Below are 57671 nucleotides of genomic sequence, written 5' to 3' on the forward strand. Positions count from 1 at the left end.
GCCGCCGCAACTGCTTCGGATCCCGCTGCCAGTCCTTGGCCACCTTCACATGCAGATCCAGAAAGACCGGCGTGCCCAGCAGCGCCTCGATCTGCTTGCGGCTCTTGATGCCGACCTCCTTCAGGCGCTTGCCCTTGGGGCCGATGATGATGCCCTTCTGGCTGGGGCGTTCGATGTAGAGGAAGGCGTGGATGTCGAGGAGGGGCTTGTCCGCCGGGCGGTCCTCACGGGGGAGCATTTCCTCGACCACGACCGCGATGGAGTGCGGGAGCTCGTCGCGGACGCCCTCCAGGGCCGCCTCACGGATCAGTTCCGCGATCATGACCTGCTCGGGCTCGTCGGTGAGGTCGCCCTCGGGGTAGAGCGCCGGGCCCTCGGGCAGCATCGGGATCAGCAGGTCCGCCAACAGGTCCACCTGCTTGTTGGCGGTCGCCGACACCGGGACGATCTGCGCCCACTCGATGCCCAGTTCCTTGCCCAGCTGGTCGATCGCGATCAGCTGCTCGGCGAGGGCCTTGGAGTCGACGAGGTCCGTCTTCGTCACGATGGCGATCTTCGGGGACTTCTTGATCCCCGCCAGCTCCTTCGCGATGAAGCGGTCGCCGGGCCCGATCTTCTCGTTCGCGGGCAGGCAGAAGCCGATCACGTCGACCTCGGCCCACGTCGTACGGACCACGTCGTTCAAGCGCTCGCCCAGCAGCGTGCGCGGCTTGTGCAGCCCTGGCGTGTCCACCAGGATCAGCTGGGCGTCCGGGCGGTGCACGATCCCCCGAACCGTGTGCCGCGTCGTCTGCGGCTGGTTCGCGGTGATCGCGACCTTCTGCCCGACCAGAGCGTTCGTGAGGGTGGACTTGCCCGCGTTGGGACGGCCCACGAAGCAGGCGAAGCCGGCGCGATGGGGGGCCTCGGACGGCTGCTCGGATGACTGGGTACGCACGCTCATGCCGACCATTCTCCCTGATCCCCGGAGCGGCGCCGCACGGTGAGCGTCCGGAAACCCGCACGCAATGAAACACCCCCGAAACACACCGGTACGCGTCCGGAAACGCACACCGGTGAATCTCTGACGCACCCCCACCCCGTTGGAGACCACCGTGCCTCTCGCCGCGCAAGGCATCGACACCGGCGACACCGCCTGGCTGCTCGCCGCCACCGCCCTCGTCCTGCTGATGACCCCGGGCCTGGCCCTGTTCTACGGCGGCATGGTCCGCACGAAGAGCGTCCTCAACATGCTGATGATGAGTTTCGTGGCGATCGCCCTGGTCACCGTGGTGTGGTTGACCGCCGGGTACTCCCTCGCCTTCGGGGAGGACGCCGGCGCCGGGCTCATCGGCGGGCTCGACCACCTCGGCATGTCCGGCATCGGACCCGACAGCGTCCAGGGCACCGTCCCCACCGTCCTCTTCGCCACCTTCCAGCTCACCTTCGCGATCATCACGGCCGCCCTGATCAGCGGCGCCGTCGCCGACCGCGCCAAGTTCGGCGCGTGGCTGGTCTTCGTCCCCCTGTGGGCGCTGCTCGTATACGTTCCGGTGGCCCACTGGACCTGGGGCCCGGGTGGCTGGATCCTGAACCACCTCGGCGCCCTCGACTTCGCGGGCGGGCTCCCCGTCGAGATCACCTCCGGCGCCTCGGGCCTCGCCCTCTGCCTGGTCCTCGGCCCGCGGCTCGGGTTCAAGAAGGACGCGATGCGCCCGCACAACCTGCCCATGGTGATGCTCGGCGCCGGTCTGCTCTGGTTCGGCTGGTTCGGCTTCAACGCCGGTTCCGCCCTCGGCGCGAACGGCCTGGCCGCCGCGGCCTTCCTCAACACCCTCGCCGCCGGCTGCACCGGCCTGCTGGGCTGGCTCTTCGTCGAGCAGCGGCGCGACGGCCACCCCACGACCCTCGGCGCCGCCTCCGGCGCGGTCGCGGGCCTGGTCGCGATCACCCCGTCCTGCGGCTCGGTCTCCCTGCTCGGGGCCCTGGTCGTCGGCCTCACCGCGGGCGTCGTCTGCTCCTGTGCCGTGGGCTGGAAGTTCAGGTTCAACTACGACGACTCCCTGGACGTCGTCGGCGTCCACCTGGTCGGCGGCGTCATCGGCACCGTCCTGATCGGCGTCTTCGCCGTCGCCGAGATGACCGGCGGCGCCGAGGGCCTCCTGTACGGCGGCGGACTGGGCCAGCTCGGCAAGCAGCTCGTCGCCGTGGTGGCCGTGGGCGCGTACGCCTTCGCCGTGTCGTACGGCCTCGCCAAGCTCATCGACAAGACCCTGGGCTTCCGCGCGAGCGAGGAGCAGGAGCACACCGGCCTGGACCTTACGGTGCACGCCGAGAGCGCATACGATCACGGCGTCCTGGGCCACGGCGCCCCGGTCTCCGCCTCCGTCCCCACCCCCCAGAAGGCCAAGGCATGAAGCTCATCACCGCGATCGTCAAGCCCTACCGACTCGACGAGGTGAAGTCGGCGCTCCAGGAGCTGGGCGTGCACGGCCTGACCGTGACCGAGGCGAGCGGCTACGGCCGTCAGCGCGGCCACACCGAGGTGTACCGGGGCGCCGAGTACCAGGTCGACCTGGTGCCCAAGGTCCGGATCGAGGTGGTCGTGGAGGACGCCGACTCCGACGCGGTGATCGACGCGATCGTGAAGGCCGCGCAGACCGGCAAGATCGGCGACGGCAAGGTCTGGGCGCTGCCCGTCGAGACCGTCGTACGGGTGCGGACGGGTGAGCGCGGCCCCGACGCTCTGTGAGGAGCCGCGCCCGCCCGCGCGCTTCTGATCGAAGGATCAGTCGAAGACGAACGGGCCCGGTGCCTGCGGTGCCGTCGCCGTGCAGGTGAGGGTGATGCCGAAGACGGTCATCGTCAGCGAGCCGCCGAAGGCCTCCAGGCTGTCGCCGGAGGCCACGGTGCCGGGCAGCGGGCCCACCCGGACCGGGTCGCCGGCGGCCATCGCCGGGTTCTCGGTGGCCCGGAAGACGGTGGTGCCGCCGCCCGCCTTCACCAGGGTGAGGGTGGAGGTGATGGAGTCCGCGCCGAGTGCGATCGGCGCGGTGATGGCGGAGGAGTCGAGGGTCATGGTGGCGGCCGTCCCGTCCTGGGTGGCCGTCAGGGTTGCCGCGCCGCCGCCGAAGCTGCCGCAGTCGGCGTCGATGGTGGTCGAGGTGGGGGTCACGGCCGCGGCGGTGGGCGCGAGCACGAGTCCGGTCAGGGCGAGCGTGCCGGCCACGAGTGCCGCACCGGTGCCTGAGCGTGTACCTCTCATGGGGGTCGGGATCCCTTCGGGTGTGGGGGGACCGACGGCCCGTCCTCGGCAGGTGGGTGCGGACACACTGCGGGAGGGCCGAATCTGACGGTCCGTCGGAACGTACGGTCCCATTGATGCGCGAGAGGCGACCGCCGACAAGGATGAAATCCGGACTACCCCGTTTTCAGACCGGACTACTCCGCGGCCACGGTGAGCCGCACCGCACCGTCCGGCCCCGCGAGCAGCACCGGCGTCCCCGCCCCGCCGAGATCCCGTACGGCCGCCAGGTCCTCGGCCGCCGCGCTCTCCGCCTCGGTCACCACCGCCGCCGCCTCCAGCGACTTCGCCCCGGACGCCACGGCCATCGCCACGGCCGTACGCAGCGCGCTCAGCTTCAGCGAGTCCAGCTCCACGGTCCCGGCGACATACGTACGGCCCGTGTCGTCGCGTACGGCGGCACCCTCGGGCACGCCGTTGCGGGCCCGCGCGGAACGGGCCAGGGTGACGATCTTGCGGTCCTCGGGGTCGAGGGCGTTGGTGTCGGTCATGGGTCGAGGATACGTAGGCGGACGGGCGTGCCCCCGTCGTGGGCCTGCCGTCTCCCACACGACAGGCCCGAGACGCGGATCTAGAGTGGAATCAGCAACGCATGAGAAGGACGGCAGCTCATGGGTCTGGTTGCGAGATCTTTTGCGTCATGTGCCTCGGTTCTTCTGCTCGCGGTGAGCGGAACGACCGCGTACGGTCTGCCCGCAGGCGATCCGTCACCTCAGGAGGTCTTCGAGGAGGCCTCTCCCGCCACCGTGCACATCCTGGGCGGGATGAGCAGCGGAACCGGATTCGTCTATGACGCCGAAGAGGGCCTCATCCTGACCAACGCGCATGTCGTGGAAGGGGAGTCCGTCCTGAAGGGGGTCATCGACGGGGGGAGCCCCGTCCCGCTGCGGGTGCTCGGGAGCGATCCCTGTGAGGATCTGGCGGTGGTGAAGCTCAACACCCCACCGGAGGACCTGAAGGAGCTGGAGTTCGGCGACAGCGACGAGGTGGAGGCCGGGGACACCGTGACGGCCATTGGCTACCCGCAGTCCCTCCAGTCCGACACGGCCGCCGAGAAGCCGGTGTTCACCTCGGGCGCGGTGCAGTCCCCCGAGGTCTCCGCCGACCCCGACCCGTACGCCCTGCCGCACTACCCGGCCACGATCCAGCACTCCGCCACGGTGAACCCCGGCAACTCGGGAGGGCCCCTGCTCGACAGTGACGGAAAGGTCGTCGGCATCAACAGTCTCGGCAACAGCGATGTCGAGAACCAGTACTACTCCATCACCAGCGAACACGCTCAGCGCTTCCTCGACCCGCTGGTGGACGGCGACAGGAAGAACGCTCCCGGATGGTGGGTCAACTCCCTGGAGGATCCCGCCCTCAGCACTCTCTGGGAGGACCCGCAGGACCAGCAAGCCGTCGCCGACGCACAGGCGCAGCTCGTGGAGGCGGGGGTCCAGGGCCTGTTCGTCGTCAACACGTCCAGCAACTCCCCCGCAGAGGAGGCCAACCTCGGCGTGGGAGACGTGATCACCGCGATGAAGGACACCGCTGTGACCTCGGTGCCGGACGTATGCAACGTGCTGCAGTCGTCGTCCGCCGGTGAACGGATCCGGCTCGAAGGGGTGTACTCCCTGGACCTCGACGAGCCGGGAGACCAGGTCGGCCAGGCATGGCAGACCGACCTCGTCCTGTCCCGCAAACCCTAGGACCGGTCCAGGCGGAGGCGTTCGGCGCGCGGCAGGCCGGCGACGACCAGGTCGTAGGAGTCCTCGACGAGCTCACGGACCATCCGGTCCGGGAGCCCGCCGTCGACGGTCACCGTGTTCCAGTGCCGCTTGTTCATGTGGTACCCGGGGACGATCAGGCCCTCGTGCTCGGCACGCAGCCGGATCGCGTCCTCGGGGTCGCACTTGAGGTTGACCGTCAGGGGCCGCGCGTCCAGGTTCGTCAGCGCGAAGAGCTTGCCGAGCACCTTGAAGACCGAGGTCTCCGGGTTGAACGGGAACTCCTCCACCGCGGCGTTGAACGAAAGGCAGAACCCGCGCAGCTCCTGAGGGGTCACTCGTCCTTCGCCTCTTCCTCCGGGGGGTCCACCGGCTCCACCAGCACGGTCACGATCTTGTTCCGGCGGCCCGCCGCGGCCTCCGCGGTCAGCCGCAGCTCCCGCTCGTCGGGCAGTTCCACCCGGGCCGAGGCACCGGCGATCGGGACCCGGCCGAGCGCCTTGGCGAGGAGTCCGCCGACGGTCTCCACGTCCTCGTCGTCGTACTCGTCGAGGCCGTACAGCTCGCCGAGGTCGGTGATGTCCAGCCGGGCGGTGACCCGGTAGCGGTCCTCGCCCAGCTCCTCCACCGGCGGCAGCTCACGGTCGTACTCGTCGGTGATCTCGCCGACGATCTCCTCGAGGATGTCCTCGATGGTGACGATGCCCGCGGTGCCGCCGTACTCGTCGATGACGACGGCGACGTGGTTGCGGTCCTGCTGCATCTCGCGCAGCAGATCACCGGCGTTCTTGGTGTCGGGCACGAAGGCGGCGGGACGCATCGCGGTCGACACCAGCTCGCTCTCGGCGTCCCGGCTGATGTGCGTCTTGCGGGCGAGGTCCTTGAGATAGACGATCCCGACGACGTCGTCCTCGCTCTCGCCGACCACCGGGATACGCGAGAAACCGGACCTCAGGGCCAGGGTCAGGGCCTGGCGGATGGTCTTGTAGCGCTCGATCACGATCAGGTCGGTCCGCGGGACCATGACCTCCCGCACGAGGGTGTCGCCGAGCTCGAAGACCGAGTGCACCATCCGGCGCTCGTCGTCCTCGATCAGGGACTCCTTCTCGGCGAGGTCGACCAGCGCGCGCAGCTCCGCCTCGGAGGCGAAGGGACCGCGACGGAAGCCCTTGCCGGGCGTGAGGGCGTTGCCGATGAGGATCAGCAGGGACGGGATCGGGCCCATGATCCGGGCCAGCGGCACCAGGACGTACGACGCCGCCGTCGCGGTGTTCAGCGGGTGCTGGCGGCCGATGGTGCGCGGGGAGACACCGACGGCGACGTAGGAGACCAGCACCATCACGCCGATCGCGGCGAGCAGCGCCTGGGTGGTGCCGTCGATCTCGTTCAGGCAGGCGTACGTGACCAGCGCGGCGGCGGCCATCTCGCAGGCCACGCGGACCAGCAGCGCCACGTTGAGATAGCGCGTCGGGTCGGCGGCGACCTGCTCGAGCTTGGCGCTGCCGCGTCGGCCGGACCGGACCGCCTCCTCGGCGCGGAAGCTGGACACACGGGCCAGGCCCGCCTCCGCGCAGGCGGCGAGCCAGGCCACGACGACCAGCGCGATGGCGCCGAGGACGAGTTGGGGGCTCATGAGACGGTCGGAGCCGGGGAGGGACCGGTCAGGCCCTTCTCCGCGCGCCAGCCGTCCACGATGGCCGCCTGGAGGCCGAACATCTCGGCCTTCTCGTCCGGTTCCTCGTGGTCGTAGCCGAGCAGGTGCAGCACACCGTGGACGGTGAGCAGCTGGAGCTCCTCGTCCATGGTGTGCTGCGTCGGGGCGTCCTCGCCCTGCTTCTTGGCGACCTCCGGGCAGAGCACGATGTCGCCGAGCAGCCCCTGCGGCGGCTCGTCGTCGTCCTTGGACGGCGGCCGGAGCTCGTCCATCGGGAAGGACATGACATCGGTCGGCCCGGGCAGGTCCATCCACTGGATGTGCAGCTGCTCCATGGCGTCGGCGTCCACGACGATCACCGAGAGCTCGGAGAGCGGGTGGATGCGCATCCGCGCGAGTGCGTAGCGGGCGATGTCGAGGATCGCCTGCTCGTCGACCTCGGTGCCGGATTCGTTGTTGACGTCGATCGACATGTGGCTGGTCTGTCTACTTCCGCTTGTTGCGGCCGCCCTTGTGGGTGCCGTTCTCCGTGCCGTGGTGGCTGTCGTACTTCTCGTACGCGTCGACGATACGGCCGACCAGCTTGTGCCGTACGACGTCGTGGGACGTCAGACGCGAGAAGTGGACGTCGTCGAGGCCCTCCAGGATGTCCTGCACCTGCCGCAGGCCGGACTTCGTGCCGTTGGGGAGGTCGACCTGGGTCACGTCACCGGTGATGACGATCTTCGAGTCGAACCCGAGACGGGTGAGGAACATCTTCATCTGCTCGGGGCTCGTGTTCTGGGCCTCGTCCAGGATGATGAAGGCGTCGTTCAGGGTCCTTCCTCGCATGTACGCGAGGGGGGCGACCTCGATGGTCCCCGCCGCCATCAGCCTCGGGATCGAGTCCGGGTCGAGCATGTCGTGCAGCGCGTCGTACAGCGGGCGCAGGTAGGGGTCGATCTTCTCGTACAGCGTGCCCGGCAGGAAGCCGAGGCGCTCGCCGGCCTCCACCGCGGGGCGGGTCAGGATGATGCGGTTGACCTGCTTGGACTGCAGGGCCTGCACCGCCTTGGCCATGGCGAGGTAGGTCTTGCCGGTACCGGCGGGGCCGATGCCGAAGACGATCGTGTGCTTGTCGATCGCGTCGACGTACCGCTTCTGGTTGAGGGTCTTCGGGCGGATCGTGCGTCCGCGCGAGGAGAGGATGTTCTGGGTGAGCACCTCGGCGGGGGTCTCGGGTGAGCCCTCGCCGTTCTCGCTCGCCCGGAGCATGGCGATCGAGCGTTCCACTGCGTCCTCCGTCATCGGCTGTCCGGTGCGGAGCACCAGCATCATCTCGTCGAACAGGCGCTGGACAAGGGCGACTTCCGCTCGGTCGCCGACCGCGCTGATCTCATTGCCCCGGACATGGATGTCGACCGCCGGGAAGGCCTTCTCGATCACACGCAGGAGGGAGTCGCCGGACCCCAGCACGGTCACCATGGGGTGCTGGGCGGGGACGGTGAACTGTGCTCTCTCCCGCCCCTGCGCGGGTGTGTGAGCTGTGGGTGTCTGAGTCATGGGCCGGCTCTGTAGGCCTTGCTCGTCCTCCTCGATACGGTGCGTCCGCCACAGGGGCGGCCTGGCGATTTCCAGGGTACGCCGGGGGACTGACAAGGCCGTAGGCCTTTTCCGCAGGGGTGTGCCCCGGGCTCCGCGAGTTCGTGCCTCAGGAGGAGCGGCCGAAGCCGATCGTGGGGACGGCCCGGCGCAGCGGCCAGGGGCGGGCCAGTTCCGCGGGGACCAGGTCCGCGAGGAAGGCGTACCGCTGCAGGGCCGCCGGGTCCTGGTCGTCGTAGGACTGGATCTTCCGCCACCAGGCGCCGATCTCGGCCCAGCCCGGGGCGGAGAGGGAGCCGCCGAACTCCTGGACGGAGAGGGCGGCGGTGAGGCCCGCGAAGGCGAGGCGGTCGGCGAGGGGCCAGTCCGCGAGGGTGCCCGTGACGAAGCCGGCGACGAAGACGTCCCCCGCGCCGGTGGGGTCGAGGGCCTCCACGGCGATGGCGGGCACCTCGGCGGTCTCCCCGGTCCGCCTGTCCACGGCGTAGGCGCCCTCGGCACCGAGGGTGACGACGGCGAGCGGGACGTGTTCGGTGAGGGCGTGGGCGGCGGCGCGCGGGCAGGTGGCGCCGGTGTAGCGCATGGCCTCCTCGGCGTTGGGCAGGAAGGCCTCGCAGTGTTCGAGGTCGGCGAGGCCCGCGAGGTCCCAGGCGCCGGTCTCGTCCCAGCCGACGTCGGCGAAGATGCGGGTGCCCTTGGCGGCGGCCTGCGCGATCCACGGGGCCCGCTTGCCGGGTTCCAGGGAGGCCACGGCGGCCCGCGCGCGTGGGGGGCAGTCGGGGGCGGGCTCCTCCGGGGGCGGCTCGTGACCGTGGGAGACCATCGTGCGCTCGCCCTCGTAGGCCATGGAGACCGTCACCGAGGAGTGCCAGCCGGGGACGGTCCGCGAGGGGGCGAGGTCGATGCCCTCGCCCTGCTCCAGGGCGTCCCAGCAGTACTCGCCGTAGTGGTCGTCCCCGAAGGCGGCGGCGAGGGAGGTGCGCAGGCCGAGGCGGGCCAGCGCGGTCGCCATGTTGGCGACGCCGCCGGGGCTCGACCCCATCCCGCGCGCCCAGGACTCGGTCCCGCGCACCGGGGCGGAGTCGAGCCCGGTGAAGATGATGTCGAGGAAGACGGTGCCCGTGAGATACACGTCCCAGGGCGGATCGGCGGGGGTGCGCAGCGCGGCCAGGGGATCGACCTGGGCCTGGCATTGCGGCGCCCCGGCGAAGGTGGCGGAAGGTCCCTTTCCGGTGGACGCGGCGGACGCGATCACGGTGCGCTCCCTGACGTGGTGCGGATCAGGCCAGTGTGCACCACACCGCTGACAACACGCCGCCGCGCACACCTCGACCAGGGGTCGCGTCAGACCACCCCAGCCCTCGGGCGTGCCACCCGTGCGCCTCGGGTGCCGCCCCGGCCGCACGGACCGCGGTCGCCTCCGCCGGGCGACGCACGGATCCGGTCACCGAACTGCGATGCCGGGGGCGGCGGCGCGGGCGTCGGGGTAGCTCTGGGGGATCGCCCGGAAGATCGGGGACGCCGGTGTGAAGCCCCTCGCGGCCAGGCACAGGGCGCCGACCCCCGCCCACGGCGACGAGAACACCGCGAGCAGCGTGCCGAGCGGCGACTACCAGCGCGGTACCGACGGCGTGACCCACTCCGGGTCAGCGGCCCTCATCGCCGCCGCGTCGTCGCGCTCGCGCAGGGCGCCGTCGTCGTCGAGCCAGCGCTGGTGCAGGAACCGCAGCCGGTCGTGGTCGAGTTCGACGCCGAGGCCGGGGGCGTCGGAGACGGCGAGCCTGCCGTCCCGGAAGCGGAGGCGTTCGGTGAGCACGTCCTCCGACTGCCACGGGTAGTGGGAGTCACAGGCGTGGTGGAGGTCGGGCACGGTCGACGCCACGTGGGTCATCGCGGCCAGGGAGATCCCGAGGTGGGTGTTGGAGTGCATCGACACCCCGACCCCGAAGGCGCGGCAGATCGCGGCGAGCTGCTGGGTGTTGCGCAGCCCTCCCCAGTAGTGGTGGTCCGACAGGACCACCTGGACCGCGTCCCTGACGAACGCCTCCTTGATCTCGGCGAACGTCGTCACGCACATGTTGGTCGCGAGCGGCACGTCGGTTCCGGCGGAGACCTCCGCCATCGCGGGAGTGCCGAGCGCCGGGTCCTCCAGGTACTCCAGGACGTCCGCGAGTTCCTTCGCCACGGTCAGCGAAGTCGCCACCGACCAGGCGCCGTTGGGGTCCAGCCGCAGCGGATGGCCGGGGAAGGCCTCCGCGAGCGCCCGAACCGCCGCGATCTCCTCCTCCGGCGGAAACACCCCGCCCTTCAGCTTGAACGACCTGAACCCGTACCGCTCCCTGAACTTCCGCGCCTGCTCCACCACCCCGGCCGGATCGACGGCGGCACCCCAGTCGTCCTTCTCGGCGGCCACGCCCGCCGGGTGGTCGGCCCACTTGTAGAACAGGTAGGCGCTGTACTCCACGGAGTCCCGCACCTTGCCCCCGAGCAGCGCGTGCACGGGCTGCCCGAGCGCCTTGCCCAGGGCGTCCAGACACGCCACCTCGAAGCCGGACACCACGGACAGCCGCAGCTTGTCGGCGGTCTGCACACCTCGCAGACCGCCGACGTCCACCTGCCCGGAGATCCGGGAGCGGTCGACGGCCACCTCCTCGGCGACGGTGAAGAGGCCGTTCAGATCACTTACTTGACGGCCAATCAGCTTCTCCGCGAAGGGCCGTGCCAGCTCCAGGTACTTGGTGTCCCCGTACGTCTCCCCGACCCCGGTCGGACCGTCGGCGGTCACCACCTCCACGATCAGCCGGGGCGTGTACGGCTGGTGGACGCCCTGGGTGTTGAGCAGCGGCGGGTCGGCGACGAGGATCGGCGTCAGCCGGACGTCCGTGATGGCGAGGTTCACAGCGCGGCTCCTACGAGGTGCAGTCCGGTGGTGAGCAGGGCCTCGAGCTCGGCCAGGTCGGCGGCCGAGGGGTCGGTGAGCGGGGCGCGCACCGGGCCCACCCGACGGCCCCGCAGCCGTGCCGCCGACTTGACCAGCGACACCGCGTATCCGGGCACCCGGTCGCGGAGTTCGACGAGCGGCACGTAGAAGTCGCGCAGCAGCCGCTCCACCGTCTAGTCGTCGCCGTCGCGCAGGGCGGCGAAGAAGGCGTTCGCGATCTCCGGCGCGAAGGCGTGCACGGCGGAGGAGTAGGCGGGCACGCCGACGGAGGCGTAGGCACGGGCCTGGATCTCGGCGGTGGCGGCGCCGTTGAAGAACAGGAAGCCCTCGGGGGCGGCCAGGGTGAGGCGCTGGAGGCGGTCGAGGTCGCTGTTGCCGTCCTTGAGCCCGACGACGTTCGGGAGGGCGGCGATCCGCCGCACCGACTCGGCGGTGAAGGCCGCTTGACCGCGCTGGTAGACGATGAGCGGCAGGTCGGTCCGGGCCGCGATGTGCTCCACTTGCGCCACCAGCCCCTCCTGCGGCGCCGCGACCAGATAGTGCGGCAGGACCAGCAGGGCGTCGGCGCCCGCCTCCTCGGCGATGCGCGCGAACCGTACGGCCTGCGCCCAGCCGTACCCGATGCCGGCGACCACGGGCAGCCGGCCGCCCGCATCCGCCACGGCCAGGGTGACGACGGTCCGGTACTCCGCCTCGTCCAGCGAGAAGAACTCCCCCGTGCCACAGGCGGGGAAGACGGCGGCGGGTCCGGCGGCGACGCACTCGGCGACATGGGCGCGGAAGCCGTCGGGATCGAGGGAGCCGTCGTCGTGAAAGCTCGTCAGCGGGAACGACAGCACCCCGCCCGCCAGCGTTTCGGTATCGAGGACCACCGGATCCATCTCCCCATGCAGACATCATCCATGTATATGGATGGAGGTTAGATACGCGAACGATGGCCGTCAATGGCGCGACACCGCCGGATTACGATCGGCCCATGTCAGAGTCAGGCGGCGTCCGCGAAGTGAAGTCGGCCGCGCGCACGGTCGAACTGCTCGAACTTCTCGCCGCCCGTGGCGACCGCCCCGCCCGGCTCCAGGAACTGGCGGACGAGCTGGATGTCCCGCGCAGCTCCATGTACGCGCTGCTGCGGACTCTGATCTCGCGCGGCTGGGTCCGCACCGACGTCACCGGCTCGCTCTACGGCATCGGCATCCACGCCCTACTGACCGGCACCGGCTACCTGGACTCCGACCCCCGGGTCCGGGCGGTGCGCCCGTACCTCGACGAGGCGTCCGAGGCGCTGGGCGAGACCATCCACCTGGGGCGCCTGGACGGGCGGGACGTGGCCTACCTGGCGACCCGCGAGTCGCACGAGTACCTGCGCACCATCAGCCGGGTGGGCCGCCGGCTGCCCGCGCACGTGGGCGCGCTCGGCAAGGCGCTGCTGGCCGAACGCCCCGACACCGAGCTGCCCGAGGGGCCGTACGAGGCGCGCACCCCACGCACCCACACCGACCGCGCGTCCTTGGCGGCCGACCTCGCCCAGGTGCGGGAGCGCGGCTACTCCGTCGACCGCGAGGAAGCGGTCACCGGCATCGTCGGCTTCGGCTTCGCGCTGCGCTACGACCGCCCTGCCCAGGACGCGATCAGCTGCTCGGTACCGGTGGCCCGGCTGACCCCCGGGCACGAGGAGCGGATCGTCGCCGTCATGCGCGAGATCCGGGCGAAGATCGAGGCCGTGCTGCCGTCCGGCGGGTCCGGCGGCGGCTCGGTGCACTGGCGTTAGCAGGCTTCGCACCGGCGCCAGGACCGGTATCGCGCCGAAGTCGGCGGCCTCCGCTACCCCACCCGACCCGCGCCAAACAGGATGTGCCCCGGATCACACCATCCCCCCTTCTTCGCGCCTGCCCCCGCTTGATACAAATTGCCCGCGCGTTCCTGTCCGTCGACGGTCGTCGCCCAATCCCCCTTTTTGAGCCGCTTCTTTCGCATGCCCTGGGAACGCCCGTGTCCGCCCCCCGCACCACCCTGCCCTGGCCCCTCGTCGCCCTTTTCACGGCCGGGTACCTCGCCCCCTACCTCCTCCCGACGACCGTCGGCAGGCTCGACTCGGGGCTTCCTCTCACCGCCACCCAGGCGGGCGCCGTCGGCAGTGCGCTGCTGCTGAGTTCGGCGGCGGCGGGCTTCCTGCTCGCCTCCCGCGTCGACCGCGTCGGCCCCCGCCTTCTCGCCCGCCTGGGCCTCGCCCTCGCCGTCCTCGGCTACGGCGGAGCCGCACTGACCCACTCCGTCCCGGCCGTGGTGGCCGGCGCGCTGGCCGGCGGCTTCGGCTCCGGTACGGCGACGGCGGTGGCGGCCACCGGAATCGCGGGCCGCCCCGACCCGCACCGCGTCACGACGTACGGCCTGCTCGGCGTCTCCGCCCTCGCGGGCGCGGTGTACCTGACGGTCCCGCACCTCGGCCCCGGCCACGGCCAGCCGCTCGCGGCGATCGCGCTCACCGCGCTGGCGGTCTGGCCGCTCACGGGTCGGCTGCCGGCCGCGGGAACCGGAGCCCGGCCCCGGCACGACGACACCGGCCGCCTCCCCCACCCGCGCTCCGGACTCGTCCTCGGCGCGGCCCTGATGTGCTGGTCCCTCGCCCAGAACTCCCTGTGGGGGGTCAGCGGCCGGATCGGGCTCACGCAGGCGCACCTGAGCGAGGTCACGGTCGGCGCGGTGTTCGCGGTGGCGCTGGGCGCGGGCCTGCTGGGCGTGGTCGCGGCGAGCGCGATCGGGCCCCGGCTCGGACTCGCGCTCCCCATCGGCGCGGGTACGACGGTCATCGCGGCCTGCATCGCGGTGAGCGCGTCGGCGACGGACCTCACGACCTTCGCGGCCGGTGAGATCGCCTGGAACGCCCTCTACCCGATCGTCCTGTCCTACGTCATCGGCCTCGCCGCGTCCCTCGACGGCCGGGGTCGCTGGGCGGTGCTGGTGGGTTCGGCGTCGTCCCTGGGCACGGCGGCGGGACCGCTGACGGGCAGTGTGCTGTCGGCCGCCGCCGGGTTCCCCATGATGGGGGCGGTGCTGGCGGCGGGCCTGCTGGTGATCGCCGTCCCGATGACGCTGGTGGCGCTGGGGGCGGGGCGGCGGGCGCTGCCGGTGGTCGAGATCCCGGTGGAGACACCCGCCTACGACACCGCCAAAGCCGCCTAGTGCCGCGTCAGGCGGCACTAGAAGCGGTAGGCCTCGACCTCGGCCAGGTATCGCGCCCGGCGCTCCTCGTCGTGCTCCAGGAAGCTCGCCACGAACGAGTTCCGGGCCAGCTCGCGCAGGCGCTCGTCGCCCAGGCCCAGCGCCGAGCGCACCGCGTCGAAGTTGTCGCCCGCGTAGCCGCCGAAGTACGCCGGGTCGTCGGAGTTGACCGTGCACAGCAGGCCCGCCTCCAGCATCGCCGGGAGGGGGTGGTCCGCCAGGACGTCCACCGTGCGCAGGCGGACGTTCGACAGCGGGCAGAGCGTCAGCGGGACCCGGTCCCGGACGAGCCGCTCCACCAGCTCCGGGGACTCCATGCACCGCAGCCCGTGGTCGACGCGCTCCACGCCGAGGACGTCCAGGGCCTCGGTGATGTACTCCGGCGGCCCCTCCTCACCGGCGTGCGCCACTCGCCGCAGTCCCAGGGCAGCCGCTGCCTCGTACACCTCGCGGAACTTCACCGGTGGATGCCCGACCTCGGCGGAGTCGAGGCCGACCCCGACGATCCGGTCGAGGTACGGCTTCGCGGCCTCCAAGGTCTCCAGCGCGCTCTCGGCCGACTCGTCACGCAGGAAGCACATGATCAGCTGCGTGGAGACGCCGTGCGTGGACTCGCTGGTGCCCAGTGCCCGCCACAGCCCCTCCACGACCGTGCCCATGGGAACGCCGCGCGCGATGTGCGCCTGCGGGTCGAAGAAGATCTCCGCGTGCCGCACGCCCTGCGCTGCGGCCCGGGCGAGGTAGGCGGCGGCGAGGTCCTCGAAGTCCCGCTCGGTGCGCAGGACGGCCATGAGCTCGTAGTACAGGTTCAGGAAGGACTGGAGATCCTCGAACTGATACGCCTTGCGCAGCTCTTCGGTGTCCGCGTACGGCAGCTCGACGCCGTTGCGCGCGGCCAGTTCGAAGGCCAGCTCGGGCTCCAGGGTGCCTTCGATGTGGAGGTGCAGTTCTGCTTTCGGGAGGGGCATCAAGGCATCGTACGGGCGTTTCAGCGACGTTTCGGAACCGGCACCCGCAGCAGATCGTGCGCCACCGTCAGCTCCCCCTCGAACCCGGCCGCCCGCGCCTGCCGTTCGAACTCGTCGGGCTCGGAGTAGCGCTGGCTGAAGTGCGTCAGCACCAGATGCCGTACGCCCGCGTCCCGGGCCGCGCGCGCCGCCTGTCCCGCGGTGAGGTGGCCGTGCTCGACGGCGAGGTCGGTGTCCTCGTCGAGGAAGGTCGACTCGATGACGAGCAGGTCGCAGCCGTCGGCCAGCTCGTGCACGCCGTCGCAGAGCCGGGTGTCCATGACGAACGCGAACCGCTGCCCCCGGCGCACCTCGCTGACGTCGTCCAGCCGCACCCTCCCGAGGGCGCCCTCCCGCTGGATCCGTCCGACGTCGGGGCCCTTGATGCCGTGCGCGGCGAGCCGCTCGGGCAGCATGCGGCGGCCGTCGGGCTCGACCAGGCGATAGCCGTACGACTCGACGGGGTGCGAGAGCTTGCGGGCCTGCAGCACGTAGGCGGGGGTGGCCGCGAGGTCGCCGTCCTCGCTCACCGGTGCCTCGGTGATGCCCACGGTCTCGCGGTAGGCCGTGGAGTAGCGGAGACGGTCGAAGAAGCGCTGGCCCGACTTCGGGTAGTGCGCGGTGATCTCGTGCGGCACCTTGTCGAGGTTGATCCGCTGGATGACCCCGGCGAGGCCGAGCGAGTGGTCGCCGTGGAAGTGCGTGACGCAGATCCGGTTCAGGTCGTGCGCGGCGACTCCGGCGCGCAGCATCTGGCGCTGGGTGCCCTCGCCGGGATCGAAGAGGATGCCCTCTCCGTCCCAGCGCAGGAGGTAGCCGTTGTGGTTGCGGTGCCGGGTCGGGACCTGGCTCGCGGTGCCGAGGACCACCAGTTCACGTACGGACACGGCGACTTACCCGGGCGGCCACTGCATGCCACGGCCGCCGAGGACGTGGGCGTGCGCGTGGAAGACGGTCTGGCCGACGCCGGCGCCGGTGTTGAAGACGACCCGGTAGGCCTCGAGCTTCTCCTCGTCCGCGACGGCCTTCGTCTCGGTCAGCACATCGGCGGCGAGGGAGGGTGCGGCGGCGGCGAGTTCGGCGGCGTTGGCGTAGTGCGCCTTGGGGATCACCAGGACGTGGGTGGGCGCCTGGGGGTTGATGTCCCGGAAGGCGACGGTCGTGTCGGTCTCGCGGACGATCGTCGCGGGGACGTGGCCCTGAGCGATTTTGCAGAACAGACAGTCGTCCTGGGGTTCCCCTGCCATGACGTTCCTTTCGCCTGAGGTGTCGGGGTGCATCGTAGCGAGCGGGTCACGGCAACGCGGGTGGCACCTTCGCCGGAGTGCCCTCCAACGCCTCCAGCGCGATCCTCACGGCCTCGTCCAACTGGGCGTCCCGGCCCGCCGCGTAGTCCTGGGGCCGCTGCACCACCTCCACGTCCGGGTCCACCCCGTGGTTCTCCACCCCCCAGCCGTAACCCTCGAGCCAGATCGCGTACTTCGGCTGGGTGATGAGCGTGCCGTCGACCAGGCGGTAGCGGCTGTCGATGCCGATCACACCGCCCCAGGTGCGCGTGCCGACCACCGGGCCGATGCCGAGCGCCTTGATGGCCGCGTTGACGATGTCGCCGTCCGAGCCGGAGAACTCGTCGGCCACGGCCACCACGGGGCCGCGCGGTGCGTCCTCGGGGTAGCTGTAGGGGCGTGTGCCCCGCGGGACGCTCCAGCCGACGATGCGGCGGGCCAGCTTCTCGACGACCAGTTGGGAGGTGTGGCCGCCCCGGTTCTCGCGGATGTCGACGATCAAACCCTCGTGGGCCACCTCGACGCGCAGGTCGCGGTGGATCTGGGCCCAGCCGGGGGCCTGCATGTCGGGGACGTGGAGGTAGCCGAGGCGGCCGCCGGAGTGCTCGTGGACGTAGGCCCGCCGGGAGGCCACCCAGTCGTGATAGCGCAGGGGTTCCTCGTCGGCGACCGGGATCACCACGGCGTGCCGCGGGTCTCCGCCTCCCGCCGGGGAGACGGTCAGCTCGACGGGCCTGCCCGCCGTGCCCACCAGCAGGGGCGCGGGTCCGGTCACCGGGTCCACCGGGATCCCGCCGACGGCGACGATCGCGTCCCCGGCCCGTACCGCCACCCCGGGTGCCGCGAGCGGGGCCCGGGCCTGGGGGTCGGAGGTCTCTGAGGGAAGGACGCGGTCGACGCGCCAAGTGCCGTCCTCGTGACGGGAGATGTCCGCGCCGAGCAGGCCCTGGCGAGGGCCTCCGGAGCCGCCGCGCGTGATGACGTACGCGTGCGAGGTGCCGAGCTCGCCCTGCACCTCGTAGAGGAGGTCCACCAGGTCGTCGTGGGTGGCCACGCGGTCCAGCACCGGACGGTAGCGGTCGAGTACGCCGGACCAGTCCACGCCGCTCATGTCGGGGCGCCAGAAGTGGTCCCGCATGACGCGGCCCGTCTCCTCGTACATCTGGCGCCACTCGGCGGCCGGGTCGATCAGGTGCCGCACCCGTCCGAGGTCGACGCTGATGTTGCTGTCGCTGTCCTCGTCGCCCGAGGCCCGCCGGTCACTGGGCACGACCTTGAGCCGGCCCTCGGTCCACAGCAGCACCCGCTTGCCGTCGCCGCTGACCTCGAAGTGGTCGGCGTCGGCGGCCAGATGCTCCACGCGCTGCTGGACGAGGTCGTAGCGCTCCAGCTCGGTCTTGGGGTCGGGGTCGTCCGGGGCGGCCCGGGAGGCGCCGAGTTCCCCGGTGACCGGGTGGCGCAGCCACAGCACGCCGTCCTTGGCGGCCCGCAGGTGGGTGTAGCGGGCGGCCTCGACCGGGAACGGCACGATCCGGTCGGCGAGTCCTTCGAGGTCGATCCGCGTGCTGGGGGCGCCGTCGCTGTCGGGCGTCTCGTCCTTGTCGGGCGCGTCGACGGGGCGGCCGTGCCGCTGCGGTCCGAACGGCGAGGGCGTCGTCGCGGCCAGGGTGATCAGGTACGGGCGGGAGCCCGCCACGAAGGCCAGGTCGAAGACGTGCTCGTCGTAGACCGGATCGAAGGAGCGGGCCGACAGGAACGCGAGGTGCTTGCCGTCCTGGGTGAACGCCGGGGCGTAGTCCTGGAAGCGCAGCGGGGTGGCCTCGGTGACGGACAGGTCCGTGGTGTTGGCCAGGCGCAGCTGGCTCAGCGGGGCCGGCCCGGGGTGCGACCAGGCCAGCCAGGCGCAGTCGGGCGAGAAGACGAGGCCGGAGACGTCGCCGTCCTCACTGCGGTCGACCTCGCGGACCTCGCCGGTCTCCCGCTCGACGAGCAGGACGCGTCCGTCGTGCGCGGCCACGGCGGCCCGGCTGCCGTCGGGGGCCATGGCGAGGCCGAGGACCCGGCCGAGCTGTCCGGCGGCGAGCCGGCGCGGGGTGGCGCCCGGGGCGAGTCCGGTCGCCGGGGCGAACTCCAGCGCGTCGTCGCCCTCGGCGTCGGTCACCCACACCGCCCACTCCTCGCCGTCGACGCGGAAGGTACGGGGCTTGCGGGCGCGTACGCCGGGTTCGGCGGCCAGCGCCCGGGTGGGGCCCGAGCGATGGGTGACCCAGTGGACGGAACCGCGCACCAGGACGGCGCTGCCGCGCGCGGTGTGGTCGGGGGCGGCGGCGCCGAACCAGCGGGCGGCGTTGACCGGGTGGGGGCGGCGGTCGGTGCGCTGGCCGCCGAGCCGGATGTCCAGCCGGCGCGGCTCGGCGCCGTCCAGGTCGTCGAGCAGCCAGAGTTCACCGGCCGAGGCGTAGACGATCCGGGTGCCGTCCCCGGCCGCGTGCCGGGCGTAGAAGCCGTCCAGGGGGGTGTGGCGGCGCAGGTCGGAGCCGTCACCGAGGGAGGAGTAGAGCGCGCCCACGCCTTCGTGGTCGCTGAGGAAGGCGATCCGGTCACCGGCCCAGACGGGGTACTCGATGTTCCCGTCGAGTTCCTCGTGCAGCCGGACGAACTCGCCCTGCCCGTCCCGGTCGATCCACAGCTTGCCCGCACGGCCGCCCCGGTAGCGCTTCCAGTGGGCCGCCTCCAGGCTCATGGTCGCGGACAGCAGCACGGTGTGCGGCCCGTGGGCCACGTCCCCGACGATCCCGTACGGCAGGGTCGTCGCCGGTCCGCCGCCGAGCGGGACGGCGTGCGCCCAGGTCCGGTCCCGGCTCGCCTGGCCCCGGCTGCTGACCGCGAGGACGTCTCCGTCGGGGGTCCAGCCGCGGACCCGGGTCCGGGCGCCCCAGTGCGTGAGCCGGGTGGCGGGGCCGCCGGACACCGGGGCGGTGTACACCTCGGAGGCGCCGTCGCGGGTGGACGTCCAGGCGACGGTGGTGCCGTCGGGCGAGACGCGCGGCAGGGCGACCGGCATGTTGTCGGCGCTGACCCGCCAGGCCCGGCCGCCGTCCAGGGGGGCGAGCCAGACGTCGTCCTCGGCGGTGAAGGCGACGGACTCGCCGTGCGGATGCGGGAACCGGAGATAGGCGGCTGTCACCCGATCACCCTACGCAGACAGGTCATCGCGGGTGCGGGGTTTCCGATCACTTGCCCTCGGGCCAGCACTGCGGATCCTCCTTGCACCACAGCGTCTTGGTGACGGTCACCGTCACCGTGGGCTCGGGCTGCTGGGCTCCGCCGCTCGGCGGGGTGATCGGCGAGGGCGTGCCGTCGCAGTCACCGAGACCGTCGACCTCGAACCACGTCTTGCCGTCGACCTTCGCGGTGAGGTGTCCGCGTACGCACTTGTTGTCGATCGCGCGGGTGACGAGGCCGTCGACGGTGATCTCCTTGCCGTCCTTGGTCTTGCCGGTGCAGTCGACCTCGGCGACGGTGTCCTCACCCGCGCTCGGCGTCGACCCGTCGCCGTAGGAGGCCCGGCAGGTGAGCCACTGGACATCCGCCTTCTGGCGCTCCAGCTCATCGGTCACCGTCTTGTCGGTGGTCCACGCGATGGACGCGGTGCTCATGCCGACGGCGTCGCACGCGACCGCCCCGCCGACGGCCAGCACGACCAGTCCCGCCGCTCCCGCCACACGTGCCCCACGCGGGCGAGCCCAAATCCGCCTCAATACCCCCATGGAGGGCAGCCTCCCACTGTCCGGCCCGACGCGGTAGAGCGCATACGGTCACTCAGCACTCCCGCGCGTCACAATCGAGTGCCGCCCAACTGCCGCCGCACCGGGCGATCGTTGACACCGCCGCGGATCCGCTCGCCCCGACTCGTGCCGGGACCACGCGTCCCCGACGAGCCCCAGCAGAGTACCGAGCCCGGGCCCGACCCGGCGGCCGGACCGCCCGCGCCGCCGCGCCGGCGCCGGGTGCGCATGCTCGTCGACGTGGTCGATCAGCCGGACGAAGTGGCGTATGTCACGGCCCTGTTCGAGGAGCGCGGCTGGGCCGTACGCCCGGCCGAGGAGCCCTCCCCCGCTGCCCACCGCACCGCCCTCGTCGTCGAGGTCCGGCTGCACGGCGCCCGCCTCGGCGCCCTGCGCACGGCCACCATGGAGGTCGAACGGCTCGTCAAACAGGCCGAGTTGGGCGCCTTGGTGCGGGACGCGGCCCTGGTCGAGCACGAACGCCCGGCCCGGACGACGTACTACGTGCACCGCGCGCTGCCGACGCTGGGCCGGGTGTGGATCCGGCTCGGCGGTGCGGACGAGCAGCGGGCGGTGACCGTGCCGGCGGGCCCGGACTCCCGGCAGGAGGCGGAGGCCGAGCTGACGGCCCGCGCCCTGGGCGGCCGTCCCTTCGACGCGGCGGCGCACGCGCTGCGGGTCCCGGGCCACTCGGACGCGGACCCGCCGCGCGACGAGACCCCGCACGAGCGCCGGGTCCGGCTGGTGTGGCTGTGGGCGGCCATGACGGGACTGGTCGGCGCGATGGTCTGCGGGATGTACGTCGTCTGGGCCGAGGGCGCCTGGAAGCTGCTGCCCGCGCTGCTGAGCACGGCGGGGGCGCTGCCCCTGGGCCGGACCGCCAAGGAGACCCGCGCGAGCGGCCGGGGTACCCAGTGGGCGGCGGGCCTCGCGGGCACCACGGCGCTGGCCGCCTTCGGCGCCCTGGTGGGCCACGGCAGCACCCCCCAGCAACTGCGCGCGGGCGTCCTGGTGCTCGCCCTCGGCCTGTTCACGGGCGCCGGAGTGGTGCTGGCCGTCCGGCGCACCTTCTTCACCCGGCACGCGGCCTGGCTGGTGCCGCTGTCCGTGCCGGTGCTCTGGTCGATGGTGGGCTGGCTGGGCGGGCAGATGCACGCGGCGTACCTGGACCGCTTCGACATCCGCGCGGACGCCGTGCCGGTGTCGACCCTCGGCCGGTACGCGGCGGCGGCCGAGCCGATGGGGCTCGCCCTGGGCAGCGCGGTGTTCTTCGTGGCGGTCCTCGGCTGGCTGCGCCACTTCCACCTGGGCCGGGACGGCAGCAACCGGCTCTTCGCGGTGGTCCTGGCCACCCTGCTCGGCGTGGTCTTCGCCCTGTCCGCGATCGGCATCGGCACCCGCGACGCGGCCTCCGCGGCGGGCCGGGCCGCGGAGAACGTCGCCCGCGAGGGCGCCCGCCCGCCGGACTACTTCGGCGTCTACGGCCACTTCGTCTGCGTGCGCCCGGTGGACGCCGCCAAGCCGCTGGCGGTCGACAACGGCCCGGCCCCCACCGACCACCAGGTGCTGTCCTTCGGCACCACGGGCGACTGGATCTGGCTCTGGGACCCGGCCCGCCACAACGGCACGATCCAGGAGTCCTTCGCGGTCCGCCGGGAGGACGTACAGCTGCTCCCGGCGAACCGGTGCTGACCCGGCGTCAGCCCCAGCGGCCGGTGCGGCCGAGGAGCAGCGCGGCCGCCGCGGTCCCGGCGGTCGAGGTGCGCAGCACGGTGGGGCCGAGCACGTACGGCCGCGCCCCGGCCTCGGCGAACAGCGCCAACTCCTCCGGGGACACGCCCCCTTCGGGTCCCACGACCAGCACGATCTCCCCGTCGGCGGGCAGTTCCGCGGCGGCCAGCGGCTCGGTGCCGCTCTCGTGGAGCACGGCGGCGAAGTCGGCCTTGGCGAGCAGCGCGGCGACCTGCTTGGCGGAGGCGGCGTCGGCGACCTCGGGGAAGCGGACGCGCCGGGACTGCTTGCCGGCCTCCCGCGCGGTGGCCCGCCACTTGCCGAGCGCCTTGAGCCCGCGCTCGCCCTTCCACTGCGTGATGCACCGGGACGCCGACCAGGGCACGATCGCGTCGACCCCGACCTCGGTCATGGTCTCGACGGCCACCTCCCCGCGGTCGCCCTTGGGCAGGGCCTGTACGACCGTGATGCGGGGGCGCGGCTCGGGCTCCTCGGTCACGGCGTCCATCCGGACGACCAGCCGGTCCTTGCCCTCCGTCTCCAGCACCACACAGTCCGCCCAGCGCCCGGCGCCGTCGGTGAGGACGACGTCCTCGCCGGCCCGCAACCGCTTCACGGAGACGGCGTGCCGCCCTTCGGGGCCGTCGAGGACGTACTGCGCGCCGGGGCCGGAGTCGAGGCGCTCGACGACGAAGACCGGCGCGGTCATCGCACCGCACCCCCGTCCCGCGAGGTCGACAACGCTGTCCGGGCGGCGGCGAGTTCGGCCGCCAGCACCTCCACCAGCTGTCCCGCGGGCAGGTCCCGTGCCATCCGGTGGCCCTGTCCGGCCCACAGCGCCATGCCCTGCGCGTCGCCCGCCTTGGCGGCCGCCTTGCGCAGCGGCGAGGTGAGGTGGTGGAGCTCCGGGTAGGCGGCGGGCGCGTACGGGCCGTGCTCGCGCATGAACCGGTTGACCAGACCGCGCGCGGGGCGGCCGGAGAACGCCCGGGTCAACTCCGTACGGGCGAACAGGGGGTTGGTGAGCGCCTGCTTGTGCACGGCGTGGGCGCCGGACTCGGGGGTGGCGAGAAAGGCCGTGCCGAGCTGGGCGGCGGCGGCACCGGCGGCGAGCACTGCGGCGATCTGGCTGCCGCGCATGATGCCGCCGGCGGCGACGACGGGGATGCTGACGGTCTCCCGGACCTGGGCGATCAGGGACAGCAGTCCGAGCCCGGACCCGTCGGTCTCCGGGTTGTCGCGGTGGGTCCCCTGGTGTCCCCCGGCCTCGACGCCCTGGGCGATCACCGCGTCGGCACCGGCGCGCTCCACGGCGAGGGCCTCCTCGGCGGTGGTGGCGGTGACGAGGGTGAAGGTGCCGGCCCGGCGCAGGGAGTCCAGGACGTCCCGGCTCGGGACGCCGAAGTGGAAGGAGACCACCGGCACGGGGTTGTCGAGCAGGACCGCGAGCTTGGCGTCGTAGCCGTCGTCCCGTCCGCTGTCCGGGTCCCCCAGCTCGGTCTCGTACCACCCGGCCTCACCGGCGAGCTGATGGGCGTACACGTCGATCGCCGCGGCGTCGGCGTACTCCGGCTGCGGCATGAAGAGGTTCACGCCGAACGGACGCCCGGTGAGGCCTCGCAGCTGTTTGATCTCCTGGTACATGCCATCGGCGGTCTTGTACCCGGCGGCGAGAAACCCGAGCCCGCCGCCCTCGGACACGGCGGCGGCGAGCGTCGGCACGGAGACCCCGCCCGCCATGGGGGCCTGCACGATCGGAAGAGGAAAGAGATCGGTCAGCGCGGAGGACATGACGGCATGTTGTCACGTCCTCCGAACAAGTCCGAATCCACCCGTCCGTGTGGCATGGACCTACGGCAACACGGGGTCTCAGCGACCGTTGAAGGCATCCTTCAGCCGAGAGAACAGCCCCTGCTGACCCGGCTGACTGCGCTTACCCGGGGGGCGACCCCCGGACCCCCAGCAGCCCGCCTCAGCGGCCGTTGAACGCGTCCTTCAGCCGAGAGAACAGCCCCTGCTGACCCGGCTGACTGCGCTTACCCGGGGAGCGACCCCCGGACCCCCAGCAGCCCGCCTCAGCGGCCGTTGAACGCGTCCTTCAGCCGAGAGAACAGCCCCTGCTGACCCGGCTGGAACTGGCCCTGGGGCCGTTCCTCGCCGCGTAGCTTGGCCAGCTCGCGCAGGAGGCGTTCCTGCTCCGGGTCGAGCTTGGTCGGGGTCTGGACCTCGACGTGGACGATCAGGTCGCCCCGGCCGCCGCCGCGCAGGTGCGTGACGCCCCGGCCGTGCAGCGGGATCGACTGGCCGGACTGGGTGCCCGGGCGGATGTCGACCTCCTCCATGCCGTCGAGGGTCTCCAGCGGCACCTTCGTGCCGAGGGACGCCGCCGTCATCGGGATCGTGACCGTGCAGTGCAGGTCGTCCCCGCGCCGCTGGAAGGTCGAGTGCGGCAGCTCGTGGATCTCGACGTACAGGTCACCGGCGGGACCGCCGCCGGGCCCGACCTCGCCCTCACCGGCCAGCTGGATCCGGGTGCCGTTGTCGACACCGGCCGGGATCTTGACCGTGAGGGTACGGCGGGACCGTACGCGCCCGTCGCCCGCGCACTCGGGGCACGGCGTCGGCACCACCGTGCCGAAGCCCTGGCACTGCGGGCAGGGCCGCGAGGTCATGACCTGTCCGAGGAAGGACCGCGTGACCTGCGAGACCTCACCACGGCCCCGGCACATGTCACACGTCTGCGCCGAGGTACCCGGCGCCGCCCCCTCGCCGCTGCAGGTGTTGCAGACGACGGCCGTGTCGACCTGGAGGTCCTTCGTCGTGCCGAAGGCCGCCTCGTCGAGCTCGACCTCCAGCCGGATCATCGCGTCCTGGCCGCGCCGCGTACGCGAGCGCGGACCCCGCTGGGACGCCGTACCGAAGAAGGCGTCCATGATGTCCGAGAAGTTCCCGAAGCCACCGGCGCCGAAGCCGCCCGCGCCCGCGCCGCCCGCCTGCGAGAGGGGGTCGCCGCCGAGGTCGTAGACCTGCTTCTTCTGCGGGTCCGAGAGCACCTCGTAAGCGGCGTTGATCTCCTTGAACCGCTCCTGGGTCTTCGGGTCCGGGTTGACGTCCGGGTGCAGCTCGCGCGCGAGCCGCCGGAAGGCCTTCTTGATCTCTTCCTGCGACGCGTCGCGACGCACGCCGAGAACGGCGTAGTAGTCCGTGGCCACTTACGACTCCGCCAGGATCTGTCCGACGTACCGTGCCACTGCGCGTACCGCTCCCATCGTTCCCGGGTAATCCATGCGGGTCGGTCCGACCACGCCGAGCTTGGCGACTGCCTCGCCGCCCGAACCGTAGCCGACCGACACCACGGACGTGGAGTTGAGTCCCTCGTAGGCGTTCTCGTGACCGATGCGTACGGTCATGCCCGAATCCCCGGCCTCGCCCAGGAGTTTGAGGAGCACGACATGCTCCTCGAGGGCCTCCAGGACCGGCCGGATCGTGAGGGGAAAGTCATGTCCGAAGCGGGTGAGATTGGCGGTGCCGCCGATCATCAACCGCTCCTCGTTCTCCTCGACCAGCGTCTCCAGCAGGGTGGAGAGAACGGCCGAGACCGTGCCCCGGTCCTCGATGTCGAAGCCCTCGGGGAGGTCCTCGACGAGCATCGGCACATCGGTGAAGCGCCGGCCCGCGACCCGGCTGTTCAGCCGCGCCCGCAGATCGGCCAGGGACGTTTCGCCGAACGGCGCCGGACAGTCGACCATCCGCTGTTCGACCCGCCCGGTGTCCGTGATCAGCACGAGCATCACGCGCGCGGGGGCGAGCGAGAGCAGCTCGACGTGACGCACGGTGGAGCGGGTGAGCGACGGGTACTGGACGACCGCGACCTGCCGGGTCAGCTGCGCGAGCAGCCGTACCGTCCGCGCGACGACGTCGTCGAGGTCGACGGCGCCCTCGAGGAAGTTCTGGATGGCCCGCCGCTCCGGCGCGGTCATCGGCTTGACGCCGGCCAGCTTGTCGACGAAGAGCCGGTAGCCCTTGTCCGTCGGGATGCGCCCGGCGCTGGTGTGCGGCTGGGCGATGTACCCCTCGTCCTCCAGCGCCGCCATGTCGTTGCGGACGGTCGCCGGGGAGACGCCGAGGTTGTGCCGCTCGGTCAGGGCCTTCGACCCCACCGGCTCCTCGGTGCCCACATAGTCCTGGACGATGGCGCGCAGCACCTGCAGCCTGCGTTCACTCAGCATCCGCGCACACCTCCAGAAGTCGTCCCCCAGTCCCCCGGGGCGCCTGCCTGGCACTCTGTCCGTCCGAGTGCCAGCGTTCCCGGCCCCAGTGTACGGCGGTGGGGTACACCCCGGGCAAGGTCGGTCCTGCTGTGACGGGTTGTACAGCTAGCGTCGCGGTATGACGGTGACTTGGGAAGAGCTCGGATGGGAGCGGGTCGCGGCCGGGGTCGGGAGGTGCCGGCTACCGGGCTGGGACTGCACGGCGGGGCTGGTCGTCGGGGAGGGTAAGGCCCTCGTGGTCGACGCCGGGTCGAGCCTGGCCGAAGGGGCGCGGCTGCGGCTGCGGGCGGAGGCGCTCGCCGGGCACCGTGTGACTCATCTCGCGCTGACCCATCCGCACTTCGACCACGTCTTCGGGGCGGCGGCCTTCGCGGGGGCGGAGGTCTTCGGCGCGGTCGGCATCGAGTCGGTGTACGGCCCGCACGGCCGGGCGGAGCTGCGCGGGGACGCGGTGCGCAACGGCCTGGACGCGCGCGAGGCCGAGGAGGCCGCGGACACCCTGGTGCCGCCCCGCCACCACGTCTCCGGCGAGTGGACCCTCGACCTCGGCCCCGGCCGTCAGGTCCTGCTGGCGAACGTCGGCCCGGCGCACACCGCCCACGACCTGGTGGTGCTGGTCCCCGGCGACCCGGAGGTGGTCTTCTGCGGCGACCTGGTCGAGGAGTCCGGCGAACCGCAGGCGGGGCCGGACGCCGTACCCTCCCACTGGCCGGCGGCCCTGGACCGGCTGCTGTCGCTGGGCGGCGAGGACGCGGTGTACGTGCCCGGTCACGGAGCGGTGGTGGACGCGCGGTTCGTACGGCGGCAGCGGGACGAGCTGGCGGCCCGCTTCGGCGTGTCGCGGTGACCGCCGGGGCGCTTCTCCTATCGTCATCCGAATGCGCCAGTACTCCGCCGACCTGACCCCTCCGTGGAAGAAGCCCAAGCCCGTACCCGAGGTCGAGGCGGAGCCCGGCCTGGTAGTCGAGGAGCCCGGCACCGGCTTCTGCGGCGCGGTGATCCGCTGCGAGGCCGGCACGGTGACCCTGGAGGACCGCTTCGGCAAGCACCGGGTGTTTCCCCTGGAGCCGCGCGGCTTCCTGCTGGAGGGGCGCGTGGTGACGCTCGTACGACCGTCCGGACCGGCTCCGCGACGGCCCGCCCGGACCGCCTCCGGCTCGGTGGCCGTCCCCGGCGCCCGCGCCCGGGTGGCCCGCGCCGGGCGCATCTACGTCGAGGGCCGCCACGACGCGGAACTGGTCGAGAAGGTCTGGGGCGACGACCTGCGCGTCGAGGGCGTCGTCGTGGAGTACCTGGAGGGCGTGGACGACCTGCCGAGGATCGTGGCGGACTTCGCGCCCGGCCCCGACGCCCGCCTGGGCGTCCTGGTGGACCACCTGCTCCCCGGCACGAAGGAATGGCACATCGCCCAGTCGGTGACCAGCGAACACGCCCTGGTGGTCGGCCACCCCTACATCGACGTCTGGGAGGCGGTGAAGCCGTCGTCCCTGGGTATCGAGGCCTGGCCACGAGTGCCGCGCGGGGAGGACTGGAAGACGGGGGTGTGCCGGGCCCTGGGCTGGCCCTCGGAGAACACCGGCGCGGTGTGGCAGGCGATCCTGAAGCGGGTGGGCTCCTACAAGGACCTGGAGCCGGAGCTGCTGGGCCGGGTGGAGCAGCTGATCGACTTCGTCACGGAGTGATCAGTCCACCAGGTCCCGCACCACCGCGTCCGCCAGCAGCCGCCCGCGCAGCGTCAGCACCGCGCGCCCCTCCTCGTACGGCCCTTCCTGCAGCAGCCCCTCCGACCGGGCCCGGCGGGAGGCCGCCAAGCCCTCCGGCCGCAGCAGGTCCAGCGGCGCCCCCTCCCGGAGCCGTAGCTCCAGCAGGATCCGTTCGACCCGGCGGTCCTCCGCCGAGAGCACTTCGCGTCCCGCCCCCGGCGAGCGCCCCGCCGCCAGCGCCGACGCGTACGCGCCCGGGTGCTTCACGTTCCACCAGCGGACCCCGCCCACGTGGGAGTGCGCCCCCGGACCCGCGCCCCACCAGTCGGCGCCCCGCCAGTACAGCTCGTTGTGCAGGCACCGACCGGCCTCCGAGGTGGCCCAGTTCGAGACCTCGTACCAGTCGAAGCCCGCCCCGGACAGCATGTCCTCCGCGATCAGGTACCGGTCCGCGTGGACGTCGTCGTCGGTCATCGGGACCTCGCCGCGGCGGATCCGGCGGGCCAGCTGCGTGCCCTCCTCGACGATCAGGGCGTACGCCGAGACGTGGTCCGGTCCGGCGCCGATCGCCGCCTCCAGCGACGCCCGCCAGTCGTCGTCCGACTCGCCGGGCGTGCCGTAGATCAGGTCCAGGTTCACGTGCTCGAAGCCCGCCGCCCGCGCCTCCGCGACGCAGGCCTCGGGGCGGCCCGGCGTGTGCGTGCGGTCCAGGATCCTCAGCACGTGCTGCTGGGCGCTCTGCATGCCGAAGGAGATCCGGTTGAAGCCGCCCTCACGCAGCGTGGCGAGGTACGCCGGGTCCACCGACTCCGGGTTCGCCTCCGTGGTGATCTCCGCGTCCGGCGCGAGGCCGAACTCGTCCCGGATCGCGCCCAGCATCCGTACCAGATCGTCCGCCGCCAGCAGGGTCGGCGTACCGCCCCCGACGAAGACCGTCCGGACCGCCCGCGCGTCGTCGCCCAGCACCTTCCGCGCCAGCCGGATCTCGTCGGTCAGCGTGTCCGCGTAGTTGTCACGGGACGCCAGAACGCCACCCGTGCCGCGCAGCTCGGTCGCGGTGTAGGTGTTGAAGTCGCAGTACCCGCAGCGGGTCGCGCAGTACGGAACGTGCAGGTAGAAGCCGAGCGGTCGGTCGGCCGCCCCGGCGAGCGCGGCGAACGGGAGCGCGCCGTCGTCGGGGACGGGCTCACCGTCGGGGAGTGCGGAAGGCATGCCCTCCATTGTCCAGCACCGCGGCGGTTACTCCGCCTGGAGCACCAGCAGCGCCAGATCGTCCTCCGGCGGGCGGCCCCCGAACTCGTGCACCAGCCGCCTGATCCGCTCCGCGATCAGCGCCGCGCTCAGCCCCGCGCACCCGGCGAGCGCCGCCGCGAGCCCGTCGCCGTCGTCGAACTGGCGGGAGCCGCTGCGCCGCTCCGTCACCCCGTCGGTCACGCACAGCAGGGTGTCGCCGGGAAGCAGCTCGAAGGTCTCGCTGGTGTACGTGGCGTCCTCGACGACCCCGAGCAGTGTCTGCGGCTGCGCGGCCGTCCGGACGCCGCCGTCGGGGCCGAGCAGCAGCGGCAGCGGGTGTCCGGCCGAGGCGAGGGTGCAGCGGACGCCTCCGTCGAAGGGGGCCAGCTCGCCGTAGAGCAGGGACAGGAAGCGGGTCTGCGGGCCGTCGCCGGGGGCGGCCGGTCCGACCAGGGCCCGCGCCGAGGCGTCCGCGGCCTCCGTGGCGTCGTCCAGGAGGAGCTGGTTGAGCCGGTCCAGGACGTCGGCGACGCCGTACCCCTCACGCGCGAGCAGCCGCAGCCAGGGTCGGGCCAAACCGATCACGACCGCCGCCTCCGGGCCCTTGCCCTGCACGTCGCCGACCGCGAAGCACCAGCGGCCGTCGCCGGCCGGGAACAGGTCGTAGAAGTCGCCGCTGGGGCCGCCCTTGTCGCAGGGCTCGTAGACGAGGGCGCTGCGCACGCCCGGGATCTCGGCGACGGCGCCGGGCAGCAGCCCGCGCTGGAGGACCGCGCTGATGGTGGCCTGTCGGGCGTACTGCCGGGCCGCGCCGATGGCGAGCGCCACCCGGCGGCCGAGGTCCTCGACGAGCCCGGTGACCTCGTCGGCGAAGCGCGGGACGCCGGTCCGCCCGATCACCAGGGTGCCCAGCGGGCGGCCGCCCGCGACCAGCCGGTACGCCAGGGCGGTGCCCTCCGTCTCCAGCGCCGCGGCCGGCCACGGGTGCGGCACGGGGCCGGAGCGCAGATCGTCCGGCGGGCGCGGCGGTTCCTTCTCCAGCGCCAGGCGCAGTTCCTCGATGCGGTTCTCGCGGCCGTGCCAGACGCGGGCCAGCCGGGGCCCGGCGCCCGCGGTGCCGGGCAGCGCCCAGCCGCGGCCGGTGGCCTCGTCCTCCAGCCAGATCGCGCACCAGTCGGCGAGCCGGGGCACGAGCAGTTGCCCGGTGAGCGCGGCGACCAGGTTCTCGTCGAGCTGTCCGGCGAGCAGGTCGGAGGCTTCGGCGAGGAAGGACAGGGCGCCGCGGTTGAGCCAGTCCTGGTCGCGTTCGGGGGGCCGGGACGGCTCTCGGCCGACGGCCGGTCCGGGGCCCGGTATCAAGCAGGGGCGCGGAACCCCGTCCCCCTCGACGTGCCCTTCGACGGCCATCCGCGCCCACACCGTCTTCATGCCGGTGCGATAGGTCACCCCCCAGGACTCGGCGAGCCGCGCGACGAGGTTCAGCCCACGCCCGTACTCGTGCGCGGCGTGCGCCGGTTCGGACGGGTTGCGGGTCGGGTCGACCGGGCCGCGCGCCGGATCGGACGGGACGTGGGGCGCATCGGAGGGGCCGCGCGCCGGAGAGGACGGGCCGCGGACCGGATCCGACCGGCCGTGCGCCGGATCGGACAGGTCGTGGACCCGACGGGACCGGACGTGCCCCGGGTCGGGCGCGCCGTCGCGCGGGGCGCGCGACGGATGCTGGTCGGAGATCTCCAGGACTACGGCACCGGAATCCTCCTCCATCCGGCAGACCAGCTCGACATCGGTTCCGGCGTGGACGACGGCGTTGGTGACGAGTTCGCTGACGACCAGGACGGCGTCGTCGGCGAGGCGCTTGGTGTGCTGTTCGGTGCCGGGCAGGCCGAGTTCGGACCAGTCGGCGAACGCCGCGCGCACGAGCGCGCGGGCGGACCCCGGCGCGAGGGGGCTTCCGGGCAGGGTCGCGCGACTCCAGGCGCGCGGGCGCGCGCTCTGGTGCACAGGCACATCAGAGCCACGGGAAGCAATTTCCCGTTGCGTCGGAATGGCCCCCATAAACAGCTCCCCGAGCGGTTCGGACGATTAGCCTCGGTCGACGCGGACAGAGTGACAGACTGACCACGCCCATAAGCGCCGAGTTACCGAAGTGGGCCGCCATGAGTGAGAACAGTGGTACACGCGTGCTCGAAGACGGACAGATTCGAGCATCGGATCTGCGTCCTCTGCTCGCCGCGATGACGGCCGCGCGGGACGGCGATTTCCGGACGGTGTCGGATCCGGGCACGGGTCTGGTGGCCGAACTCGTCGCGTCCTACAACCAGATAATGAACCGCAGCCTGCACTTCAACTCCGAAGTGCAGCGCGTCAGAAGAGAGCTCGTCCGGCACGGCCGGCTCGACGAGCGGCTCACCGCGAGCCCGGGCCAGGGTGCCTGGACCGCCCGGGTCAACGACGTGAACCAGCTGCTCGACGCCATCGTGGCCCCGGCGGCGAACGCGACACGCGTGCTGGACGCGGTGGCGGGCGGCGATCTGACCCAGCGGGTCGATCTGCACGACGGCTCCCGGCAGTTGCGCGGTGATCTGCGGCGCCTGGGCCGGGCCGTGAACAAGATGGTCGACCAGCTCTCGCTGTTCACCGGCGAGGTGACCCGGGTGGCCCGCGAGGTCGGCACCGAGGGACGGCTCGGCGGCCGGGCCAAGGTGCAGGGTCTGTCGGGCAGTTGGCGGGACGTCACCGAGGCCGTCAACACCATGGCGTCCCGGCTGACCGCCCAGGTGCGGGACATCGCGCTGGTGACGACGGCGGTGGCACGCGGCGACCTGACCCGTACGGTCACCGTCGAGGCGACCGGCGAGCTGCTGGAACTGAAGCTGACGGTCAACACGATGGTGGACCAGCTCTCCGCCTTCGCCGACGAGGTCACCCGCGTCGCCCGCGAGGTCGGCACCGAGGGACAGCTGGGCGGCCGGGCCCAGGTGCGGGGTGTCTCCGGGGTCTGGAAGGACCTCACCGACAACGTCAACTTCATGGCGTCGAACCTGACCTCCCAGGTCCGCAACATCGCCCAGGTGACCACGGCCGTCGCCAACGGCGACCTCAGCCAGAAGATCACCGTGGACGCCCAGGGCGAGATCCTGGAGCTGAAGTCGACCATCAACACCATGGTCGACCAGCTCTCCGCCTTCGCCGACGAGGTCACCCGCGTCGCCCGCGAGGTCGGCACCGAGGGAAACCTCGGCGGCCGGGCCCAGGTGAGAGGCGTCAGCGGCGTCTGGAAGGACCTCACCGACAACGTCAACTTCATGGCCGACAACCTCACCTCCCAGGTGCGGAACATCGCCCTCGTCTCCACCGCCGTCGCCCAGGGCGACCTCGGCAAGAAGATCACCGTGGAGGCGAAGGGCGAGATCCTGGAGCTGAAGTCGACCATCAACACCATGGTCGACCAGCTCTCCGCCTTCGCCGACGAGGTCACCCGCGTCGCCCGCGAGGTCGGCACCGAGGGAAACCTCGGCGGTCAGGCCCAGGTGAGAGGCGTCAGCGGCGTCTGGAAGGACCTCACCGACAACGTCAACTTCATGGCCCTGAACCTCACTTCACAGGTCCGCAACATCGCCCAGGTCACCACCGCCGTCGCCAACGGCGACCTCTCCAAGAAGATCACCGTCGACGCGCGCGGCGAGATCCTGGAGCTGAAGGACACCGTCAACACGATGGTGGAGCAACTGCGCGCCTTCGCCGACGAGGTGACCCGCGTGGCCCGGGAGGTCGGCACCGACGGCCGGCTCGGCGGCCGGGCCCAGGTGCTGGGCGTCTCCGGTGTCTGGCGGGACCTGACGGACAACGTCAACTACATGGCGGACAACCTCACTTCGCAGGTCCGCAACATCGCCCAGGTGGCCACCGCGGTGGCCCAGGGCGACCTGTCGAAGAAGATCGACGTGGACGCGCGCGGCGAGATCCTGGAGCTCAAGACCACCATCAACACCATGGTCGACACCCTGTCCTCCTTCGCCGACGAGGTCACCCGCGTCGCCCGCGAGGTCGGCACCGAGGGCCAGCTCGGCGGCCAGGCCCGGGTCGAGGGCGTGTACGGCACCTGGAAGCGCCTGACGACCAATGTGAACGAGCTGGCGCTGAACCTCACCACCCAGGTCCGCGCCATCGCCGAGGTCGCCTCGGCCGTGGCGCAGGGCGACATGTCCCGCTCGATCACCGTGGAGGCCCGCGGTGAGGTCGCCGAGCTGAAGGACAACATCAACCTGATGGTGGCGAACCTGCGCGAGACGACCCGGGCCAAGGACTGGCTGGAATCCAACCTCGCCCGGCTGGCCGCCCTGATGCAGGGCCACCGGGACCTGATGGAGGTCGCCGACCTGATCCTGCGCGAGCTGACCCCGCTGGTGAACGCCCAGTACGGCGCGTTCTACCTGGCGGATCCCGAGCAGGACGGCACGACCGCCCCCACGAAGGGCCTGGCCTTCATCGCCGGGTACGGCGCCGCGCAGGGCGCGACCGTCGAGACGGGCGCCCTCCCGGTGCACGGTCTGGTGGCGCAGGCGGCCCGCGAGAAGAAGCGCATCCTCGTCGAGGAGGCCCCGCCGGACTACATCAAGATCAACAGCGGGCTCGGTGAGGCGGCCCCCACCACCATCGTGATCATCCCGATCCTCTTCGAGGACAAGCTGCTCGGCGTGATCGAGCTGGCCTCCTTCTCCCGCTTCTCCGACGTCCACCTGGCCTTCTTCGACCAGTTCGTGAACACCATCGGTGTCGCGATCAACACCATCATCGCCAACTCCCGCACCGAGTCCCTGCTCGGCGAGTCCCAGCGTCTGGCCATGCAGCTCCAGGAGCGCTCCGACGAACTGCAAAAGCAACAGGCGGAGTTGCAGCGCTCGAACGCCGAACTGGAGGAGAAGGCCGCCCTGCTCGCGACCTCCTCCCAGTACAAGTCGGAGTTCCTGGCGAACATGTCCCACGAGCTGCGCACCCCGCTGAACTCCCTGCTGATCCTGGCGAGGCTGCTGTCGGACAACCCGGACCGCCATCTCTCCGACCAGGAGGTGCAGTTCGCCACGACGATCCACCGCTCCGGCTCCGACCTGCTCCAGCTGATCAACGACATCCTGGACCTGTCGAAGATCGAGGCCGGCCGGATGGACGTACGCCCCAAGCGGCTGCCGCTGATCAAGCTGCTCGACTACGTCCACGCCACCTTCCGCCCGCTCACCCACGACCGGGGGCTCGCCTTCGAGGTGTCGGTCGGCGAGGACGTCCCGCGCGAGATGTACTCGGACGAGCAGCGGCTGCAGCAGATCCTGCGCAACCTCCTGTCCAACGCCATCAAGTTCACCGCCTCGGGCCGGGTCGAGCTCCGGGTCGGCCGGGTCAAGGACCCCGAGCACGCGGGCATCCGGGAGAGCGGCGAGGTGATCGCCTTCGAGGTGTCCGACACCGGCATCGGCATCGCGCCGGAGAAGCTCCCGGTGATCTTCGAGGCGTTCCAGCAGGCCGACGGCACCACCAACCGCAAGTACGGCGGCACCGGGCTCGGGCTGTCCATCAGCCGGGAGATCGCGGGCCTGCTGGGCGGCCGTATCGTCGCCGAGAGCGAGCCGGGCAAGGGCTCCACCTTCACCCTGTACGTCCCCGTCGTCAGCCCCGGCCATCCGGTGGCCGAGGACCGCGGCGCCGTGCTGGTGCCGGAGCAGGTGTCCGCGGTACCGGAGACGGACGACGCCTGGCCGGCGCCGACCAGGCTGGAGGAGTGGCAGACGGGGCGGGCGGGACAGGTGCTGTCCGGGCGCCGGGTGCTGATCGTGGACGACGACATCCGCAACGTCTTCGCGCTGACCCATGTGCTCGGCCGGGTCGGCATGCCGGTGCTCTACGCGGAGAACGGCCGTGAGGGCATCGAGACGCTGGAGCGCAATCCGGACGTCGAACTCATCCTGATGGACATCATGATGCCGGAGATGGACGGCTACGAGACCATCGCCGCCATCCGCCACACCCCGCGCTGGGTGGGTCTGCCGATCATCGCGCTGACCGCGAAGGCGATGCCCGGGGACCGCGAGAAGTCCATCGCGCGCGGCGCCAACGACTACGTACCGAAGCCGGTGGACGTCGACCGGCTGCTGACCGTCGTGTGTGCCCTGCTGGACCCGGAGGGAGCCGACGAGACCACGCCATGAACGCCGCAGACGTACACGACGAGGGCGCCGGGATCCTCCTCGTCGACGACATGGAGGACAACCTCATCGCGCTGGAGGCGGTCCTGGGCTCGCTCAACGAGCCGCTGGTCCGCGCCCGTTCCGGCGAGGAGGCGATGAAGGCCCTGCTCCGACGCCGGTTCGCCCTGGTCCTGCTCGACATCCGCATGCCCGGCATGGACGGCTTCGAGACGGCGGCCAACATCAAGCGTCTGGACCAGACGAAGGACGTCCCGATCATCTTCCTCACGGGTGCGGAGGACGACGCGGGCTACACCTTCCGCGGCTACGCGACCGGCGCCGCGGACTACCTGACCAAGCCCTTCGACCCCTGGATCCTCCGCGCCAAGGTCAGGGTGTTCCTGGACCTCCACCGCAAGCAACTCCAGCTGGAGGCGCTGAGGGCGGAGGTCCGGGAACTGAGGGAGCTGGTGAACAGAGGGCGGGAGTGAACCCCTACGCCTCGCGCGTCCCCTCGTACATCTCTTCGAGGAGGTGCTTGTACTCGCGCTCCACGACCGGCCGCTTCAGCTTCAGGCTGGGCGTGATCTCGCCGTGCTCCACGTCGAGGTCACGGGGCAGCAGACGGAACTTCTTGATGGTCTGCCACCGCTGCAGGTTCTCGTTGAGCTGCTTGACGTACGCCTCGACCATCGCCACCGTCTCCGGCGCCGCGACGACCTCCGCGTACGACTTGCCCCCCAGCCCGTTCTCCTCGGCCCAGCCCATGAGGGCGGCCTCGTCCAGCGCGATGAGCGCCGTGCAGAAGTTCCGGTCGGCGCCGTGCACCAGGATGTTGGAGACGTACGGGCAGACGGACTTGAAGGAGCCCTCGATCTCCGTCGGCGCGACGTACTTGCCGCCGGAGGTCTTGAACAGGTCCTTCTTCCGGTCGGTGATCCGCAGGTAGCCGTCGGGCGACAGCTCGCCGATGTCACCGGTGTGGAACCAGCCGTCCGGCTCCAGCACCTCCGCCGTCTTCTCCGGCAACCCGTGGTAGCCCTCCATGATGCCGGGGCCGCGCAGCAGGATCTCGCCGTCGTCGGCGATCCGGACCTCGCAGCCGGGCAGCGGCTTGCCGACCGTACCGGTGCGGTACGCCTCGCCCGGGTTCACGAAGGAGGCGGCGGAGGACTCGGTGAGGCCGTAGCCCTCCAGGATGTGGATGCCGGCGCCGGCGAAGAAGAAGCCGATCTCCGGGGCCAGCGCGACCGAGCCGGAGACGCAGGCCCGCAGCCGCCCGCCGAAGGCCTCGCGCAGCTTGGAGTAGACGAGCGTGTCGGCGACCTTGTGCTTGGCGCCGAGCCCGAAGGGCACGGACGCGGTGCCGGTGCGCCGGAAGTTGTCCTGGCTGACCTTGGCGTACTCGCGGGCGACCTCGGCGGCCCACTGGAAGATCTTGTACTTGGCCCCGCCGCCCGCCCGGGCCTTGGCGGCGACCCCGTTGTAGACCTTCTCGAAGATGCGCGGCACGGCCGCCATGTACGTCGGCTGGACGACCGGAAGGTTCTCGATGATCTTGTCGACCCGGCCGTCGACGGCGGTGACGTGCCCGACCTCGATCTGCCCGGAGGTGAGCACCTTGCCGAAGACGTGCGCCAGCGGCAGCCACAGGTACTGCACGTCCTCGGGGCCGACCAGACCGGTCGCGGCGATCGCCTTGGCCATGTACGACCAGTTGTCGTGCGGCAGCCGGACACCCTTGGGGCGGCCGGTGGTGCCGGAGGTGTAGATCAGGGTGGCGAGCTGGTCCTTGGTGATCGCGCCGACCCGCTTCGTGACCAGCTCGGGGTCCTTCTCGAGCCGGGCGGCGCCGCGCTTCTCCAGCTCGTCCAGGGTGAGGATCCAGTCCGCGGTCTCCACCCCGGCCGGGTCGATCACCACGACATGCGTGAGGTCGGGCAGCTCGGCCTTCTTCTCGACGGCCTTGGCCAGCTGCGCCGCGTCCTCGGCGATCAGCACCCGGCTGTCGGAGTCGGCGAGGATGAAAGCCGACTCGTCCGCGTTGGTCTGCGGGTACACCGTCGTGGTGGCCGCGCCCGCGCACATGATGCCGAGGTCGGCGAGGATCCACTCGATCCGGGTGGAGGAGGCGAGCGCCACCCGCTGCTCGGGCGACACCCCGAGCTCGATCAGGCCCGCGGCGATGGCGTAGACCCGCTCGGCGGACTGGGCCCAGGTCAGCGACTTCCAGTCGTCCGGGCCCTCCCCGGCCGGGTTCGGCACCGGATAGCGGTAGGCCTCGGCCTCCGGCGTGGCCGCCACGCGCTCCAGGAAGAGGGCCGCCACGCTCGGCGGACGGTTCTCGATCAAAGTCTGTGTGTCGCTCACGACGTCCTCCGGGGCCCGCGACGATGCGGCTGGCTCAGGGTGCGGCTGGTTCACACTCGCGTGCCGTTGTTTAACTCGCGAGTAACTATCGAGCAGGGATCAGAGTAAAGCGCGACCGGCCAGGGCGTAAGAGGTCGCGCCCTGTCACTTCCTACAGAGAGCTACCCCGCATACGCGCAGGGGCCCGCCGCACTTTCGTACGACGGACCCCTGACTGCCCGTTTTGCCGGGCCAAGCGGGTGTAACCGACGGTTACTTCTTGCCCTTGCCCGACCCCGCGCTGTCATCGCTGCTCAGTACGGCGATAAAGGCCTCCTGCGGAACTTCCACGGAACCCACCATCTTCATCCGCTTCTTGCCCTCCTTCTGCTTCTCCAGCAGCTTCCGCTTACGGGAGATGTCACCGCCGTAGCACTTGGCGAGGACGTCCTTGCGGATGGCGCGGATGGTCTCGCGGGCGATGACCCGGGAGCCGATGGCGGCCTGGATGGGCACCTCGAAGGCCTGCCGCGGGATGAGCTCGCGCAGCTTGGCGACGAGCCGCACGCCGTAGGCGTACGCCGCGTCCTTGTGGGTGATCGCCGAGAAGGCGTCCACCTTGTCGCCGTGCAGCAGGATGTCCACCTTGACCAGGGAGGACGTCTGCTCGCCGGTGGGCTCGTAGTCCAGCGACGCGTAACCGCGCGTCTTCGACTTCAGCTGGTCGAAGAAGTCGAAGACGATCTCCGCGAGCGGCAGGGTGTAGCGGATCTCGACCCGGTCCTCGGAGAGGTAGTCCATGCCGAGGAGGGTGCCGCGCCGGGTCTGGCACAGCTCCATGATCGAGCCGATGAACTCGGTCGGGGCGAGGATCGTGGCGCGTACGACGGGCTCGTACACCTCGTTGATCTTGCCCTCGGGGAACTCGCTCGGGTTGGTGACGGTGTGCTCGGTGCCGTCCTCCATCACGACCCGGTAGACCACGTTCGGCGCGGTGGCGATGAGGTCGAGCCCGAACTCGCGCTCGAGCCGCTCGCGGATCACGTCGAGGTGCAGCAGGCCGAGGAAGCCGACGCGGAAGCCGAAGCCGAGCGCGGCGGAGGTCTCCGGCTCGTAGACCAGCGCGGCGTCGTTGAGCTGGAGCTTGTCCAGGGCCTCGCGCAGCTCCGGGTAGTCGGAGCCGTCCAGCGGATACAGACCGGAGAAGACCATGGGCTTGGGGTCCTTGTAGCCCCCGAGCGCCTCCGTGGCCCCCTTCTGCTGGCTGGTGACGGTGTCACCGACCTTGGACTGGCGGACGTCCTTCACACCGGTGATGAGGTACCCCACCTCACCGACGCCGAGGCCGTCGGCGCCCAGCATCTCGGGCGAGTTCGTCCCGATCTCCAGCAGCTCGTGGGTGGCGCCGGTCGACATCATCTTGATGCGCTCGCGCTTGTTGAGCTGGCCGTCGATGACCCGGACGTAGGTGACGACACCGCGGTAGGAGTCGTAGACCGAGTCGAAGATCATCGCCCGGGCGGGGGCGTCCTTGACGCCGACCGGCGCCGGGACCTCCTTGACCACCTTGTCGAGCAGCGCGTCGACACCGATGCCGGTCTTGGCGGAGACCCGCAGCACGTCGCTCGGGTCGCAGCCGACCAGGTTGGCGAGCTCCTCGGCGAACTTCTCGGGCTGCGCGGCCGGCAGGTCGATCTTGTTGAGCACCGGGATGATCGTGAGGTCGTTCTCCATCGCCAGGTAGAGGTTGGCGAGGGTCTGCGCCTCGATGCCCTGGGCGGCGTCGACCAGGAGAATGGTGCCCTCACAGGCGGCGAGCGACCGCGACACCTCGTAGGTGAAGTCGACGTGCCCCGGCGTGTCGATCATGTTGAGGATGTGCGTGTTGCCCGGGTCCGTGGTGGGCGCCCAGGGCAGACGCACGGCCTGGGACTTGATGGTGATGCCGCGCTCGCGCTCGATGTCCATGCGGTCGAGGTACTGAGCGCGCATCTGCCGCTGCTCGACCACACCGGTCAGCTGGAGCATCCGGTCGGCGAGCGTGGACTTGCCGTGGTCGATGTGCGCGATGATGCAGAAATTGCGGATCAGAGCCGGGTCGGTTCGGCTCGGCTCGGGCACATGGCTAGGGATCGCGGGCACGCAGGGTCCTGATTCTTGAGGTGTCCGCAGCCGTCTGCGGTCTCGGGTCGGAACGATCGGGTCTATACGCAGGCTCCATGGTCCCACGGGTGGCGACCGGAGACCGGTTTGGGCCGCGAGGGCGGGCTGCGCAGGCCGGTTTTGGGTGGCCGGAGGGCCGCTGGTAGTCTGGGTGGCTGTGTCTCATGCCCTCTCAGCGCGAGGCACAACCCAAGAAAATCACCCGGTGCGGATTCCGTGCGGCTCCCGTGCGGCCCCGTGCCAGAACCTGTAGAGGCTCATTCGTGGCGAACATCAAGTCCCAGATCAAGCGGATCAAGACCAACGAGAAGGCTCGGCTGCGCAACAAGGCCGTCAAGTCCTCCCTGAAGACCGCGATCCGCAAGGCCCGCGAGGCCGCTGCCGCGGGTGACGTCGAGAAGGCCACCGAGTACCAGCGCGCTGCCGCGCGTCAGCTCGACAAGGCCGTCTCCAAGGGCGTCATCCACAAGAACCAGGCCGCCAACAAGAAGTCGGCGCTTGCTTCGAAGGTCGCCTCCCTCAAGGGCTGAACCCCTTTCTTGATCTGATCGCCGGAAGGACCCAGAGCGGGCCCTCTCTCATCCGCTCCCGACCGGCACCCAGAGCTCGCACGCGGCCTGCGTTCGCCACGCGGGTGCGAGCTCGCCCAGCTTGAACCGAAGGCCCCGGTGCCTCGCCCTTCCCCAGGGCGGCCACCGGGGCCTTCGGCGTCCGCTGCTGCGGACCAACGATCACGACCAGAAGTCGTTGGCCTTGTCGATGTCCGAGACGCACTCGTCGAGATCGGTGGCCTTGTCGCCGACGATCCGGAAGACGATGCAGGCGTTCTCCGCGATGCTCTTTCCCTTGCGCTGGGCGGTGAAGTGGTGCACGGCGACGGCGTGGCCGCGGCCGTCGACCATGATGTTGAGCAGATCGACGTTCATCGACCCGGCTGTCTCCTCGTAGAGACGGCCGTACATCTCGATGATCGCGTCCTGCCCCTTGTAGTCACCCGAGAGCGGGTGGCTGCCGGGAACGTGCTGCGTACAGTCCGAGGCCATGAGCCCGCGCAGGGCGTCCATGTCTCCGCGCTGGAACGCCTCGTAGCCCTTGCGTACCAACTGTGCGTGGGGGTGTTCAGCCATGGCGACCGCCACCTCTCGTCTGCTCGGCGCTGGATGGCTGATACGCACGATTTTCCTCCGGGACGGGGACGGCGTCCTCTGGAGAGGGCCCCCGCGCGGCGGTGAGCTCCTCCGGGGCAGCTCGTGCCGGTGCCCGGTCACCGTCCCCGGGACCGAGCGGCTCGCGCGATGGTGACGACGGCCTTCTCCAGGGCGTACTCGGGGTCGTCCCCGCCGCCCTTGACGCCGGCGTCGGCCTCGGCGACGGCGCGGAGGGCGACGGCGACTCCGTCGGGGGTCCAGCCGCGCATCTGCTGGCGCACCCGGTCGATCTTCCAGGGCGGCATGCCCAGCTCACGGGCGAGATCGGCGGGGCGTCCACCGCGCGCGGAGGAGAGCTTGCCGATGGCCCGGACGCCCTGGGCTAGAGCGCTGGTGATCAGGACGGGCGCCACACCGGTGGCCAGGGACCAGCGGAGCGCCTCCAGCGCCTCGGCGGTCCGTCCCTCGACGGCCCGGTCGGCGACGGTGAAGCTGGAGGCTTCGGCACGCCCGGTGTAGTACCGCCCGACCACGGCTTCGTCGATGGTCCCCTCGACATCGGCGACGAGCTGCGACACGGCGGACGCCAGCTCCCGCAGATCACTCCCGATGGCGTCCACCAGCGCCTGACAGGCCTCGGGGGTGGCGGACCGCCCGGTGACCCGGAACTCCTGCCGGACGAAGGCGAGCCGATCGGCGGGCTTCGTCATCTTGGGGCAGGCGACCTCTCGGGCCCCGACCTTCCGGGCGGCGTCGAGCAGGCCCTTGCCCTTGGCTCCCCCGGCGTGCAGCAGCACCAGGGTGATCTCCTCGGCGGGCGCCGCGAGATAGGCCTTGACGTCCTTGACGGTGTCGGCGCCCAGGTCCTGGGCGTTGCGCACCACGACGACCTTGCGCTCGGCGAACAGGGAGGGACTGGTCAGCTCGGCGAGCGTGCCCGGCTGCAACTGGTCGGGAGCCAGATCCCGCACATCGGTATCGGCGTCGGCGGCCTTGGCTGCCCGCACGACCTCCTGCACAGCCCGATCGAGCAACAACTCCTCCTGCCCCACGGCAACGGTCACCGGGGCAAGCAGATCATCGGAAGCAGATTTCCTGGCCATCGCGACAAGGATGACACGGGCCACTGACAACGACGGACGCCGCCGAGCTTGCGCGCACAGCGCGAGCAGCCGTGCCGCCGGGGCGGGACCGGGGTGGGCTGGGGGCGGCACGGGTGGGCTGGGTCGCGCCTCTAGGGCGGCACGGGTGGGCTGGGTCGCGCCTCTGGGGAGAGGCACACCGCAAGCGCGGGCGAGCGGAACCCACCCAGTCCCAGCCCCAGCGCACCAGCTACAGACGACCCCCGCCTCAGTCACGCCGCGCTCGCCCGCTACGGCTCCTCCCGCCACCCATCCCACTCCCCCACGAACTCGTTCAGCTCCGCAGGATCCAGCACCCCACGCTCGTCCCGCAGCAGAACCAGCCACTGCGCGTCCTCCGCGTCGTCCTCCCCCGCCAACGCGTCCCGCACCACCCGAGGCTCCTCATCCACCCCGAACCGCTCCCCGAGCGCCTCCACGACCTCATCGGCCGCGTCCCGGTCAGGCAGCACCAGCACATGTCTCACATCACTCACGCGGCCATTCTCCAGCCACGCACCCTCCATCAGCCGCTCACCCCTGCGGCGTGACCTGTACAGCACCCGCCTTCCGCACCCCCGGCACCCGATCCAGCTCAATCCCGAACCGCTCCCGGTACGCGGTCAACACCTCCTCGTCCGTACGGAGATGCCGCTCCTCCCGCCTCCCGTCAGCCGCCGTCGTCTTGAACGTCCGCCCGCTCAGCGTGATCCGGCCCCCCTCCTCCGTCACCCGCGAACACACCAGCGACCGCGTGAAGTGCGAGCCCGGCGACGTGCACTGCCACCACGCCCCGGCGACGAAGTCACCGAGCACCCGCGGCCGCATCTCCAACCGGTACTCCGGCCTGCCGTTCATCACGACGTCCAGGTCCGCCGCCTCCGGCACCCGGTACCCGCCCCGCACGCCCGCCGCGTCCGGCCCCGCCTCCACGATCCGGAACACACCCCCGGGATCCTCCTGCTCACCCCGCGCCTCCAGCGCCAGCGGGAAATGACTGTGGGCCCCGAAACCGACGTCGGCCAGCCACTCTCCCCCGTCGACCGTCCGCACCCGCAGCGCCATGTGGTCGTACGGGATCCCCAGCCGCCCCTCCCCGTCGTACACCCGCCCCGCCAGCAGCGTGACCTCGTACCCCAGCGCCGCCAGCAACGCCCCGAACGCGCCGTTCAGTTCGTAGCAGAACCCTCCCCTCCGCGCCCCCACCAACTTGTCCAGCAGCCGCTTCTCCTCCAGCACGATCTCCTCGCCGAGGTGGATCGACAGGTTCTCGAAGGGCACGGTCTGCAGATGGCGCACATGCAGCTCGCGCAGGACATCGACGGTGGGCCACGCCGGGTGCTTCACACCGAGCCGGTCCAGATAGGCATCAACCTCTGTGGAATTCATGCCCTCAGTCTCCCGCCACCCGCAGCCGGCCGTCCTCGCCCACGACGGCCAGCGCCCCGTCCTCGTCCGTCCGCAGCACCGTCGCCCCCAGCGCCCGCAGCGCGGCCACCGTGCCGGGCGCCGGATGCCCGTACGAGTTCTCCCCGCACGAGATCAACGCCAGCCGCGGCGCCACCCGCCGTATCAGCTCCGGATCCTGGTACGCCGACCCATGATGGGCCACCTTCAGCACATCCACCCCGTCCAGCAGCCCACCGGCCGGTGAGCCCAACAGCGCCCGCTGGGCCGGGGGTTCGAGATCCCCCAGCAGCAGCAACCGCAACCCCGCCACCTCCGCGAGCAGTGTCACGCTGGCGTCGTTCGGGCCCTCCGGCTCCGGCGCCGGACGGGGCGGCGGCCACAGCACCCGCCAGGACAGCTCCCCGGTCCGCCGCCGCTCCCCGGCCACGGCCCGCGTCACCGGGATCCCCCGCGCCGCGGCCTGACCTCGGACGAACTCCGCCTGCTCCACCGGCTCCTCGTGCCCGGTCGTCTCGATCGCCCCCACCGCTCGACCTCGCAGCACCCCCGGCAGACCCGCCACATGGTCGGCGTGGAAGTGGGTCAGGACGATCAGTGGAATCCGGGTGATGCCGAGCGCGCGCAGACAGTGGTCGACGCGCTCGGGGTCGGGTCCGGCGTCCACGACCACCCCGGTGCCCTCACCCGCCGCCAACACGGCCGCGTCCCCCTGCCCCACGTCGCACATGACCATCCGCCAGCCCGTCGGCGGCCACCCGCTGATCGCCCGGACCAGCGGCGGAGGTTGCACGAGGACCAGCACCAGCAGCACCGCCGCCGCCCCGCACCACCACGGGTTCCGCCACAGCCGCCGGCCGACCAGCAGCCCGGCCACCGTGACGAGGAGCAGCAGCCCCGCCCCGGCCCAGCTGCCCGGCCAGTCGATCCCCGAGCCGGGCAGCGCCGCCCCGGTCCAGGCGATGTCCGCGATCCACCCCGCCGGCCAACTCGCGCCCCACGCCAGCGCCTTGGCCACCGGCATCGCCACCGGCGCCGTCGCCAGCGCCGCGAACCCGAGCACCGTGGCCGGCGCGAGCGCGAACTCCGCCAGCAGATTGCACGGCACGGCCACCAGGCTCACCCGCGCCGACAGCACCGCCACCACCGGCGCGCACACCACCTGCGCGGCCCCCGCCGCCGCCACCGCCTCGGCCCACCGCGGACCGAGCCCGCGCCGCCGCAGCCCCGCGCTCCAGCGCGGCGCGAGCAGCAGGAGCGCCCCGGTGGCGAGCACCGACAGCAGGAACCCGTAACTTCGGGCCAGCCAGGGGTCGAACAGCACCAGCAGCAGAACGGCCGTCGCCAGCGCGGGCACCAGGGACCGGCGCCGGCCGGTCGCCAGCGCGAGCAGGACCACGGCACCGCAGGCCGCCGCCCGCAGCACACTCGGGTCCGGTCTGCACACCACGACGAACGCCAGCGTGAGCGCCCCGCCGCACAGCGCGGTCGTCCGCAGCGACAGCCCGAGCCGGGGCGCGAGCCCACGGCGCTCGACGAGCTGGGCCGTGCCCGGCGGCCCGATGAGCAGCACCAGGATGATCGTGAGGTTGCTCCCTGAAACCGCGAGCGTGTGCGCCAGGTCGGTCTCCTTGAACGCCTCGTCCAGCTCCCGCGTGATCCGCGAGGTGTCCCCGACGACCAGTCCCGGTAACAGCGCCCGCGCGTCCGCCGGCAGTCCGTCGGTGGCCTCCCGCAGCCCGGCGCGCAACCGCCCCGCGGCCCGCTGCGCCGCCGAGGCCGGTGCCACGACCCTCGGCTCCGCCCCGCCCCGCACTCGCAGCACCGCCGCGATCCGGTCGCCGCCCGTCAACGCGGGCGCCAGCCGCGCGGTCACCCGCAGCCGGGTCGACGGCAGCAGCCCGAGCCAGGGTGAGCCTTCGGACGCCTCCACCACCATCAGCACCGGCGCCCGCGTCAGCACCGCCGCTTCCCCGTCGGCCGCCACCCGCCGAACCTCCCCGTCGATCACGGCGGCGGTCGGCGCCACGTGGTCGCCCCGGACCCGGGGCCGGGTGAGCCGGGGATCGGAGGTCAGCTCGACCTCGGCGGTCACGGTGGCGTACTGCCGGGCGAGCCCGGGCACGGGACCGCGCCGCAGATCGGCGCCGTGCAGCCCGGCGGAGGCGGCCGCCGCGGCGACGCAGAGCAGGACCGCGGCCACCGACACCTGCGGCCAGGCGAGCCTCCGGGCCCACAGGAGGGCCACCCCGAGGGCCACGGACCCGGTCCCGACACCGACGGCCCATCCGGCCGGTGCGTCCAGCAGCAGCGCCGCCGTCGCCCAGGCCGCGAGCGCCGGGGGCACGAGCCGCAGGTCGGTCGGTCCTTCCTGTCTCGGGTGGGAGGCGCCGAGCCGTTTTCCGGAGGCCACGTGCACCTCGGGCCGCGCGGCGGCGGGGGCGCCCGTCATGGCCGTACGAGATTCCGCAGGTCGGCGAAGCGTCGCTCGCCGATGCCGTTGACCTCGCGCAGCTCCTCCACCGAGCGGAAACCGCCGTTCCGGGTGCGGTGGTCGATGATGTGCCGCGCGAGGACCGGACCGACCCCGGGCAGGGTGTCGAGCTGCTCGGCCGTGGCCGTGTTGAGGGAGACCGGGGCGGTGGAGGCCCCTCCCGCGACGCCCGGAGCGGCGGCGCCGGGCACTGCGCCCTGCGTCGGCGCGGTCGCGGACGCGGGTGCGCCGACAACGACCTGCTCGCCGTCGACCAGGAAGCGCGCCCGATTGAGCCCCTCGGTCCGCGTGCCGGGGCGTACCCCGCCCGCGGCGCGCAGGGCGTCGTCGACCCGGGAGCCCGCGGGCAGCCGATGGATCCCCGGTTCGCGCACCTTTCCGCTGACGTCCACCACGATCTCGGCACCGGCCGAGGCACCGCTCAAGGCACCGGCACCGGTCGATCCGCCCGCCGGCTCACCGGCGGAAGCACCGGCCACGCCCCCGCTCGGTTCCGCGCTCGCCTCGCCCTGCCCGTAGGGAGCCGCCCGGACCACCTCCGGCGCCCGCACCTCCTGCGTCCGCCCGCTCCAGAAGTGCTGTACGGCGAAGCAGGCGGCGAGGACGAGCAGCGCCGTGAGCGCGACCACGCTCCGCCGCTCCAGACCGCACCGGGCCTGCACCCACAGGGGCAGCCGCTCCCGCAACGCCAGCCCGGCCCAGGCCCGTCGGTGGTGCCCCGCGTCGGCGACGGGCGGCTCCGCTCGCCCGAACTCCTCCGCGGGCTCAGCCTCCTCCAGACGCCCGTACGCAGCCGGCGGCCCATTGCCCGACTCCCGCTCCGCCCCCGCCCGTTCACCGAAGAGCACCTCCGCACGCCGACGGAGCTCCTCGGCCGGGGCATGGCGGTGCCTCACCCGGCCGGGCGGGCGCTGACGGCGGTTGCGGGTGCGGACGTCGGAGCGAGGACCGCGCCCCGGCCCACTGGCCGCGGCGGATGAACGAGTACGTGATCGAAGTGCCATGCGACGAGGATGAAACACCTCGCCGTTCCGCGATGATCTTGCTCAATTCCCGGGGACAACAGCCCGGTTGTGGATAACTCCATCACCCGCACGAGTGAGCACGGGAGGGCGCGAATCCCACCGAGGCGACAGACGCCGTGCTCACCGGGTCGACAGACGTGAAGCTCACCGGGGCGACACGACGACCCCGAGCAGCCCCGGCCCGGTGTGCGCCCCGATCACCGCCCCGACCTCGCTCACATGCAGGTCCGCCAATCCCGGCACCCGCGTCCGCAGCCGGTCCGCCAGCGCCGACGCCCGGTCGGGAGCGGCCAGGTGGTGCACGGCGACGTCGACCTGCGCGCCTCCGGCCCGGTCCGCGACGATCTCCTCCAGACGGGCGATGGCCTTGGACGCCGTCCGCACTTTCTCCAGCGGTTCGATCCGGCCGCCGTTGAGCTGCAGCAGCGGCTTCACCGCGAGCGCCGAGCCGAGCAGGGCCTGGGCCGCTCCGATGCGGCCACCGCGGCGCAGATAGTCGAGGGTGTCGACGTAGAAGTAGGCGGCGGTGCCCGCGGCGCGCTTCTCCGCCGCCGTGACGGCCTCGTCGACCGTGCCGCCCGTCTCCGCGACCTCCGCCGCCGCGAGCGCGCAGAAGCCGAGTGCCATCGCGATCATCCCGGTGTCCACCACCCGCACCGGCACCGGCGCCTCACGGGCGGCGAGGACCGCCGCGTCGTACGTGCCGGAGAGCTCGGCGGACAGATGCAGCGAGACGATGCCGGTGGCGCCGGACTCCGCGACCCTGCGGTAGGTCTCGGCGAACTGCTCGGGGCTGGGGCGCGAGGTCGTCACGGAGCGCCGCTTCTGCAGTGCCTGGGCCAGGGAGCGGGTCGAGATCTCGGTGCCCTCCTCCAGCGCCTGGTCACCGAGGACCACGGTCAGGGGCACCGCTGTGATGCCGTGGCGCTCCATCGTCCGCGGCGGCAGGTAGGCCGTTGAATCGGTGACGATCGCGACATGGCGGGACATGAGCTGGAGGTTACCTGGCGTAGCGCCCGGGCGGCAGCCCGGCCCCTGTCACCCGGAGCCGGTACGGATCAAGTCGTGCTCTCGGGGCGGGGCTTCTTCTGCCACGGGTAGACCTGACGCGGGTCCGGCGGGGTGATGGCGGCTCTGGTCGGCTCCTCGGCCGTCCTGCGCTCGGGGGTGTCCGGCCAGGTCTGCTGGGCGCTCGGCGCCTCGGGGGACGGGGCCTCGGGCCACGGCGGAGGGGCGGCGGCGGGCCCGGCCGTCGCGCCGGGCGTCTCCTCGGTCGTCCAGTGCCGCAGCGCCCCGGCCTCCACGTCGATCTGCGCGCTCAGCGAGTCCAGGTCGTCGTCCGCGAACCGGCGGGCCCGGTCCCGGGCCGCCCAGCGCAGGGAGTCCGCCGACGCGACGATGCGCTCGGTGCGCTCGCGCAGGCCGGGCAGCCGCTCGGCGAGGGTCGTCCGGTCCGGTTCGCTCTCCAGGCGCCGCAGTTCGCCGTCGAGTTCGTGGCCATGGGCGCTGAGCCGCTCGAAGAGGCCGAGGGACTCCTTCAGCGACTCGTCCTCGGCCACCCCCGCGCGCAGCGCCTCCTGAGTGGCGCGCATCGAGGTGCGCAGCTTCAGCCGCAGTTGGGCCAGCTCGCCCACCGGGCCGGGCTGGGCGAAGGACTTGGCGCGCAGGGTGTGGTCCTCGACCGTGCGGCGGGCCTGGGTGATCGTGCGGTCCACACCGCGTTTGGCGGCGCCGACCGCCTTCACCGTGGCGTAGGCGCCGAGCACCACGAGGAGCACGAAGAGCAGGGCCACGATCGCGATCACTGCTTCCACAACGCTCCTCCTCGATTCCGCGACAGCATGCGCCGCGCTGCTCTCCACGGTAAACGCAGCGGGCAGGCCCGGAGTTCCAGAGGAACCCCGAACCTGCCCGCAGGTATCCCGTAGGGGTCTGCCCCAGCGCACCCGAAGCCCCGCCAGGAAGACGAACCGGGGGCTGGGCCGGGAAGACGCCCCGGGGGCTACGCCGGGAAGACGGACCGGAGGCTACGCCGTGACGATGTTCACCAGCTTCGGGGCCCGCACGATCACCTTGCGGATCCCCGCCCCGTCCAGCGCCGCCACGACCTTGTCGTCGGCCAGCGCCACCTTCTCCAGCTCGTCCTCGGAGATGGCGGGCGAGACCTCCAGCCGGGCCTTGACCTTGCCCTTGATCTGGACGACGCAGGTCACCGTCTCGTCCACGACGTATGCCGGGTCGGCCACCGGGAAGTCCCGGTGCACCACGGAGTCCTCGTGGCCCAGCCGGCGCCACAGCTCCTCGGCGATGTGCGGGGCCAGCGGGGCGACCAGCAGCACCAGCGCCTCGGCGACCGGGCGCGACACCGCGCCGCCCGCCTTGGTCAGGTGGTTGTTCAGTTCGGTGACCTTGGCGATGGCGGTGTTGAAGCGCATGCCCTCCAGGTCGCCGCGCACCCCGTCGATCGCCTTGTGCAGCGCCCGCAGAGTGTCCTCGTCGGGCTCGGCGTCGACGACGGTGACCTCGCCGGTCGTCTCGTCGACGACGTTGCGCCACAGCCGCTGCAGCAGCCTGAACTGGCCCACCACCGCGCGGGTGTCCCACGGGCGGGACACGTCCAGCGGGCCCATCGCCATCTCGTACAGGCGCAGCGTGTCCGCGCCGTACTCGGCGCAGATCTCGTCCGGAGTGACCGCGTTCTTCAGGGACTTGCCCATCTTGCCCAGCAGCCGGGAGACCTGCTCGCCCTGGTAGTAGTACGCGCCCTCGCGCTCCTCCACCTCGGCGGCCGGTACGGCGATCCCGCGCGCGTCCCGGTAGACGTACGCCTGGATCATGCCCTGGTTGAACAGCTTGTGGAACGGCTCGGCCGACGAGATGTGTCCCAGGTCGAACAGGACCTTGGACCAGAAGCGCGCGTACAGCAGGTGCAGCACGGCGTGCTCGGCGCCGCCGACGTACAGGTCGACACCGCCGTGCGGCTGTCCCTCGCGCGGGCCCATCCAGTACCGCTCGATCTCCGGGTCGACCAGCCGCTCGGAGTTGTGCGGGTCCAGGTAGCGCAGCTCGTACCAGCAGGAACCCGCCCAGTTGGGCATGGTGTTGGTCTCGCGGCGATACGGGCGGGGACCGCGTCCGTCGCCCAGGTCCAGCGTGACGTTGACCCACTCCTCGTTGCGCGACAGGGGGGTCTCGGGCTGGGTGTCGGCGTCGTCCGGGTCGAAGGTGCGCGGGGAGTAGTCCTCGACCTCGGGCAGCTCCAGCGGCAGCATCGACTCGGGCAGGGCGTGCGCGGTGCCGTCCTCGTCGTAGACGATCGGGAAGGGCTCGCCCCAGTACCGCTGGCGGCTGAACAGCCAGTCGCGCAGCCGGAAGTTGACGGTGCCCTGGCCGGTGCCGGTCCGCTCCAGCCACTCGGTGATGCGCGCCTTGGCGTCGACCACGCCCAGGCCGTCCAGGGAGACGTCCGCGCCGGAGGAGTTCATGATCTTGGCGTCGTAGGAGACGAAGGCGTCGCCCCAGGCCGACGGGTCCGTGCCGCGGCCGTCGGTCGGCTCCACGACACAGCGGATCGGCAGCTCGAAGGCGCGCGCGAACGCGAAGTCACGGCTGTCGTGGCCCGGTACGGCCATGATCGCGCCGGTGCCGTAGCCCATCAGGACGTAGTCGGCGATGAAGACCGGGATCCGCTCGCCGTTGACCGGGTTGGTGGCGTACGTGCCGATGAAGACGCCCGTCTTGTCCTTGGCGTCGGCCTGGCGCTCCACGTCGGACTTGGCGGCGGCCTGCGCGCGGTAGGCGGCTACGGCCTCGACCGGGGTGGCGTGACCGCCGGTCCACACGTCGTGCGTGCCCTCGGGCCACTCCTGCGGCGTGAACTTCTCGACCAGCGGGTGCTCCGGGGCCAGCACCATGTAGCTCGCGCCGAACAGGGTGTCCGGGCGGGTGGTGAAGACGGTGATGCGCTCGCCGTCCACGGGGAAGTCGACGCGGGCGCCCTCGGAGCGGCCGATCCAGTTACGCTGCTGCAGCTTGATGGCCTCGGGCCAGTCCAGCTCCTCCAGGTCGTCCAGCAGCCGGTCGGCGTAGGCCGTGATGCGCATGTTCCACTGGCGCAGCTTGGCCTTGAAGACGGGGAAGTTGCCGCGCTCGGAACGGCCGTCGGCGGTGACCTCCTCGTTGGCCAGCACGGTGCCCAGCCCCGGACACCAGTTGACCGGCGCGTCGGAGGCGTAGGCCAGGCGGTACTCGCCCAGGACGTCGGCGCGCTCGGCGGCGCTCAGCTCGCTCCAGGAACGCCCGCCGGAGACCGCGCGCTCACCGCTGTCGAACTGGGCGATCAGGTCCGCGATCGGACGGGCCCGGCGAGCCTCCTCGTCGTACCAGGAGTTGAAGATCTGCAGGAAGATCCACTGGGTCCACTTGTAGTAGTCCGGGTCGATCGTGGCGAACGACCGGCGCTTGTCGTGGCCCAGGCCCAGTCGGCGCAGCTGCGCCTTCATGTTCTCGATGTTCGACTCGGTGGACACGCGCGGGTGCGTGCCGGTCTGCACGGCGTACTGCTCGGCGGGCAGGCCGAAGGCGTCGAAGCCCAGGGTGTGCAGGACGTTGTGGCCCGTCATCCGCTGGAACCGGGCGAATACATCGGTGGCGATGTAGCCCAAGGGGTGACCGACGTGCAGGCCCGCACCCGAGGGGTACGGGAACATGTCCATGATGAACTTCTTGGGCTTGGCGACCAGCGCCGGGTCCCCCGCCAGGTCGCCGCTCGGGTTCGGCGCCGCATAGGTGCCGTCGGCGTCCCAGAAGTCCTGCCAGCGTGCCTCGATCTCCGCGGCCATGGCGGCCGTGTAGCGGTGCGGCGCGGCCACCTCAGCAGCGGCAGCGGGGTTCGTCTCGCTCATGATCCTCAAAGCTCCATCGATCGTCTCTGCCAGCGGCTGTCACGTTCGGCAAATGAAAAAGCCCCTCGCACAGGAGGGGACGCCGCGCCGATTCCGGCCACTCGATCCGACGGTGGCCGGTGCTGATCAGCGCGGCTCGCTAAGCAGAAGGCGTACGGCACGCATGGCGTCAGGGTACCGCAGCCGTCGAGCGGGTCGCGACGGGCTTTCGGCCCGGTCGGGACCCCCGCGCGGACACCCTCGAACCACTTGTGAAGATTCAGAAAAGCTGAACAAGGTTCAATTATTACCCGGCGTAAGGGCCCCTAGCAGGACAACACAGGCCTCGCATGGCTCATTGATAACAACGCAATAACTCAAATGGCCTACTGGTCGGTTGGGAGCCACTTAGAGTGCGGCACGGGACCGCTTTCCCGAACTGCTCGGAGTTGCCCCCATGAACCCTCGACGTAGTACCAGCTCGCTCCCCCGGCCGGGCCGCTCGGCCTATGGGGCGGCGTCGGCTGTCTTTCTGCTCCTCATACCCGTGGCCGTGGTGGTCGGAGGTGACCGGTTCCGTGAGTTCCTGAACTTCGGCGCAGGTGTCCTGTCCCTCGTCTCGCTCAGCTGCTCGGTGATCTGGGGCCTGGTGGCCCAGGACCGGATCTTCCTGAACACGCGCCAGCGCATCATCGGCCAGGCCGTGCACCGCACGACCGCGGTCGCCGCGATCGCCTTCCTGCTGCTGCACATCACGACCAAGATCGCGCTTAGCCACACCGAGCTGATCGCCGCAGTGATCCCCTTCTCGCTCGGCTTCACCGGCCCCGAGGGCCTGATCGGCCTCGGCTCCCTGGCCGGTCTGCTCATGATCTTCGTGGGCATCACCGGCGCCCTGCGCGGCGCCTTCGCCTCCCCCGCGCCGGTGGCGGCGCGCTGGCGGGCCATGCACATGCTGGCCTACCCGGCCTGGTGCGCGGCGCTGGTGCACGGCCTGCTCGCCGGCCGCCAGGCCAAGCCGATCTTCGTGATCATGTACTGCATGTGCCTGGTCGGCGTCGGTGTCGCCCTGGCGCTGCGGGCGGCGCCCCGCCCGGTCAAGCGCCAGATCGCCGACAAGATCGCCGAGATCCTGGGGACCACCGAGGAGCGCTCGGCCCGCGAGGAACTGGACGCCAGCCGGGCCAGGGTCGCCGAGACCGCGTCCACGGGCGCGCTCCCCGGCTACGAGTCCCAGCGCACCGCGCCGCCCGTCGCCGAACCGGCGAACGGTTTCGCCGCCGCCTACCGTGCGGTGTCCACGCCCCCGCGCCCTCAGCAGTCGTTCGCCGCCGACCAGACCGCCCGGATGGACCTGCCACTGGACCTCCCGCTGGACCTGCCGCTGGACCTGCAGCCCACCGAGGCGATCCCGCTCATGGACAGCGGCGGCAGCACCTCCGGAAGCTGGCCGATCCCCTCGCCCCCGCCCGTCGGCGAGGCGCCCCCGTCGGCCTACGACCCCCTCACCGACACGGGATACAACATCCCGACGTACGGCAATTCGGGCGTCGGCGGGTACGGCGGGAGTGATGTGTACGACACCGGTGAGTCGAACACCCTCTACGGCACGTACAACCCCAACGACACGTACAACAGCGGTCCCGCCAATGAACCACCCCCCGGTGAGTCCTTCGACGCACCGGGTTCGGGCGAACCTTGGAACATGCCTTCCGGAGGCTATAGGTGAACGAGGCCCTGCCCGACGTACCAGAAGTCCGCGTGGTCGGTCTTCCCCAGCTCACGTCGGGCTTCGACCTTGTCGAAAGACTCGATCTGCCCATGCACCTCAAGGTGCACGGGCCGCTCGAACCGATGGGCGGCGAGCAGCTCGCGCAGCTCGCCGAGCGCATCAATCTGAAGGGCCGCGGCGGCGCGGGCTTCCCCTTCCACAAGAAGCTGCGCTCGGTCGCCGAATCGGCGATCAAGCGCGGTGTCCGGCCGGTCGTCGTCGTCAACGGCAGCGAGGACGAACCGGCCTGCCGCAAGGACACGGTGCTCATCAACCGTGCCCCGCACCTCATCCTGGACGGCGCGCTGCTGTGCGCCGAGGCCCTCGGCGCCCGCACGCTCGTGGTGGGGGTCACCCGGGAGTCCACCCAGCGCTCCATGGAGGCCGCGCTCGCCGAACGCGGCCTCAGCAACGGCCGCCGGTCGGCCCTCCGCGCGCGGGTGCAACGCAATCCCGTACGGATGGTGACCGGAGCGGCGGCCTCGCTGATCCGGTCCATCGACGGCGGCCCGGCGATCCCGCCCGGCCGCAAGATCAGCGCCTCCAAGAGCGGCGTCGGCGGCGCCCCGACGCTCCTGTCGAACGCCGAGACCTTCGCCCAACTGGCCATCGCCGCCCGCATCGGCCCGGAGCGCTACGGCAACACCGGCCTGTACGACGAGCCGGGCACCGTCATGCTCACGGTGTCCGGGGCGGTCGCACGGCCCATGGTGATCGAGGTCCCCACGGGCGTCCCGCTGCGCTACGTCCTCCAGCTCGCCGGCGCCCCGCCGGTCCCGCAGGGCGTGCTCACCGGCGGCTATCACGGCAAGTGGATCGACGCGGCGACGGTCAACGAGGCGATCGTCTCGCGCAACTCCCTGGACGCCGCGGGGGGTTCGCTCGGCGCCGGCGCGATCCTGCCGATCAGCCAGGACACCTGCCCGCTCGGTGAGTCCCTGCGCGTCGCCCAGTGGCTGGCCGAGGAGAGCGCGGGCCAGTGCGGCCCCTGCTACCTGGGACTGCCGGCCGCGGCACGCGGCCTGGAGGACATCCTCAACGGCGGTGGCCCCGCGGCCCTGGAGGCGCTCAAGCAGGTCGCGAAGAACGTGAAGCGGCGCGGGGCGTGTTCGCACCCGGACGGCTCGGCGATGTTCTTGGAGTCGACCATCAAGGCGTTCACCGACGACCTGGCCGCGCATGTCCTCGGAAACGGCTGCGGACGGCGCGTGGAGGGCGTCCTGCCGCTCTTCGAGGGAGGCAGGGCCCCGACGGGCATCCCCGGCGGCGGAGAGTCCGAGGAGAACGGCCCCAGCCGCCAGAAGATCTACGTCGACTGGACGCTGTGCCGGGGCCACGGCCTGTGCGCCGACATCCTCCCGGAGGTGTTCGAACTCGGCGCCGACGGCTTCCCCACCGTCGCACAGGCCCAAGTCCCGCGCTACGCGGAGGCGAAGGCCCTCCGCGCGGTCCGCCGCTGCCCGGCGCTCGCCCTGCGCCTGGAGGACCAGACGGAGCGGGCCCCCGCCCGCAACAACCTCCCGGTGCTCTCCCAGGGCCGCGGCCGTCGCGCCCTGGGCCGCTGACGCGACGACCCACAGGGCCGCCCACCACGGGCGGCCCTCACGTCATGTGATCCGCGCACACACGAACGCACCCTGAACGCAAAAGATCCCGCCGGATCTTGACGACCCGGCGGGATCTCACTGTGGAGCTAAGGAGAATTGAACTCCTGACCTCCTGCATGCCATGCAGGCGCTCTACCAACTGAGCTATAGCCCCTTGCTTTGGTCCGCCCGGGTTTCCTGTCGGTTTCCCCGGCGGCGACGCCAACATTACACGGTCCCCCCGGTGCACCACCAATTCGTTTCCGTTCCGGGTCGATACGGGCACTTATGTCCGTTTCCCGAAACCTCGCCCGGCCTCAGGCCGTGACGAAGGAGTAGAACCGCTTGAGCGTGCAGTGCTCTTCGAGGAGCCGGCCGTAGATCGGCTCGCCCTCCAGCTCACGGTACGTCTCGATCGGGTCGCCTTTTATGATCAGCGCCCGCGCGCATTCCTCGCACCAGTACTGGTAGTCCGGATTCACCGGTTCCATGTCCCGGACGATCGGCGTACCGCTGCCGCACCAATCGCACTTTCGCCTGTGCGCACCCATCGATCAGCTCCAGCTGTGGCCGCAGGCCGTGCACACGTAGGAAATTCCGCCGTTGTCGCCGAGAACCTGGGCGACATGGACGGAGCCGCAGGAAGGGCAGCTGAGGCGGGTGACCGTGTCCCGTGTCCAGCTTGCGTCGGAGAGGTGGCCGACCTCTCCGAGGATGCTCGCAGGCATCACTGCTCCCTCCCGTCGGGCCGCGCCCCCTTCCGGCCGTTTGATTCTGCCACGGCCGGGCCAATACGGTCAGCGACGCCTCAGTACCAGTCCGGACACGGCACCCACCGCGGCGGTGCCGGCCAGCGCGAACAGGCACGTGAAGAGCGCCTCCGCAGAGGTATACGCCTCAGAGCCCCCGAGTGACTCAAAGCGGCTCAGGAACAGTGTGCCGAACACCGCGACCCCGGTCAGCTGCCCGAGCTGGGTGACCGTGGCGAGCAGCCCGCTGGCGTCCGCCGCGTCCTTCGGCCGCACGGTGGCGAGCGCGCCGGTGAGGGTCGGGCTGAAGCCGAGCGCGAGACCGGCCCCCACCCCGCCGTACGCGAGGTGCACCGGCACTCCACCGTCGCCGCCGCCGTCCAGCGCGAGGGCCACGCCCGCCAGGGACAGCGCGGTCAGGAAGAAGCCGGCCGGGACGAGAGCGCGCTGCCAGGAGGCGGGCCACCTGCGCCAGGTCAGGCCCACCAGGCCGAAGACGACGGCGGTCGGCGCGAAGGTCAGCCCCGTCCGCAGCGCGCTGTGGCCGAGCCCGCCCTGGAGGTGCAGGGTCAGCGCGAACAGGAATCCGCCGTTGACGGCCATCACCGCCAGGATGCGGAAGGCTGCCAGGCCCATGCCGGGGTGGCGCAGCACCCGGGGAGCGATCAACGGACTGCCGCCGCGCCGGGCGAGGCGGGACTCGTACGCGCAGAACAGCGCGAACACCACCGCGGACCCCGTCAGCGACAGCCAGGACCACAGCGGCCAGTCCTGCTCCTGCCCGAGCACCAGCGGCACCGTGAACAGCGACACGGCCGCCCCCAGCAGCACCAGACCCGGCAGGTCGAGACCCCGCACCGCCGCGGGCCGCCCCGCCGCGTCCCGCGGCAGCATGCGCCGGCCGAGGACCAGCAGTACGGCGCCGACCGGCACGTTGACCAGGAAGACCGGCCGCCAGCCGGTGCCGAACAGGTCGGCGGCGACCAGGGCGCCACCGAGCACCTGACCGGCCGCGGCCCCGGTCGCGAGGACCGCCGCGTACGCACCGAGCGCCCGCGCCCGGGCCGCACCGGTGAAGGTGCGCTGGATGAGGCTGAGCACCTGAGGGATCATCAGCGCCGAGCCGCCGCCCTGCGCCAGGCGGAAGACGATCAGCTCGGTGACACCCTGCGCCAGACCGCAGGCGAGCGAGGCGGCGGTGAACAGGGCGAGTCCGCAGAGGTAGACCCTGCTGTGACCCAGGCGTTCGCCGAGCCGGGCGCCGGTGATCAGCAACACCGAGTAGGTGATGGCGTATCCGGCGACGATGAGCTGCAAGTCGGCGCCGGACGCCTGGAGTTCGCGGCCGAGGGTGGGGGCGGCGACGTTCACGATGAACACGTCGAGCAGC

General features: G+C 71.7%; 47 protein-coding genes, 1 tRNA gene and 1 pseudogene (1 of these 49 only partly in view). 13 read left to right on the top strand and 36 right to left on the bottom strand.

All coding sequences use genetic code 11. The features are described 5' to 3' along the window. A partial coding sequence (gene era, locus ACWDRW_RS16760; protein ID WP_451723839.1) for a GTPase Era occupies positions 1 to 943 on the bottom strand: 943 nt, incomplete at its 3' end. Positions 944 to 1094: 151 nt separating this feature from the next. Between era and ACWDRW_RS16765 the strand changes: the two genes are divergently transcribed. Then, on the top strand, positions 1095 to 2396 hold the full coding sequence (locus tag ACWDRW_RS16765; protein WP_451723840.1) for an ammonium transporter: 1302 nt from the start codon (positions 1095 to 1097) through the stop codon (positions 2394 to 2396). After that, positions 2393 to 2731 carry a P-II family nitrogen regulator gene (locus ACWDRW_RS16770; protein ID WP_363160165.1) on the top strand — a complete coding sequence of 113 codons (339 nt, stop codon included), beginning with the start codon at positions 2393 to 2395 and terminating at the stop codon, positions 2729 to 2731. Before ACWDRW_RS16765 ends, ACWDRW_RS16770 begins: the two co-directional genes overlap by 4 nt. Before the next feature lie 36 nt (positions 2732 to 2767). Here ACWDRW_RS16770 and ACWDRW_RS16775 read toward each other — a convergent pair whose 3' ends face one another. Further along, positions 2768 to 3244 carry a hypothetical protein gene (locus tag ACWDRW_RS16775; protein ID WP_451723842.1) on the bottom strand — a complete coding sequence of 159 codons (477 nt, stop codon included), beginning with the start codon at positions 3242 to 3244 and terminating at the stop codon, positions 2768 to 2770. Between the two features lie 176 nt (positions 3245 to 3420). Continuing rightward, positions 3421 to 3774: a cytidine deaminase gene (locus ACWDRW_RS16780; protein WP_451723843.1), complete on the bottom strand. Its 354-nt coding sequence runs from the start codon at positions 3772 to 3774 to the stop codon at positions 3421 to 3423. 174 nt (positions 3775 to 3948) lie between these two features. On the opposite strand from ACWDRW_RS16780, the gene ACWDRW_RS16785 reads away from it, so the two are divergent. Then, a complete protein-coding gene (locus ACWDRW_RS16785) occupies positions 3949 to 4974 on the top strand; it encodes a S1C family serine protease (RefSeq protein ID WP_451723845.1) in 1026 nt (341 codons plus the stop codon). On the opposite strand, the gene ACWDRW_RS16790 is transcribed toward ACWDRW_RS16785, so the two are convergent. The 7 genes and pseudogenes from ACWDRW_RS16790 to ACWDRW_RS16820 all read right to left on the bottom strand — a co-directional run bounded on the left by ACWDRW_RS16790 (position 4971) and on the right by ACWDRW_RS16820 (position 12049). Further along, on the bottom strand, positions 4971 to 5330 hold the full coding sequence (locus ACWDRW_RS16790) for an MmcQ/YjbR family DNA-binding protein (protein WP_451723847.1): 360 nt from the start codon (positions 5328 to 5330) through the stop codon (positions 4971 to 4973). The genes ACWDRW_RS16785 and ACWDRW_RS16790 overlap by 4 nt on opposite strands. After that, complete coding sequence (locus ACWDRW_RS16795; protein ID WP_451723848.1) at positions 5327 to 6625, bottom strand: hemolysin family protein; 1299 nt, start codon at positions 6623 to 6625, stop codon at positions 5327 to 5329. Before ACWDRW_RS16795 ends, ACWDRW_RS16790 begins: the two co-directional genes overlap by 4 nt. Next, entirely contained in the window at positions 6622 to 7119 is a 498-nt protein-coding gene (ybeY, locus tag ACWDRW_RS16800; protein ID WP_451723849.1) for an rRNA maturation RNase YbeY, read from the bottom strand. The genes ACWDRW_RS16795 and ybeY overlap by 4 nt, the downstream gene beginning before the upstream one ends. A 13-nt stretch (positions 7120 to 7132) precedes the next feature. Continuing rightward, positions 7133 to 8188: a PhoH family protein gene (locus ACWDRW_RS16805; protein ID WP_451723850.1), complete on the bottom strand. Its 1056-nt coding sequence runs from the start codon at positions 8186 to 8188 to the stop codon at positions 7133 to 7135. Positions 8189 to 8336: 148 nt separating this feature from the next. Beyond that, positions 8337 to 9482 carry a carbohydrate kinase family protein gene (locus ACWDRW_RS16810; protein ID WP_451723852.1) on the bottom strand — a complete coding sequence of 382 codons (1146 nt, stop codon included), beginning with the start codon at positions 9480 to 9482 and terminating at the stop codon, positions 8337 to 8339. A 354-nt stretch (positions 9483 to 9836) separates the two neighbouring features. Next, positions 9837 to 11126 (bottom strand): glucarate dehydratase family protein, encoded by a 1290-nt coding sequence (locus tag ACWDRW_RS16815; RefSeq protein ID WP_451723854.1) that lies wholly within the window; start codon positions 11124 to 11126, stop codon positions 9837 to 9839. After that, positions 11123 to 12049: pseudogene (locus ACWDRW_RS16820) on the bottom strand (5-dehydro-4-deoxyglucarate dehydratase). The gene ACWDRW_RS16815 and the pseudogene ACWDRW_RS16820 overlap by 4 nt, the downstream one beginning before the upstream one ends. A 95-nt stretch (positions 12050 to 12144) precedes the next feature. Here ACWDRW_RS16820 and ACWDRW_RS16825 point away from each other — a divergent pair. After that, positions 12145 to 12936, top strand: a complete 792-nt coding sequence (locus ACWDRW_RS16825) for an IclR family transcriptional regulator (RefSeq protein WP_451723855.1) — start codon at positions 12145 to 12147, stop codon at positions 12934 to 12936. Positions 12937 to 13157: 221 nt separating this feature from the next. Continuing rightward, on the top strand, positions 13158 to 14348 hold the full coding sequence (locus ACWDRW_RS16830) for an MFS transporter (protein ID WP_451723856.1): 1191 nt from the start codon (positions 13158 to 13160) through the stop codon (positions 14346 to 14348). Positions 14349 to 14365: 17 nt separating this feature from the next. On the opposite strand, the gene ACWDRW_RS16835 is transcribed toward ACWDRW_RS16830, so the two are convergent. From ACWDRW_RS16835 to ACWDRW_RS16855, 5 genes are read right to left on the bottom strand one after another with little or no spacing between them, the layout of a single operon-like run. Beyond that, positions 14366 to 15355 carry an adenosine deaminase gene (locus ACWDRW_RS16835; RefSeq protein WP_451723858.1) on the bottom strand — a complete coding sequence of 330 codons (990 nt, stop codon included), beginning with the start codon at positions 15353 to 15355 and terminating at the stop codon, positions 14366 to 14368. A 20-nt stretch (positions 15356 to 15375) separates the two neighbouring features. Beyond that, on the bottom strand, positions 15376 to 16281 hold the full coding sequence (locus ACWDRW_RS16840) for a ribonuclease Z (protein ID WP_451723860.1): 906 nt from the start codon (positions 16279 to 16281) through the stop codon (positions 15376 to 15378). Between the two features lie 6 nt (positions 16282 to 16287). Beyond that, the gene (locus ACWDRW_RS16845) at positions 16288 to 16641 is read right to left on the bottom strand and encodes an HIT domain-containing protein (protein ID WP_451723861.1); all 354 of its coding nucleotides are present in this window, start codon (positions 16639 to 16641) and stop codon (positions 16288 to 16290) included. A 46-nt stretch (positions 16642 to 16687) separates the two neighbouring features. Next, a complete protein-coding gene (locus ACWDRW_RS16850) occupies positions 16688 to 19867 on the bottom strand; it encodes a S41 family peptidase (protein WP_451723862.1) in 3180 nt (1059 codons plus the stop codon). Between the two features lie 46 nt (positions 19868 to 19913). After that, complete coding sequence (locus ACWDRW_RS16855; protein ID WP_451723864.1) at positions 19914 to 20450, bottom strand: hypothetical protein; 537 nt, start codon at positions 20448 to 20450, stop codon at positions 19914 to 19916. 144 nt (positions 20451 to 20594) lie between these two features. Between ACWDRW_RS16855 and ACWDRW_RS16860 the strand changes: the two genes are divergently transcribed. Beyond that, positions 20595 to 22160: a hypothetical protein gene (locus tag ACWDRW_RS16860; RefSeq protein WP_451723866.1), complete on the top strand. Its 1566-nt coding sequence runs from the start codon at positions 20595 to 20597 to the stop codon at positions 22158 to 22160. 7 nt (positions 22161 to 22167) lie between these two features. Here the strand turns inward: ACWDRW_RS16860 and ACWDRW_RS16865 are convergent, their stop codons facing one another. The 4 genes from ACWDRW_RS16865 to hrcA form a co-directional block, all read right to left on the bottom strand. After that, the gene (locus tag ACWDRW_RS16865; RefSeq protein ID WP_451723867.1) at positions 22168 to 22908 is read right to left on the bottom strand and encodes a 16S rRNA (uracil(1498)-N(3))-methyltransferase; all 741 of its coding nucleotides are present in this window, start codon (positions 22906 to 22908) and stop codon (positions 22168 to 22170) included. Further along, the gene (locus ACWDRW_RS16870) at positions 22905 to 23990 is read right to left on the bottom strand and encodes a nitronate monooxygenase (RefSeq protein WP_451723869.1); all 1086 of its coding nucleotides are present in this window, start codon (positions 23988 to 23990) and stop codon (positions 22905 to 22907) included. Before ACWDRW_RS16870 ends, ACWDRW_RS16865 begins: the two co-directional genes overlap by 4 nt. A 284-nt stretch (positions 23991 to 24274) precedes the next feature. Then, the gene (gene dnaJ, locus ACWDRW_RS16875) at positions 24275 to 25411 is read right to left on the bottom strand and encodes a molecular chaperone DnaJ (protein WP_451723871.1); all 1137 of its coding nucleotides are present in this window, start codon (positions 25409 to 25411) and stop codon (positions 24275 to 24277) included. Then, positions 25412 to 26428, bottom strand: a complete 1017-nt coding sequence (hrcA, locus tag ACWDRW_RS16880; protein ID WP_451723872.1) for a heat-inducible transcriptional repressor HrcA — start codon at positions 26426 to 26428, stop codon at positions 25412 to 25414. A gap of 160 nt (positions 26429 to 26588) precedes the next feature. Between hrcA and ACWDRW_RS16885 the strand changes: the two genes are divergently transcribed. Both ACWDRW_RS16885 and ACWDRW_RS16890 read left to right on the top strand, forming a co-directional pair. Then, positions 26589 to 27317 (top strand): MBL fold metallo-hydrolase, encoded by a 729-nt coding sequence (locus tag ACWDRW_RS16885; RefSeq protein WP_451723874.1) that lies wholly within the window; start codon positions 26589 to 26591, stop codon positions 27315 to 27317. A gap of 31 nt (positions 27318 to 27348) precedes the next feature. After that, the gene (locus ACWDRW_RS16890; protein ID WP_451723875.1) at positions 27349 to 28152 is read left to right on the top strand and encodes a DUF3097 domain-containing protein; all 804 of its coding nucleotides are present in this window, start codon (positions 27349 to 27351) and stop codon (positions 28150 to 28152) included. Here the strand turns inward: ACWDRW_RS16890 and hemW are convergent, their stop codons facing one another. After that, the gene (gene hemW, locus ACWDRW_RS16895) at positions 28153 to 29385 is read right to left on the bottom strand and encodes a radical SAM family heme chaperone HemW (protein ID WP_451723876.1); all 1233 of its coding nucleotides are present in this window, start codon (positions 29383 to 29385) and stop codon (positions 28153 to 28155) included. It abuts the gene before it with no gap. Between the two features lie 27 nt (positions 29386 to 29412). After that, positions 29413 to 31461: a SpoIIE family protein phosphatase gene (locus ACWDRW_RS16900; RefSeq protein WP_451723878.1), complete on the bottom strand. Its 2049-nt coding sequence runs from the start codon at positions 31459 to 31461 to the stop codon at positions 29413 to 29415. A 179-nt stretch (positions 31462 to 31640) separates the two neighbouring features. Between ACWDRW_RS16900 and ACWDRW_RS16905 the strand changes: the two genes are divergently transcribed. After that, positions 31641 to 35606 (top strand): HAMP domain-containing protein, encoded by a 3966-nt coding sequence (locus ACWDRW_RS16905; protein ID WP_451723880.1) that lies wholly within the window; start codon positions 31641 to 31643, stop codon positions 35604 to 35606. After that, a complete protein-coding gene (locus ACWDRW_RS16910; RefSeq protein ID WP_451723883.1) occupies positions 35603 to 36076 on the top strand; it encodes a response regulator in 474 nt (157 codons plus the stop codon). Before ACWDRW_RS16905 ends, ACWDRW_RS16910 begins: the two co-directional genes overlap by 4 nt. Positions 36077 to 36080: 4 nt before the next feature. Here ACWDRW_RS16910 and ACWDRW_RS16915 read toward each other — a convergent pair whose 3' ends face one another. Together ACWDRW_RS16915 and lepA are read right to left on the bottom strand one after the other, a co-directional pair. Continuing rightward, positions 36081 to 37955, bottom strand: coding sequence for an AMP-dependent synthetase/ligase (locus ACWDRW_RS16915; protein WP_451723885.1), 1875 nt, complete (start codon positions 37953 to 37955; stop codon positions 36081 to 36083). A 252-nt stretch (positions 37956 to 38207) separates the two neighbouring features. Beyond that, positions 38208 to 40076, bottom strand: coding sequence for a translation elongation factor 4 (gene lepA, locus ACWDRW_RS16920; RefSeq protein WP_451723887.1), 1869 nt, complete (start codon positions 40074 to 40076; stop codon positions 38208 to 38210). 284 nt (positions 40077 to 40360) lie between these two features. Between lepA and rpsT the strand changes: the two genes are divergently transcribed. Further along, positions 40361 to 40627, top strand: coding sequence for a 30S ribosomal protein S20 (gene rpsT / locus ACWDRW_RS16925; protein ID WP_015660447.1), 267 nt, complete (start codon positions 40361 to 40363; stop codon positions 40625 to 40627). 201 nt (positions 40628 to 40828) lie between these two features. On the opposite strand, the gene ACWDRW_RS16930 is transcribed toward rpsT, so the two are convergent. The 9 genes from ACWDRW_RS16930 to leuS form a co-directional block, all read right to left on the bottom strand. Beyond that, positions 40829 to 41224 carry a nuclear transport factor 2 family protein gene (locus ACWDRW_RS16930; RefSeq protein ID WP_451723889.1) on the bottom strand — a complete coding sequence of 132 codons (396 nt, stop codon included), beginning with the start codon at positions 41222 to 41224 and terminating at the stop codon, positions 40829 to 40831. Positions 41225 to 41361: 137 nt separating this feature from the next. Then, on the bottom strand, positions 41362 to 42348 hold the full coding sequence (gene holA / locus ACWDRW_RS16935) for a DNA polymerase III subunit delta (protein ID WP_451723890.1): 987 nt from the start codon (positions 42346 to 42348) through the stop codon (positions 41362 to 41364). 269 nt (positions 42349 to 42617) lie between these two features. After that, entirely contained in the window at positions 42618 to 42863 is a 246-nt protein-coding gene (locus tag ACWDRW_RS16940) for a hypothetical protein (RefSeq protein ID WP_451723892.1), read from the bottom strand. Between the two features lie 37 nt (positions 42864 to 42900). Continuing rightward, positions 42901 to 43755 (bottom strand): arylamine N-acetyltransferase family protein, encoded by an 855-nt coding sequence (locus ACWDRW_RS16945; RefSeq protein ID WP_451723894.1) that lies wholly within the window; start codon positions 43753 to 43755, stop codon positions 42901 to 42903. Between the two features lie 4 nt (positions 43756 to 43759). Further along, complete coding sequence (locus tag ACWDRW_RS16950; protein ID WP_451723895.1) at positions 43760 to 46225, bottom strand: ComEC/Rec2 family competence protein; 2466 nt, start codon at positions 46223 to 46225, stop codon at positions 43760 to 43762. Beyond that, positions 46222 to 47271, bottom strand: a complete 1050-nt coding sequence (locus tag ACWDRW_RS16955) for a helix-hairpin-helix domain-containing protein (protein WP_451723897.1) — start codon at positions 47269 to 47271, stop codon at positions 46222 to 46224. Before ACWDRW_RS16955 ends, ACWDRW_RS16950 begins: the two co-directional genes overlap by 4 nt. 165 nt (positions 47272 to 47436) lie before the next feature. Then, complete coding sequence (locus ACWDRW_RS16960; protein WP_451723898.1) at positions 47437 to 48282, bottom strand: DegV family protein; 846 nt, start codon at positions 48280 to 48282, stop codon at positions 47437 to 47439. Positions 48283 to 48350: 68 nt separating this feature from the next. After that, on the bottom strand, positions 48351 to 49106 hold the full coding sequence (locus tag ACWDRW_RS16965; protein WP_451723900.1) for a hypothetical protein: 756 nt from the start codon (positions 49104 to 49106) through the stop codon (positions 48351 to 48353). A 213-nt stretch (positions 49107 to 49319) separates the two neighbouring features. Then, on the bottom strand, positions 49320 to 52196 hold the full coding sequence (gene leuS / locus ACWDRW_RS16970) for a leucine--tRNA ligase (protein WP_451723903.1): 2877 nt from the start codon (positions 52194 to 52196) through the stop codon (positions 49320 to 49322). A gap of 436 nt (positions 52197 to 52632) precedes the next feature. Between leuS and ACWDRW_RS16975 the strand changes: the two genes are divergently transcribed. After that, positions 52633 to 53904, top strand: coding sequence for a cytochrome b/b6 domain-containing protein (locus tag ACWDRW_RS16975; RefSeq protein WP_451723905.1), 1272 nt, complete (start codon positions 52633 to 52635; stop codon positions 53902 to 53904). Next, positions 53901 to 55511, top strand: a complete 1611-nt coding sequence (locus tag ACWDRW_RS16980; protein WP_451723907.1) for an NADH-ubiquinone oxidoreductase-F iron-sulfur binding region domain-containing protein — start codon at positions 53901 to 53903, stop codon at positions 55509 to 55511. Before ACWDRW_RS16975 ends, ACWDRW_RS16980 begins: the two co-directional genes overlap by 4 nt. Positions 55512 to 55634: 123 nt before the next feature. Here the strand turns inward: ACWDRW_RS16980 and ACWDRW_RS16985 are convergent. The 4 genes from ACWDRW_RS16985 to ACWDRW_RS17000 form a co-directional block, all read right to left on the bottom strand. Next, a tRNA-Ala gene (locus ACWDRW_RS16985) sits at positions 55635 to 55707 on the bottom strand. Positions 55708 to 55849: 142 nt separating this feature from the next. Beyond that, the gene (locus tag ACWDRW_RS16990) at positions 55850 to 56083 is read right to left on the bottom strand and encodes a hypothetical protein (RefSeq protein ID WP_003976229.1); all 234 of its coding nucleotides are present in this window, start codon (positions 56081 to 56083) and stop codon (positions 55850 to 55852) included. Positions 56084 to 56086: 3 nt separating this feature from the next. Beyond that, the gene (locus tag ACWDRW_RS16995; RefSeq protein WP_351927538.1) at positions 56087 to 56260 is read right to left on the bottom strand and encodes a hypothetical protein; all 174 of its coding nucleotides are present in this window, start codon (positions 56258 to 56260) and stop codon (positions 56087 to 56089) included. A gap of 69 nt (positions 56261 to 56329) precedes the next feature. Continuing rightward, positions 56330 to 57671, bottom strand: the 3' portion of a protein-coding gene (locus tag ACWDRW_RS17000; RefSeq protein ID WP_451723956.1) for an MFS transporter. The gene runs 23 nt beyond the window's last position; only the last 1342 of its 1365 coding nucleotides appear in the window; the start codon falls outside the window, past its right edge — the gene reads right to left on this strand; its stop codon occupies positions 56330 to 56332.

It is taken from the genome of Streptomyces sp. NPDC003635 (genome assembly GCF_053587635.1).

What these genes read in the sequence shown, in the direction of transcription:
- hemW (WP_451723876.1), bottom strand. Translation starts at nt 29,385, where the DNA reads ATGCCTTCCGCACTCCCCGACGGTGAGCCCGTCCCCGACGACGGCGCG.
- ybeY (WP_451723849.1), bottom strand. Translation starts at nt 7,119, where the DNA reads ATGTCGATCGACGTCAACAACGAATCCGGCACCGAGGTCGACGAGCAG.
- holA (WP_451723890.1), bottom strand. Translation starts at nt 42,348, where the DNA reads ATGGCCAGGAAATCTGCTTCCGATGATCTGCTTGCCCCGGTGACCGTT.
- ACWDRW_RS16955 (WP_451723897.1), bottom strand. Translation starts at nt 47,271, where the DNA reads ATGGCACTTCGATCACGTACTCGTTCATCCGCCGCGGCCAGTGGGCCG.
- ACWDRW_RS16905 (WP_451723880.1), top strand. Translation starts at nt 31,641, where the DNA reads ATGACGGCCGCGCGGGACGGCGATTTCCGGACGGTGTCGGATCCGGGC.
- ACWDRW_RS16885 (WP_451723874.1), top strand. Translation starts at nt 26,589, where the DNA reads ATGACGGTGACTTGGGAAGAGCTCGGATGGGAGCGGGTCGCGGCCGGG.
- ACWDRW_RS16865 (WP_451723867.1), bottom strand. Translation starts at nt 22,908, where the DNA reads ATGACCGCGCCGGTCTTCGTCGTCGAGCGCCTCGACTCCGGCCCCGGC.
- ACWDRW_RS16900 (WP_451723878.1), bottom strand. Translation starts at nt 31,461, where the DNA reads ATGGGGGCCATTCCGACGCAACGGGAAATTGCTTCCCGTGGCTCTGAT.
- ACWDRW_RS16950 (WP_451723895.1), bottom strand. Translation starts at nt 46,225, where the DNA reads ATGACGGGCGCCCCCGCCGCCGCGCGGCCCGAGGTGCACGTGGCCTCC.
- ACWDRW_RS16845 (WP_451723861.1), bottom strand. Translation starts at nt 16,641, where the DNA reads ATGGCAGGGGAACCCCAGGACGACTGTCTGTTCTGCAAAATCGCTCAG.
- ACWDRW_RS16775 (WP_451723842.1), bottom strand. Translation starts at nt 3,244, where the DNA reads ATGAGAGGTACACGCTCAGGCACCGGTGCGGCACTCGTGGCCGGCACG.
- leuS (WP_451723903.1), bottom strand. Translation starts at nt 52,196, where the DNA reads ATGAGCGAGACGAACCCCGCTGCCGCTGCTGAGGTGGCCGCGCCGCAC.
- ACWDRW_RS16805 (WP_451723850.1), bottom strand. Translation starts at nt 8,188, where the DNA reads ATGACTCAGACACCCACAGCTCACACACCCGCGCAGGGGCGGGAGAGA.
- ACWDRW_RS16995 (WP_351927538.1), bottom strand. Translation starts at nt 56,260, where the DNA reads ATGCCTGCGAGCATCCTCGGAGAGGTCGGCCACCTCTCCGACGCAAGC.
- ACWDRW_RS16910 (WP_451723883.1), top strand. Translation starts at nt 35,603, where the DNA reads ATGAACGCCGCAGACGTACACGACGAGGGCGCCGGGATCCTCCTCGTC.
- ACWDRW_RS16795 (WP_451723848.1), bottom strand. Translation starts at nt 6,625, where the DNA reads ATGAGCCCCCAACTCGTCCTCGGCGCCATCGCGCTGGTCGTCGTGGCC.
- ACWDRW_RS16890 (WP_451723875.1), top strand. Translation starts at nt 27,349, where the DNA reads ATGCGCCAGTACTCCGCCGACCTGACCCCTCCGTGGAAGAAGCCCAAG.
- ACWDRW_RS16930 (WP_451723889.1), bottom strand. Translation starts at nt 41,224, where the DNA reads ATGGCTGAACACCCCCACGCACAGTTGGTACGCAAGGGCTACGAGGCG.
- ACWDRW_RS16770 (WP_363160165.1), top strand. Translation starts at nt 2,393, where the DNA reads ATGAAGCTCATCACCGCGATCGTCAAGCCCTACCGACTCGACGAGGTG.
- ACWDRW_RS16945 (WP_451723894.1), bottom strand. Translation starts at nt 43,755, where the DNA reads ATGAATTCCACAGAGGTTGATGCCTATCTGGACCGGCTCGGTGTGAAG.
- ACWDRW_RS16835 (WP_451723858.1), bottom strand. Translation starts at nt 15,355, where the DNA reads ATGCCCCTCCCGAAAGCAGAACTGCACCTCCACATCGAAGGCACCCTG.
- ACWDRW_RS16780 (WP_451723843.1), bottom strand. Translation starts at nt 3,774, where the DNA reads ATGACCGACACCAACGCCCTCGACCCCGAGGACCGCAAGATCGTCACC.
- ACWDRW_RS16825 (WP_451723855.1), top strand. Translation starts at nt 12,145, where the DNA reads ATGTCAGAGTCAGGCGGCGTCCGCGAAGTGAAGTCGGCCGCGCGCACG.
- ACWDRW_RS16960 (WP_451723898.1), bottom strand. Translation starts at nt 48,282, where the DNA reads ATGTCCCGCCATGTCGCGATCGTCACCGATTCAACGGCCTACCTGCCG.
- ACWDRW_RS16855 (WP_451723864.1), bottom strand. Translation starts at nt 20,450, where the DNA reads ATGGGGGTATTGAGGCGGATTTGGGCTCGCCCGCGTGGGGCACGTGTG.
- ACWDRW_RS16870 (WP_451723869.1), bottom strand. Translation starts at nt 23,990, where the DNA reads ATGTCCTCCGCGCTGACCGATCTCTTTCCTCTTCCGATCGTGCAGGCC.
- ACWDRW_RS16975 (WP_451723905.1), top strand. Translation starts at nt 52,633, where the DNA reads ATGAACCCTCGACGTAGTACCAGCTCGCTCCCCCGGCCGGGCCGCTCG.
- ACWDRW_RS16990 (WP_003976229.1), bottom strand. Translation starts at nt 56,083, where the DNA reads ATGGGTGCGCACAGGCGAAAGTGCGATTGGTGCGGCAGCGGTACGCCG.
- hrcA (WP_451723872.1), bottom strand. Translation starts at nt 26,428, where the DNA reads ATGCTGAGTGAACGCAGGCTGCAGGTGCTGCGCGCCATCGTCCAGGAC.